The organism is Lentzea atacamensis (assembly GCF_003269295.1).
GTDB classification, from domain to species: domain Bacteria; phylum Actinomycetota; class Actinomycetes; order Mycobacteriales; family Pseudonocardiaceae; genus Lentzea; species Lentzea atacamensis.
The window spans coordinates 389,894-445,506 of the sequence record NZ_QLTT01000007.1; the positions used below are offsets into that span (position 1 = coordinate 389,894).

Annotated in this window: 61 protein-coding genes (1 of these 61 cut by a window edge); 31 read left to right on the forward strand and 30 right to left on the reverse strand. The window is 68.8% G+C overall.

From position 1 onward, the window contains the following. The 5 genes from C8D87_RS30740 to C8D87_RS30760 all read right to left on the reverse strand — a co-directional run. On the reverse strand, positions 1-63 hold the 5' end (the start) of the coding sequence (locus tag C8D87_RS30740) for a radical SAM/SPASM domain-containing protein (protein WP_325049735.1). Its footprint begins 627 nt before the window's first position; only the first 63 of its 690 coding nucleotides appear in the window; its start codon is at positions 61-63; its stop codon lies beyond the left edge, outside the window. 257 nt (positions 64-320) lie between these two features. After that, complete coding sequence (locus C8D87_RS30745; protein WP_146771919.1) at positions 321-902, reverse strand: class I SAM-dependent methyltransferase; 582 nt, start codon at positions 900-902, stop codon at positions 321-323. Positions 903-968: 66 nt separating this feature from the next. Further along, a complete protein-coding gene (locus C8D87_RS30750) occupies positions 969-2,474 on the reverse strand; it encodes an aldehyde dehydrogenase (NADP(+)) (protein WP_112229292.1) in 1,506 nt (501 codons plus the stop codon). Continuing rightward, positions 2,471-3,298, reverse strand: coding sequence for an NAD-dependent epimerase/dehydratase family protein (locus C8D87_RS30755; protein ID WP_109640438.1), 828 nt, complete (start codon positions 3,296-3,298; stop codon positions 2,471-2,473). Before C8D87_RS30755 ends, C8D87_RS30750 begins: the two co-directional genes overlap by 4 nt. 45 nt (positions 3,299-3,343) lie before the next feature. Continuing rightward, positions 3,344-4,132 carry an IclR family transcriptional regulator gene (locus C8D87_RS30760; protein WP_233440097.1) on the reverse strand — a complete coding sequence of 263 codons (789 nt, stop codon included), beginning with the start codon at positions 4,130-4,132 and terminating at the stop codon, positions 3,344-3,346. Positions 4,133-4,270: 138 nt separating this feature from the next. On the opposite strand from C8D87_RS30760, the gene C8D87_RS30765 reads away from it, so the two are divergent. From C8D87_RS30765 to C8D87_RS30805, 9 genes are all read left to right on the forward strand, one after another. Next, the gene (locus C8D87_RS30765; protein ID WP_112229293.1) at positions 4,271-5,587 is read left to right on the forward strand and encodes an ABC transporter substrate-binding protein; all 1,317 of its coding nucleotides are present in this window, start codon (positions 4,271-4,273) and stop codon (positions 5,585-5,587) included. An 89-nt stretch (positions 5,588-5,676) separates the two neighbouring features. After that, positions 5,677-6,567 (forward strand): carbohydrate ABC transporter permease, encoded by an 891-nt coding sequence (locus tag C8D87_RS30770; protein ID WP_211337632.1) that lies wholly within the window; start codon positions 5,677-5,679, stop codon positions 6,565-6,567. Further along, positions 6,564-7,442 carry a carbohydrate ABC transporter permease gene (locus C8D87_RS30775; protein ID WP_109640436.1) on the forward strand — a complete coding sequence of 293 codons (879 nt, stop codon included), beginning with the start codon at positions 6,564-6,566 and terminating at the stop codon, positions 7,440-7,442. Before C8D87_RS30770 ends, C8D87_RS30775 begins: the two co-directional genes overlap by 4 nt. Positions 7,443-7,451: 9 nt before the next feature. After that, the gene (locus C8D87_RS30780) at positions 7,452-8,354 is read left to right on the forward strand and encodes a 5-dehydro-4-deoxyglucarate dehydratase (RefSeq protein WP_112229294.1); all 903 of its coding nucleotides are present in this window, start codon (positions 7,452-7,454) and stop codon (positions 8,352-8,354) included. After that, the gene (locus tag C8D87_RS30785; protein WP_112229295.1) at positions 8,351-9,610 is read left to right on the forward strand and encodes a glucarate dehydratase family protein; all 1,260 of its coding nucleotides are present in this window, start codon (positions 8,351-8,353) and stop codon (positions 9,608-9,610) included. Before C8D87_RS30780 ends, C8D87_RS30785 begins: the two co-directional genes overlap by 4 nt. After that, the gene (locus tag C8D87_RS30790) at positions 9,607-10,734 is read left to right on the forward strand and encodes a hypothetical protein (RefSeq protein ID WP_233442368.1); all 1,128 of its coding nucleotides are present in this window, start codon (positions 9,607-9,609) and stop codon (positions 10,732-10,734) included. Before C8D87_RS30785 ends, C8D87_RS30790 begins: the two co-directional genes overlap by 4 nt. A 98-nt stretch (positions 10,735-10,832) precedes the next feature. After that, complete coding sequence (locus C8D87_RS30795) at positions 10,833-11,258, forward strand: hypothetical protein (RefSeq protein WP_233442369.1); 426 nt, start codon at positions 10,833-10,835, stop codon at positions 11,256-11,258. 97 nt (positions 11,259-11,355) lie between these two features. Then, the gene (locus C8D87_RS30800) at positions 11,356-11,880 is read left to right on the forward strand and encodes a hypothetical protein (protein ID WP_112229298.1); all 525 of its coding nucleotides are present in this window, start codon (positions 11,356-11,358) and stop codon (positions 11,878-11,880) included. A 17-nt stretch (positions 11,881-11,897) separates the two neighbouring features. Then, entirely contained in the window at positions 11,898-12,698 is an 801-nt protein-coding gene (locus tag C8D87_RS30805; RefSeq protein ID WP_112229299.1) for an alpha/beta fold hydrolase, read from the forward strand. Here the strand turns inward: C8D87_RS30805 and C8D87_RS48065 are convergent. From C8D87_RS48065 to C8D87_RS30835, 7 genes are all read right to left on the reverse strand, one after another. Next, positions 12,688-13,188 (reverse strand): GNAT family N-acetyltransferase, encoded by a 501-nt coding sequence (locus C8D87_RS48065; protein ID WP_233442370.1) that lies wholly within the window; start codon positions 13,186-13,188, stop codon positions 12,688-12,690. The genes C8D87_RS30805 and C8D87_RS48065 overlap by 11 nt on opposite strands. After that, a complete protein-coding gene (locus C8D87_RS48070) occupies positions 13,103-13,483 on the reverse strand; it encodes a hypothetical protein (RefSeq protein ID WP_233442371.1) in 381 nt (126 codons plus the stop codon). Before C8D87_RS48070 ends, C8D87_RS48065 begins: the two co-directional genes overlap by 86 nt. 84 nt (positions 13,484-13,567) lie before the next feature. Then, complete coding sequence (locus C8D87_RS30815) at positions 13,568-15,232, reverse strand: fumarate hydratase (RefSeq protein WP_407657003.1); 1,665 nt, start codon at positions 15,230-15,232, stop codon at positions 13,568-13,570. 331 nt (positions 15,233-15,563) lie between these two features. After that, positions 15,564-16,550: a sigma-70 family RNA polymerase sigma factor gene (locus C8D87_RS30820; protein WP_112229300.1), complete on the reverse strand. Its 987-nt coding sequence runs from the start codon at positions 16,548-16,550 to the stop codon at positions 15,564-15,566. Positions 16,551-16,799: 249 nt separating this feature from the next. After that, positions 16,800-17,225 (reverse strand): D-aminoacyl-tRNA deacylase, encoded by a 426-nt coding sequence (dtd, locus tag C8D87_RS30825; protein WP_109640427.1) that lies wholly within the window; start codon positions 17,223-17,225, stop codon positions 16,800-16,802. After that, positions 17,222-18,694 carry a DUF7782 domain-containing protein gene (locus C8D87_RS30830; RefSeq protein WP_112229301.1) on the reverse strand — a complete coding sequence of 491 codons (1,473 nt, stop codon included), beginning with the start codon at positions 18,692-18,694 and terminating at the stop codon, positions 17,222-17,224. The genes dtd and C8D87_RS30830 overlap by 4 nt, the downstream gene beginning before the upstream one ends. Further along, complete coding sequence (locus tag C8D87_RS30835; RefSeq protein ID WP_112229302.1) at positions 18,691-20,178, reverse strand: PucR family transcriptional regulator; 1,488 nt, start codon at positions 20,176-20,178, stop codon at positions 18,691-18,693. The genes C8D87_RS30830 and C8D87_RS30835 overlap by 4 nt, the downstream gene beginning before the upstream one ends. A 91-nt stretch (positions 20,179-20,269) precedes the next feature. Here C8D87_RS30835 and C8D87_RS30840 point away from each other — a divergent pair, with 91 nt between their 5' ends. Continuing rightward, entirely contained in the window at positions 20,270-20,584 is a 315-nt protein-coding gene (locus tag C8D87_RS30840; RefSeq protein WP_112229303.1) for a DUF3099 domain-containing protein, read from the forward strand. Here C8D87_RS30840 and C8D87_RS30845 read toward each other — a convergent pair. From C8D87_RS30845 to C8D87_RS30855, 3 genes are all read right to left on the reverse strand, one after another. Next, on the reverse strand, positions 20,581-21,579 hold the full coding sequence (locus tag C8D87_RS30845) for an IS481 family transposase (protein WP_112229352.1): 999 nt from the start codon (positions 21,577-21,579) through the stop codon (positions 20,581-20,583). The two genes, C8D87_RS30840 and C8D87_RS30845, sit on opposite strands and share 4 nt — an antisense overlap. A gap of 423 nt (positions 21,580-22,002) precedes the next feature. Next, positions 22,003-22,881, reverse strand: coding sequence for a carbohydrate kinase family protein (locus C8D87_RS30850; protein WP_112229304.1), 879 nt, complete (start codon positions 22,879-22,881; stop codon positions 22,003-22,005). Continuing rightward, the gene (locus tag C8D87_RS30855) at positions 22,878-23,765 is read right to left on the reverse strand and encodes a pseudouridine-5'-phosphate glycosidase (protein ID WP_112229305.1); all 888 of its coding nucleotides are present in this window, start codon (positions 23,763-23,765) and stop codon (positions 22,878-22,880) included. Before C8D87_RS30855 ends, C8D87_RS30850 begins: the two co-directional genes overlap by 4 nt. Before the next feature lie 31 nt (positions 23,766-23,796). On the opposite strand from C8D87_RS30855, the gene C8D87_RS30860 reads away from it, so the two are divergent. Next, the gene (locus C8D87_RS30860; RefSeq protein ID WP_109640421.1) at positions 23,797-24,042 is read left to right on the forward strand and encodes a DUF3039 domain-containing protein; all 246 of its coding nucleotides are present in this window, start codon (positions 23,797-23,799) and stop codon (positions 24,040-24,042) included. 69 nt (positions 24,043-24,111) lie between these two features. Here the strand turns inward: C8D87_RS30860 and C8D87_RS30865 are convergent, their stop codons facing one another. Beyond that, positions 24,112-25,215, reverse strand: coding sequence for a YihY/virulence factor BrkB family protein (locus C8D87_RS30865; protein WP_109640420.1), 1,104 nt, complete (start codon positions 25,213-25,215; stop codon positions 24,112-24,114). A 141-nt stretch (positions 25,216-25,356) separates the two neighbouring features. Between C8D87_RS30865 and C8D87_RS30870 the strand changes: the two genes are divergently transcribed. After that, on the forward strand, positions 25,357-27,042 hold the full coding sequence (locus C8D87_RS30870; RefSeq protein WP_233442376.1) for a DEAD/DEAH box helicase: 1,686 nt from the start codon (positions 25,357-25,359) through the stop codon (positions 27,040-27,042). A 76-nt stretch (positions 27,043-27,118) separates the two neighbouring features. Here the strand turns inward: C8D87_RS30870 and C8D87_RS30875 are convergent, their stop codons facing one another. After that, the gene (locus C8D87_RS30875) at positions 27,119-27,922 is read right to left on the reverse strand and encodes a class I SAM-dependent methyltransferase (RefSeq protein ID WP_112229307.1); all 804 of its coding nucleotides are present in this window, start codon (positions 27,920-27,922) and stop codon (positions 27,119-27,121) included. Between the two features lie 47 nt (positions 27,923-27,969). On the opposite strand from C8D87_RS30875, the gene C8D87_RS30880 reads away from it, so the two are divergent. The 5 genes from C8D87_RS30880 to C8D87_RS30900 all read left to right on the forward strand — a co-directional run bounded on the left by C8D87_RS30880 (position 27,970) and on the right by C8D87_RS30900 (position 33,333). Further along, complete coding sequence (locus C8D87_RS30880) at positions 27,970-28,560, forward strand: TetR/AcrR family transcriptional regulator (protein WP_112229308.1); 591 nt, start codon at positions 27,970-27,972, stop codon at positions 28,558-28,560. Positions 28,561-28,752: 192 nt separating this feature from the next. Then, positions 28,753-29,874: a sugar ABC transporter substrate-binding protein gene (locus tag C8D87_RS30885; RefSeq protein ID WP_109640416.1), complete on the forward strand. Its 1,122-nt coding sequence runs from the start codon at positions 28,753-28,755 to the stop codon at positions 29,872-29,874. Positions 29,875-29,949: 75 nt separating this feature from the next. After that, on the forward strand, positions 29,950-30,723 hold the full coding sequence (locus C8D87_RS30890) for an ATP-binding cassette domain-containing protein (protein ID WP_109640415.1): 774 nt from the start codon (positions 29,950-29,952) through the stop codon (positions 30,721-30,723). Positions 30,724-30,743: 20 nt separating this feature from the next. Then, the gene (locus tag C8D87_RS30895; protein ID WP_109640641.1) at positions 30,744-32,171 is read left to right on the forward strand and encodes a sugar ABC transporter permease; all 1,428 of its coding nucleotides are present in this window, start codon (positions 30,744-30,746) and stop codon (positions 32,169-32,171) included. Between the two features lie 4 nt (positions 32,172-32,175). Then, the gene (locus C8D87_RS30900; RefSeq protein ID WP_112229309.1) at positions 32,176-33,333 is read left to right on the forward strand and encodes an ROK family transcriptional regulator; all 1,158 of its coding nucleotides are present in this window, start codon (positions 32,176-32,178) and stop codon (positions 33,331-33,333) included. 61 nt (positions 33,334-33,394) lie between these two features. On the opposite strand, the gene C8D87_RS30905 is transcribed toward C8D87_RS30900, so the two are convergent. The 4 genes from C8D87_RS30905 to ppgK form a co-directional block, all read right to left on the reverse strand. Beyond that, positions 33,395-33,574 (reverse strand): DUF7455 domain-containing protein, encoded by a 180-nt coding sequence (locus tag C8D87_RS30905; protein ID WP_407657002.1) that lies wholly within the window; start codon positions 33,572-33,574, stop codon positions 33,395-33,397. Between the two features lie 457 nt (positions 33,575-34,031). Then, positions 34,032-34,352, reverse strand: a complete 321-nt coding sequence (locus tag C8D87_RS30910; RefSeq protein ID WP_170166638.1) for a helix-turn-helix domain-containing protein — start codon at positions 34,350-34,352, stop codon at positions 34,032-34,034. A 199-nt stretch (positions 34,353-34,551) separates the two neighbouring features. After that, the gene (locus tag C8D87_RS30915; protein ID WP_211337631.1) at positions 34,552-35,910 is read right to left on the reverse strand and encodes an RNA polymerase sigma factor; all 1,359 of its coding nucleotides are present in this window, start codon (positions 35,908-35,910) and stop codon (positions 34,552-34,554) included. Positions 35,911-36,097: 187 nt separating this feature from the next. Further along, on the reverse strand, positions 36,098-36,859 hold the full coding sequence (gene ppgK / locus C8D87_RS30920) for a polyphosphate--glucose phosphotransferase (RefSeq protein WP_109640412.1): 762 nt from the start codon (positions 36,857-36,859) through the stop codon (positions 36,098-36,100). Positions 36,860-36,974: 115 nt separating this feature from the next. Here ppgK and C8D87_RS30925 point away from each other — a divergent pair, with 115 nt between their 5' ends. Then, the gene (locus C8D87_RS30925; RefSeq protein ID WP_109640411.1) at positions 36,975-37,769 is read left to right on the forward strand and encodes an inositol monophosphatase family protein; all 795 of its coding nucleotides are present in this window, start codon (positions 36,975-36,977) and stop codon (positions 37,767-37,769) included. A 1-nt stretch (position 37,770) separates the two neighbouring features. Here the strand turns inward: C8D87_RS30925 and C8D87_RS30930 are convergent, their stop codons facing one another. Both C8D87_RS30930 and cei read right to left on the reverse strand, forming a co-directional pair. Further along, positions 37,771-38,295 carry a hypothetical protein gene (locus tag C8D87_RS30930; RefSeq protein WP_146231781.1) on the reverse strand — a complete coding sequence of 175 codons (525 nt, stop codon included), beginning with the start codon at positions 38,293-38,295 and terminating at the stop codon, positions 37,771-37,773. Between the two features lie 31 nt (positions 38,296-38,326). Then, complete coding sequence (gene cei, locus C8D87_RS30935; protein WP_109640409.1) at positions 38,327-39,031, reverse strand: envelope integrity protein Cei; 705 nt, start codon at positions 39,029-39,031, stop codon at positions 38,327-38,329. Positions 39,032-39,452: 421 nt separating this feature from the next. Here cei and C8D87_RS30940 point away from each other — a divergent pair, with 421 nt between their 5' ends. Continuing rightward, positions 39,453-39,752 carry a DUF4193 domain-containing protein gene (locus C8D87_RS30940; protein ID WP_030464829.1) on the forward strand — a complete coding sequence of 100 codons (300 nt, stop codon included), beginning with the start codon at positions 39,453-39,455 and terminating at the stop codon, positions 39,750-39,752. A 57-nt stretch (positions 39,753-39,809) separates the two neighbouring features. Here the strand turns inward: C8D87_RS30940 and C8D87_RS30945 are convergent, their stop codons facing one another. Next, entirely contained in the window at positions 39,810-40,271 is a 462-nt protein-coding gene (locus tag C8D87_RS30945) for a DUF3093 domain-containing protein (RefSeq protein WP_233440093.1), read from the reverse strand. 24 nt (positions 40,272-40,295) lie between these two features. Here C8D87_RS30945 and dut point away from each other — a divergent pair, with 24 nt between their 5' ends. Both dut and C8D87_RS30955 read left to right on the forward strand, forming a co-directional pair. Next, entirely contained in the window at positions 40,296-40,778 is a 483-nt protein-coding gene (dut, locus tag C8D87_RS30950; protein WP_112229311.1) for a dUTP diphosphatase, read from the forward strand. 3 nt (positions 40,779-40,781) lie between these two features. Beyond that, positions 40,782-41,396, forward strand: a complete 615-nt coding sequence (locus C8D87_RS30955; protein ID WP_112229312.1) for a DUF3710 domain-containing protein — start codon at positions 40,782-40,784, stop codon at positions 41,394-41,396. Here the strand turns inward: C8D87_RS30955 and C8D87_RS30960 are convergent. Next, entirely contained in the window at positions 41,393-42,049 is a 657-nt protein-coding gene (locus C8D87_RS30960) for an alpha/beta fold hydrolase (protein WP_233440092.1), read from the reverse strand. The genes C8D87_RS30955 and C8D87_RS30960 overlap by 4 nt on opposite strands. An 84-nt stretch (positions 42,050-42,133) precedes the next feature. Here C8D87_RS30960 and C8D87_RS30965 point away from each other — a divergent pair, with 84 nt between their 5' ends. Both C8D87_RS30965 and C8D87_RS30970 read left to right on the forward strand, forming a co-directional pair. Continuing rightward, positions 42,134-42,499 (forward strand): OB-fold nucleic acid binding domain-containing protein, encoded by a 366-nt coding sequence (locus tag C8D87_RS30965; protein WP_036013248.1) that lies wholly within the window; start codon positions 42,134-42,136, stop codon positions 42,497-42,499. Further along, positions 42,496-43,245 carry a DUF3159 domain-containing protein gene (locus C8D87_RS30970; protein ID WP_112229313.1) on the forward strand — a complete coding sequence of 250 codons (750 nt, stop codon included), beginning with the start codon at positions 42,496-42,498 and terminating at the stop codon, positions 43,243-43,245. Before C8D87_RS30965 ends, C8D87_RS30970 begins: the two co-directional genes overlap by 4 nt. Positions 43,246-43,314: 69 nt before the next feature. On the opposite strand, the gene C8D87_RS30975 is transcribed toward C8D87_RS30970, so the two are convergent. From C8D87_RS30975 to C8D87_RS46255, 3 genes are all read right to left on the reverse strand, one after another. Beyond that, complete coding sequence (locus C8D87_RS30975) at positions 43,315-43,509, reverse strand: response regulator transcription factor (protein ID WP_170166639.1); 195 nt, start codon at positions 43,507-43,509, stop codon at positions 43,315-43,317. Between the two features lie 234 nt (positions 43,510-43,743). Continuing rightward, on the reverse strand, positions 43,744-44,232 hold the full coding sequence (locus tag C8D87_RS30980) for a hypothetical protein (protein ID WP_112229315.1): 489 nt from the start codon (positions 44,230-44,232) through the stop codon (positions 43,744-43,746). A 273-nt stretch (positions 44,233-44,505) separates the two neighbouring features. Beyond that, on the reverse strand, positions 44,506-44,724 hold the full coding sequence (locus C8D87_RS46255; protein WP_170166640.1) for a hypothetical protein: 219 nt from the start codon (positions 44,722-44,724) through the stop codon (positions 44,506-44,508). Between C8D87_RS46255 and C8D87_RS30985 the strand changes: the two genes are divergently transcribed. Further along, positions 44,725-45,276: an RICIN domain-containing protein gene (locus C8D87_RS30985; RefSeq protein WP_170166641.1), complete on the forward strand. Its 552-nt coding sequence runs from the start codon at positions 44,725-44,727 to the stop codon at positions 45,274-45,276. After that, the gene (locus C8D87_RS30990; protein ID WP_109640402.1) at positions 45,273-45,770 is read left to right on the forward strand and encodes an RICIN domain-containing protein; all 498 of its coding nucleotides are present in this window, start codon (positions 45,273-45,275) and stop codon (positions 45,768-45,770) included. Before C8D87_RS30985 ends, C8D87_RS30990 begins: the two co-directional genes overlap by 4 nt. 104 nt (positions 45,771-45,874) lie before the next feature. Here the strand turns inward: C8D87_RS30990 and C8D87_RS30995 are convergent, their stop codons facing one another. After that, positions 45,875-46,531: a potassium channel family protein gene (locus tag C8D87_RS30995; protein ID WP_109640401.1), complete on the reverse strand. Its 657-nt coding sequence runs from the start codon at positions 46,529-46,531 to the stop codon at positions 45,875-45,877. Continuing rightward, a complete protein-coding gene (locus C8D87_RS31000; RefSeq protein WP_109640400.1) occupies positions 46,531-47,193 on the reverse strand; it encodes a potassium channel family protein in 663 nt (220 codons plus the stop codon). Before C8D87_RS31000 ends, C8D87_RS30995 begins: the two co-directional genes overlap by 1 nt. An 82-nt stretch (positions 47,194-47,275) precedes the next feature. Between C8D87_RS31000 and C8D87_RS31005 the strand changes: the two genes are divergently transcribed. The 6 genes from C8D87_RS31005 (at position 47,276) to C8D87_RS31030 (ending at position 55,191) form a co-directional block, all read left to right on the forward strand. Beyond that, positions 47,276-49,261, forward strand: a complete 1,986-nt coding sequence (locus C8D87_RS31005; RefSeq protein ID WP_112229317.1) for an APC family permease — start codon at positions 47,276-47,278, stop codon at positions 49,259-49,261. Continuing rightward, complete coding sequence (locus tag C8D87_RS31010; RefSeq protein ID WP_112229318.1) at positions 49,258-50,448, forward strand: class I SAM-dependent RNA methyltransferase; 1,191 nt, start codon at positions 49,258-49,260, stop codon at positions 50,446-50,448. Before C8D87_RS31005 ends, C8D87_RS31010 begins: the two co-directional genes overlap by 4 nt. 62 nt (positions 50,449-50,510) lie before the next feature. Then, a complete protein-coding gene (gene dxs / locus C8D87_RS31015) occupies positions 50,511-52,415 on the forward strand; it encodes a 1-deoxy-D-xylulose-5-phosphate synthase (protein ID WP_112229353.1) in 1,905 nt (634 codons plus the stop codon). 242 nt (positions 52,416-52,657) lie between these two features. Next, positions 52,658-53,302 (forward strand): slipin family protein, encoded by a 645-nt coding sequence (locus C8D87_RS31020; protein WP_112229354.1) that lies wholly within the window; start codon positions 52,658-52,660, stop codon positions 53,300-53,302. Positions 53,303-53,365: 63 nt separating this feature from the next. Next, the gene (locus tag C8D87_RS31025; RefSeq protein WP_109640397.1) at positions 53,366-54,049 is read left to right on the forward strand and encodes a response regulator transcription factor; all 684 of its coding nucleotides are present in this window, start codon (positions 53,366-53,368) and stop codon (positions 54,047-54,049) included. Between the two features lie 14 nt (positions 54,050-54,063). Beyond that, positions 54,064-55,191, forward strand: a complete 1,128-nt coding sequence (locus C8D87_RS31030; protein WP_109640396.1) for a sensor histidine kinase — start codon at positions 54,064-54,066, stop codon at positions 55,189-55,191. The last annotated feature ends 422 nt before the right edge of the window (positions 55,192-55,613 follow it).

Below are 55,613 nucleotides of genomic sequence, written 5' to 3' on the forward strand. Positions count from 1 at the left end.
GCCGCCGACGAACTGAACCGAGTGTGCGCCGAGTGGCGCCAATTGGTCGATGGTCCTGACCAATCCCGTGTTCTCATCGCGCCCTCAGTGCCGCGGGCCGGAGTCCGCGTAGCAGTGCGTACAGCTCAGTTGGCATTTGCCGGTGATCTCGAGCCATGCGAAACGCAGATCGGTCATGTCCCGCTCCCCTGGACGTGGCGGTGCGATAGCAATTCTGCCCCGGTGAGTCGCGAAAGGAGCTGTCGAATTCATTCAGGCATCGAGCTGATGTTGGACTGATGACATGTTTCCGACACGAATCCGGTGAGCGCACTCCGAGGTCAAGCGCGCGTCATCACGAAGCAGGCGAACCCGCTCCCGGCAGCGGGCTCCGGCAAACGCTCGATGTCGAACGACGAACCGAACAACCGCTGTTCCTCACCCACGGCGAGACCGGGAAACCGTCCCCCGCGCCGCTTCCACCACGGGATCTCGTCGTAGAAGCACCACAGCACGAACACCGAACCGGGGTGCGACAGACGCAGCACCGTCGCCGCCATCGCGTCCCGGGCGGGGCCGCGCAGGTCGTCCAGCACGCTGTAGTCGACGAGCAGGTCGAACGTCCCGGAGACAGCCGGGATGGAGGCGGCGGTCAGATCCCCGACCAACCACGACACGGACAACGACGGCGGCGTCGCGCGGCGGGCCTTCTCCAGGCCGACGGGGGAGTAGTCCACGCCCGTCACGTCGAACCCGTGCGCGGCGAGGAAGATCGAGTTCGCTCCGCTGCCGCACCCGAGGTCGATCGCGCGACCCGGTGGAATCCGGCCCGACGTCACCAGCCGCACCAGCTCGGACCGCGGCCCGCCCTCCCACGGCGCCCAGGTCCGGTACATGAAGTCGTAGGCGCGACGTCCGACCATTGCAGGCCTCCCAACGAAAAGCGGGGCCACCGACGTTACGCCGGCAGCCCCGCTCACCGAAGAACTTCAGTGCACGCCCAGCACACCGTCCACCCGGCGCGGAATGCCCAGCGGGTTCGCGTCCTGCAGTTCCGCTGGCAGCAACGCGTCCGGCCACGACTGGTACGTCACCGGCGCGATCCACCGGCGGATCGACGTCGCGCCCACCGACGTGTGCAGCGGGTTCGTCGTCGCCGGCCACGGACCACCGTGGTGCTGGCCCCACGCCACCGCGACGCCGGTCGGCCAGGCGTTGAAGATCAACCGGCCCGCGACGTGCCGCAGGATCTCCGCGATCGCACCGGCTTCGGCGTGGTCCGAGTCGGCCGCGTGCACGGTGCCGGTAAGCGTGCCGGGCAGCTTCGCCAGCACCGAGTGCAGCTCGGACGGCGAGGAGTACGTCACGATCAGCGCCGCGGGACCGAAGTGCTCCTCGGTCAGCTTCTCGAGATTCTCCTCGAACGTCTTCACCGGCGTGCTGAACAGCAGCGGCGCCACCGCCCACGCCTCGTCCGGGCGGGCACCCGTGGACACCACGGTCACGAGGTCCGACGCGGCGAGCGCGTCCGTGCCCGCCTTGTAGGAGTCGCACATCCGCTCGTTCAGCATCGCGCCACCGGAGGACGCCGCGACGGCCTCACCGAGCGCGGGCACCAGCTCCGCGGGCGCGAACACCAGGCCGGGGTTCGTGCAGAACTGGCCGACCCCCATCGTCAGCGACTGCGCGAACCCGGCCGCGATGTCCTCACGTTGCGCCGCACCCGGCAGGATCACCGTCGGGTTCACGCTGCCCAGCTCGCCGTAGAACGGGATCGGGTCCGGCCGGCCCTGCGCCAGGTCGAACAGCGCGCGGCCACCACCGGTCGACCCGGTGAAGCCGACGGCACGCACCGCCGGGTGCTTCACCAGCGCGACACCGGCCTCGGTGCCGTACACGATCCCGAACACGCCTTCGGGCGCACCGGCATCGCGCAACGCGTCCACCACAACCCGCGCGGTCTCGCGCGAGGTCGACGGGTGCGCCGAATGTGCCTTCACCACAACGGGACAGCCGGACGCCAGCGCGGAAGCCGTGTCACCGCCTGCCACCGAGAAGGCGAACGGGAAGTTCGACGCGGAGAACACCGCGACCGTCCCGAGTGGACGGAGAACTCGCCGCAGCACGGGGCGCGGCGGGATGATGTCCGGGTTCGCCGAGTCCAAAGTGGCCTCGACGTAGCTGCCCTCGCGCAGCACCTCCGCGAACAGCCGCAGCTGGTTCGTGGTGCGCTTCAACTCCGTCGTCAGGCGCGGCACGCCCAGCGCCGTCTCGCCGTCCGCGGTCTCCACCAGCAGCGAGGACTCCGCGTCCAGCGCGTCCGCGACCTTCTCCAGCACCACGGCACGATCCGCAGCCGGCACGACCGACCAAGCGGAGAACGCCACTGCCGCGGCGGAGGCGATCCTGTCCACCTCGCTGTCGGGCGTCTTCGCAACCGGCTCGCCGAACGGCTCACCGGTGCGCGGGTTGTATCCCTGAACGACGTGGCTCAACGCCCTGCCTCCTTGACTGCCGTGTCGAAATCGGGGCCGCACCAGGCCCCGCCCACGTACTTCGCCGCGTACGACGAGGGATCGAGCTCACCGCCGTGCTTCTCCAGCACCTCGGCGGCGTGCACCTCGGAGTCGTCCTGCGGCTCGTAACCCAGCGCGCGGGCCTCGTCCAGCGAGAACCAGCCGCGCGTGTTGGCCGAGACACCCCACACGATCCGGAATCCCGGCGACGCGACGGAAAGACACGCCTCGAACAGGCGCGCGCAGTCGTCCGGCGACATCCACGTCGACAGCATCCGCACGTCGCGCGGCTTCTCGAAGCACGAGCCGATGCGGATCGCGATCACGTCGAGGCCGTAGCGGTCGGCGTACAGCGACCCCAACGCCTCCAGCGCCACCTTGGACACGCCGTAGTAGGTGTCCGGACGCGGGAAGAGGTAATCACCGGCGTCACCGTTGGCGCGCTCGACGTAGCCCACGGCGTGGTTCGAGCTCGCCAGGACGACGCGGCGAACTCCCTGGCGCCGCGCGGCCTCCAGCACGGTGTGCGTGCCGTCGATGTTGACGCGGAGGATCTTCTCCCACGCCTCCTCGAGGCTGTGGCCGCCGAGATGGATCACGGCGTCGACGTCCTTCATCGCCGCCTCCATCGCGGCCATGTCGGTCACCGACGCCTGGACGAGCTCGACGTTCTCGCCGTCGGCGGCCGCGGGTAGCTCCGCGATGTCCAGCAGCCGCAGGACGCGGCCCTCCGCCGCGAGGCGGGAACGCATGAGCGTCCCCACCCCACCGCCGGCGCCGGTGATCAGGATGCGTGCGGTCACGGGTTGGACCCCTCCGTCATGTGCAGGTACTCGGCAAAACTTGGGTCAGCGCCCGAACTGGCGGAGAAGTTCGGTGATCGTCCGGGCGGCGTCCAGCAGAGCGGCGACGACCTGCCGCTCGTGCTCGGGGTCCAGTCTGCCCAGGGGGACCGAGCAACTCATAGCGTCCAGAACGGGGTTCCGATACGGCAACGCCACCGCGAAGCAGCCCAGCCCCGGCGTGTTCTCCTCGCGTTCGTGGGCATATCCGACATTCCGGAACCCGGCGAGCTGCTCGTGCAGCGCGGCCCGATCGGTCACGGTGTTGGGGGTCAGCGGGGCCAGCACGTCGGGGAGGATCAGGTCGACCTCCTCCGGCGTGCGCGTCGAGAGCACTGCCTTGCCCAGCGACGTGGAGTGCGCGGGCAACCGGCGGCCGACGCGCGACACGACGCGCAGGTGGTGCTCGGACTCGCGGCTCGCCAGGTAGACGACGTCCGCGCCGTCCAAACGGGCAAGGTGCACGGTCTCGTTGATCTCCTGCCGCACCTGCTCCATCACGCGGATCGCCGCGCGCACCACGGGGTCGTGGTCCAGGTAAGACGTACCGACGAGCAGTGCGCGCACACCGATGCCGTAGGTGCCACGGTCCGAGTCGACCTCCACCCAGCCGCGCGCGACCAGCGTCTGCAGCAGCATGTACAGGCTGGATTTGGGGTAGCTGAGTTCGCGGTGCAGCTCGGTCAGCGTCAGCCTGCGGTCCGACGCGGAGAGCACTTCGAGCAGCTCCACCGTCCGATCGGCGGACTTCACTGCGCCCGGACGAGCCGTGCCCTTGTCGATCGGCGACGCCACCTGGCCTCCTCGGCTCTCCTTTGGGAAACCTTCTGAACAACACGCCCTTGACACGTTGCTGTGCTGATTCTTACAGTCCTGCATCAGGTTCACAAGTACGACCCCAGTTCACATACGTGAAAATGAAGGGCTCCGACGATGCGCCGTAGAACTGCCACAACAATCGCCACGCTCGGCGTGGCCGCCCTGCTCGCGGGCTGTGGAAGTTCCACTCCGGCCGCGTCGAACAAGGACCCGAACAAGCCCCTCGAGGTGTGGACCCGCTCGACGGAGGCGACCGCGAAGGTCTACGAGAAGATCTTCAAGTCCTTCACCGAGAAGACCGGTGTGCAGGTCGACTACAAGCCGATCTTCAACGACTTCGACAAGCAGGTGCAGCAGCGCGCCGCGTCGAAGGACCTCCCGGACGTCGTCATCACCGACACCGGCTCGCTGGGCAACTTCGTCAAGCAGGGCTGGACGACCGAGATCAAGCGCGAGGACATCGCGGGCGGCAACGACATCGTCGACAGGGCCTGGAACAACGGCAAGGGCGCGGACGGCAAGTTCTACGCCATTCCGTACTCCACGCAGGCGATGGTCACGCTGGTCCGCAAGGACTGGCGCGAGAAGCTCGGCAAGCCGATCCCGACGACGTGGGAAGAGCTCGACGACCTCGCGAAGGCGTTCACCCGCAACGATCCCGACGGCAACGGGCAGAACGACACCTACGGCATGCTCGTACCGGGCACGGTCGACCGCGGCTACCTCGCCTGGTGGGCGGCCAGCTACATCTGGCAGGGCGGCGGCGACATCCTCGACGAGGAGGGCAACGGCAAGTTCTCCGTCGGGATCGACTCGCCGGAGTCGACCAAGGCGATCGAACGGCTCCGCAAGCTCTTCTGCGAAGAGAAGGTCATGCAGCCGGGCTCGCTGACGCTCAGCACGAACGACGCGCACCCGCTGTTCGAGTCGGGCAAGAGCGGCATCTACCTGACCGGCCCGTACATGATCGGCCGCTTCGACAAGTCGATCGGCAAGGACAAGTACGAGGTCATCGCGTCGCCGCGCGGCCCGGCCGGTGCCACCGTGCTCGGTGAGGGCGAGGACATCTACCTGATGGCCGGCTCCGCGAAGACCGCCGACCAGAAGAAGCTCGCCGAGTACCTGATCACGCCCGAGGCGCAGCAGGCCGGCATGAAGGGCGACCCGCAGCCGGTGGTCCGCCTGCCCGTCAACAAGAACGTCGACGTCAACGCGACGTACAACGACCCGCGCTGGGCGACCGTGGCGGGCGTGTACAAGAGCGAGGCGCGGCCGTTCCCGAGCGTCCCCAACTTCACGCCCTTCCGGCAGAAGACCTCGGAGACCCTGAACTCGATCTTCGCCAAGTGCCCCGCCGACTCCTCGGCCGAGCTGAAGACACTGGCGGAGGCGCTGAAGAAGGAGCTTGAGAACCAGAAGGCGTCGCAGTGACGGCAGTTCATCCCGCCGAAAAGAATCACTGGGACACCCAAGACGTGGGCTCGACGGCTAGTGGCGGCGGTGCCGTCGAAACCCACCCCGTGAGGCGGCGCCGCCGGCGCCGCCTCACGGGAGCCACCTTCATCCCGTGGCTGTTTCTCTTCCCCGCCGCGCTGATCTTCCTCGTCTTCAAGTTCATCCCGATGGCGGAGGGAATCCGGCTCTCGCTGTTCGAGGTCCGGCCCTTCCTCGGCGACATCTTCGTCGGTTTCAAGAACTACGCCACGATCCTGCAGGACGAGAAGTTCCTGACGGCGAGCTGGCACACCCTGGTCCTGGCCGGTGGGCAGACGCTCGGAGCGATGCTCATCGGCTTCTTCCTGGCACTGTTGCTGGAAGGCCACGCCAAGTCGCTGTGGTTCGTGCGGTCCGCGGTGTTCCTGCCCGTGGTCGCCGCGACCGCGGTCATCGGTGAGATCTGGCGGTTGTTCTTCTACCCTGCACCGGAAGGTTTCCTCAACGAGGTCATCTCGTGGGTGGGCCTCGGTCCCTGGGAGTACATCCACAACACGGACACCTCGCTGGTGTCGGTGATGTTCGTCGGCATCTGGAAGCACGCGCCGTACGACATGGTGCTGATCCTCGCCGGGCTCGCCGGCATCGACCGCCAGCAGTACGAGGCCGCCGCGATCGACGGAGCATCGACGCTGCAACGCATCTGGAACGTCACGCTGCCCGCGTTGCGTCCAGTGATCACGATTCTCCTGACGCTGGCGGCGATCCGCGGCCTGCGCGTGTTCACCGAGGTCTACGTCCTGACCGGCGGCGGTCCCGCCGGATCGACCGACGTCTGGATGACGCGCGTCTACACAACGGCGTTCGAGCAGTCCGAAGCCGGCCTCGCATCGGCTGGATCGGTCCTGTTGTTCCTGGTTACCTTGGTTCTCACGGTCAGCGTGCAGTGGTACCGCCGGAGGAAGGAGGCGCGATGAGCGTCAACTCGAGCCGCTTCGACAGCGCCATCGGCTGGTCCACCCGCCCGGACGCGTGGGTCGGCAGGGGTATCCGGGTGCTTCTGAGCGCCCTCGCTGTAATCCTTTTCTGCGGTCCGCTGCTGGTCATCTTCTCCGGCGCGTTCGACCACAACCCGGACCCGACCCAGCTGTCGGTGTTCCCCGACAACCCGTCGCTGATCAACTTCAAGGTGGCGGGCGAGAACAAGATCTGGGACTACCTGGCGAACTCTCTGATCATCGCCGGTGGTGCCCTGCTGTTGCAGCTGGCGGTGAGCGTGTTCGCCGCCTACGCGTTGGCGCGCAAGAAGTTTCGCGGTCAGGCCATCGCGCTGTTGGTCATCCTTGCCACGATGATGTTGCCGGAGGAGGTCATCGCGATCCCGCTGTCGCTGGTGATCGGAGACCTACCGCTGGTGCACGTGAGTCTCAAGGGCACTCTGCTCGGCGTCATCCTCCCCTTGGGAGCGTGGGGTTTCTCCATCTTCGTCATGACCGAGTTCATGAAGGAGATCCCCGCCGAACTGGAGGAAGCGGCCAAAGTGGACGGTGCCGGGGAGCTGCGTCTCTTCGCGCAGATCATCCTCCCCCTGTGCAAGCCCGCGCTCGGCGTCATCGCCGTGTTCGGCTTCAACATGATCTGGGAGCAGTACCTGCTCCCCCTGATCGTCGCCGCTGACCCCTCCGATTACACGCTCACGGTCGCACTTCTCGCCCTCAGGTCCGACGACATGGTCGGGACAGGCATCGTGCTGGCCGGAGCGTTGCTTGCGCTGGTGCCGAGCCTGATCGTGTACCTGTCGCTGCAGAAGTCCTTCCTGCGTGGGATCACCACCGGAGCGATCAAGGGATGAGTGTCTGGTATGCAACTCGATGGTGTGCTGTTCTTTCCGGTGACCCCGTTCGACACCGAGGGGAACATCGCGTTCGACGTGCTGGCTGAGCACGTCAAGCACGGTGTCTCCGCCGGGCCAGGCGCGGTGTTCGTCGCCTGCGGCACCGGCGAGTTCCACGCGTTGGGGCTGGAGGAGTTCGAGCGTGCGGTGGCCGTCGCGGTCGAGGCGACCGCGGGAAAGGTTCCGGTGTTCGCCGGCGCGGGCGGCTCGGTCGTGGCGACCAAGGAGTTCGTGCGTGCGGCCGGACGCGCTGGTGCCAACGGCATCCTGCTGCTGCCGCCGTACCTGGTGACCAACCCGGCGGCCGGCCTCGTGCGGTACGTGGCCGAGGTCGCGGGCGCCACCGAGCTGCCGATCATCGTCTACCAGCGCAACAACGCGCGGTTCACGCCGGAGACCGTCGTCGAGGTCGCGCGGATCCCGAACGTCGTGGGCTTCAAGGACGGCATCGGCGACCTCGACCAGATGCAGCGCATCGTCCTCTCGGTCCGGGCGGGCGTGGACAAGCCGTTCCAGTTCTTCAACGGCCTGCCGACCGCGGAGATGACGCAGCTCGCGTATCGGGGCATCGGCGTCGAGCTGTACTCGTCGGCCGTGTTCTGCTTCGCACCGGAGATCTCGATCGGCTTCTACAACGCCGTGCAGGCGGGCGACACCGAGCTCGTGAACCGCTTCCTGCTCGAGTTCTACAAGCCGCTGGTCGAGCTGCGCGACAAGGTTCCCGGCTACGCCGTCGCCCTGGTGAAGGCCGCGGTGCGCGCGAACGGCCTCGACGTCGGTGGCGTGCGGCCGCCGCTGATCGACCCGGCCGACGAGCACCTCGCCGCCCTGGACAAGATCATCGCCGCGGGTAAGGCTCTGCTGGCATGAAGATCACCGAGATCGTTCTGACGCCGATCGCGTTCCGCGACCCGCCGCTGCTGAACGCGGCCGGCGTGCACGAGCCGTGGGCGCTGCGCACGATCGTCGAGGTGCACACCGACGAGGGCATCTCCGGGCTGGGGGAGACCTACGGCGACCTCGGACACCTGGAGCGCTCACGGTCCGTTGTGGACTCTCTGATCGGCCTTGACGTCTTCGCGTTGAACGAGATGCACGCGCGCGTTTCCGCTGTCCTCGGTGGCAAAACGGGGCTGGACAAGCACGGGCTGACCGGGAACATCACGGCGGAGAGCACTGTCGACCGCGTGTACTCGCCGTTCGAGGTCGCGTGCCTGGACATCCAGGGCAAGGCGCTCGGTCGTCCGGTGCACGACCTGCTGGGTGGCGCGGTTCGTTCCGCGGTGCCGTACTCCGCCTACCTGTTCTACAAGTGGGACGGGCATCCCGGCGCCGAGCCGGACGAGTGGGGCGAGGCGATCGACCCCGCCGGCATCGTGGCGCAGGCCCAGAAGATGATCTCCGAGTACGGCTTCGGGTCGATCAAGCTCAAGGGCGGTGTGTTCCCGCCGGAGCAGGAGATCGAGGCGATCCGGGCGCTGCGCGAGGCGTTTCCGGACCACCCGCTGCGGCTGGACCCGAACGCGGCCTGGTCGCCCGCGATGTCGCTGAAGGTCGCGGCCGAGCTGGACGGCGTGCTGGAGTACCTGGAGGACCCGACGCCGGAGATCGCCGGGATGGCGGAGGTGGCCGCGAAGGCGCCGATGCCGTTGGCCACCAACATGTGCGTGGTCGCGTTCGAGCACCTCAAGCCGTCGGTGGAGCAGGACGCCGTGCAGGTGCTCCTGTCCGACCACCACTACTGGGGCGGTCTGCAGCGGTCTCGTCAGCTGGGCATGATCTGCCAGACGTTCGGCATCGGCCTGTCGATGCACTCGAACTCGCACCTGGGCATCTCGCTCGCCGCGATGACGCATCTGGCCGCGGCCACGCCGAACCTGAGCTACGCCTGCGACACGCACTACCCGTGGAACGCGGCGGACGAGGTCGTGGAGCCGGGTGTGCTGTCTTTTGTGGATGGTGCGGTGCCCGTGCCCACGACGCCGGGCCTCGGTGTGTCGCTGGACCGGGACGCGTTGGCGCGGCTGGCCGAGAACTACGTTCGCTGTGGCATCACCTCGCGTGACGACACGGGCTACATGCAGAAGTTCGACCCCAGTTACGAGAGGAAGCGTCCCCGGTGGTGAAGTCGGTTGTCCACGCCTATCCGTGGGACCTGATCGGAGACCCTGACGCCGTTGCGCGGTATCAGGGTCTCGGGGTGGACGCGATCGCTCTCGCCGCCTCGTACCACACCGTGCGGGCGGCGACCCCGTTGCACCCTCGGCACCGTTTGGTCGACGCACGGCACGCGGCGTTCTACCTGCCGGTCCGGGAAGCGAACTTCGGCCGGCTCGTGCCCGCCGAACCGTCCTGGATGGACGGTTCGGACTCGTTCGGCGAGGCGGCCGCCCTGGTTCGCGCGGCCGGGCTTCCGGTGTACGCGTGGACCGTGCTGACGCACAACTCGCGCCTGGGCGACCTGCACCCGGACGTGACGGTGGTGAACGCGTTCGGCGATCGCTACCCGTACGCGTTGTGCACCGCGCAGCCCGACGTCGTCGAGTACACGTCGGTGCTGGTCTCCGAGGTGCTGGAACTCGGTGCTCCGGACGGGATCATCCTGGAGGCCTGCGGGCCGCTGGGGTTCTTCCACGGCGGTCACCACGAGAAGACCGACGGCACGGACTGGAATCCGGTGCAGCAGAAGCTGTTGTCGCTGTGCTTCTGCTCTGCGTGCACCGCCCTGTACGCCGACCCGGATGCCCTGCGTGAAGCGGTTCGGACCGGGGTTGATCGCGGCGCTCGCAGCGTGGAGGACGCGCTGGGTGCGCTCGCGGAGGACGTTCAGGCCGTGCGCACCGGGGTGGTGCGATCGTTGCGGCAGAAGCTGGTCGGGGAGATCCGTGCTGCCGCGCCTTCGGTCCGGGTCGGCATGCACGTGACGGCGGACCCTTGGGGTACCGGGCCGTTCGCCACCGTCGCCGGTGGTGTGGGTGCGGACGTCGACGTGCTGACGACGATGTGCTGGCCCGGTCCCGAGGCCGCGGTGCCGGGCATCGAGGCTCTGCGCGCCGTTGCTCCGGACACGCGGATCGCCGCGTACGTGCTGGGACTTCCACCGAAGCCCGCGGACGGTGCCGCGTTGTCGAAGGAGTGGCTGGCTTACCTGGATGCAGGGGTGGAGGAGTTCCACCTCTACCACGGCGGCCTGGCCTCGGCGGCTCGCCTGGAAGCGCTGCGTGAGGCGGTTGCCGCCGTATCCCGGTAACTGTGAAGCGAACTCACTGCAACCCGTTGTGAGCGCGGTTCCGTCCTCTGACCATGAGGCACATTGGAACCGTAGTTGGCACTGGCGTCCTGCTGCTGGTGGTTTCCGCTTGCGGCAGTGCGCAGAACGCGGGCACTGGGGCAGGTGGCGGTCCGACGTTGCCGACCGCCACCTCGTCCTCCGAGGTGCCGCCGGGCATCGCGCCCGGAGAGATTCCGCCGGACGGCAAACCGGTGACTAAGCTGGACACCACCGCTTTGCCCTCGGAGTACCCGCGCACTGTGTGGACACAGGGCGATGGGAAGACCGTCGGTGTCATCGGCCAGGAGGGCGGCTGCGGGAAGGCCAGCGCGTCCGTGCTGGAGCAGTCGGCTTCCGTGGTGAAGATCGAGCTCGTCGAGACGCTTCCGCTGACCAAGCAGGCGTGCACCATGGACATCCGCTTCCCTCCGCTGACGGTGCAGCTCGCGGAGCCACTCGGTGAGCGCACGGTCGCGTTGACGTCGCGGCAGGAACAGAAGTAGACCTCCTCCCCACGGTGCCCGGTCGGCTTCTGCCCCGCCGGCCGGGCATCTCTCTTCCTCACCTGGCCCCTTGGCCCGCTTTGCAAGGATGGTGCGCATGAGACACGTCGTCGCTGCCGTTGCTCTCGCCGCCGTGCTGGCCGGCTGCTCGTCCGGCACGCAGTCCGGCGCGCCCGGATCCGGCTCGTCCAGCGGCGCGCCCACGTCGGGCACGTCCACTCCGTCGACGCCTGGTTCCTCCGGCGTGAACCCGACGGCCCCGGCCCAGCCTCCGGTCTCGATCTCGGAGGAGAAGCCGGTCGTCCCGCCCAACGTCACGCCGGTGCCCAAGGAGAAGGTCGACACGACATCGTTGTCAGACACCTACCGGGACGAGGCCTACGTCTTCGGCGACGGCCGTGACATCGAAGTCTTCGGTGTGGGCGGCGGCTGCAAGGAGGCGCGTGCCGAGGTGTCCGGCCAGTCCGCCGACCTCGTGCAGATCACGCTGGTCACGATCACCAAGCAGCCTCCGGGGACGATGTGCACCCAGGAGATCCGCCAGGTGCCGCTGACCGTCCGGCTCGACGCGCCGCTCGGTGACCGGCGTCTGGTGCTGGAAGCACGCGAGGAGACCGGATGAGGATGAGACACTGATATATGGATCTTCAACTGGGGGAGCGGCGGCTCCACGTGTACGACGTCGGCGACGGTGTGCCGGTGTTCTGGCATCACGGCACGCCGAATCTGGGACTGCCTCCGGAGCCGTTGTACCGTCCAGGCGTGCGCTGGGTGTCCTACGACCGTCCTGGCTACGGTCGACGGTCGACGGCGGTGCCAGGCAGAACGGTGGCGTCGGCGGCGGCTGATATATCGCATATCGCTGACGCGCTCGGTATCGAGAAGTTCGCGGTCTTCGGCCACTCAGGCGGCGCACCACACGCCCTCGCGTGCGCCGCCTTGTTGCCGGACCGCGTGACCGCCGTGGTCGCCGGTGCCTCCCTGGCGCCGTTCGGCGCGGAGGGCCTCGACTGGTTCGCCGGGATGATCGCCTCGGGCGAGGCGTCCCTGCGGGCGGCTGCCGCGGGCCGTGCGGCGAAGGAAGCGCACGAGGCTTCGGGCGTTCCCTACGACCCGGAGTTCACACCCGCGGACCTCGCGGCGCTGGACGGCCCGTGGTCGTGGTTCGGCAAGGTCGTCGGGCCCGCGCTGGAGGACGGCCCCGGACCGTTGATCGACGACGACCTCGCCTACGTCACGCCGTGGGGCTTCGACGCGGCGTCGATCCGGGTGCCGGTCCTGCTGCTGCACGGGGAACGCGACGGCATCGTTCCCGCCTCGCACAGCCGCTGGCTCGCTTCCCGGATCCCCGGCGCCGAACTCCGGCTGACCCCGGACGACGGCCACATCTCAGTGCTGAACCACGCCGCCGCTGCCCTCGAGTGGGCCGTCAGACGTTGAGTGCCCAGCGCACGTACCGCATCTTCGGTGTGAAGCCGGCCTTCGCTACGATCGACGGTGTCCGGCCGGCGCTCTCCACGCTCAGGCTGGCGTCGTCGTAGCCCTGCTCGGCGGCGGCCTGCAGCGCGTGCCCGAGCAACGCGCTAGCGACACCTCGCTTCCGGTACTCCGGGACCGTTCCGACGACCATGAAGTGCGCGTTGCGGATGCCCGTGGCCGCGGTGTCGGCTTCCCAGTGCACGGTGACCAGGACGCCCGCGGGAGCGCCGTTCGCCGCGTCGCGGACCAGGAAGCCGACCTCTGGCTGGAACGTCTGGTTGGTGATCTTGTTCTGCCAGTGGTCTGCGGGCATCGGCGCCGCACCCCAGTAGTCCTGGTACGAGGCGTTGCGGGCCAGCCGGAAGTCATCGTCGCCGTCGGGTGACCACGGCTCGATCAGCAGCCCGTCGGGGATCGCAACGGGCTGCAGGTCGCTGAGCGGGTGCTCCATGTGCTCGTAGTAGCGGACCGGTGCGAAGCCTTGTGAGGACGTCGACGACGAGCTTCGATGCCTGGTGATTCCGCTCGTGCACGACCTTCGCCTTCATGAAGCCGACCATCACGTCGCCGTCGAACGCGGCGAGACTCGCGCGCTCCAGATCCGCGTAGGGATCGATCAGTTCGGTGAGGGTGTCTTCCGCCGTGTAGTTCTCGCCGATCTTGTCAACGGTTTCGATGACGTTGAGGAGGTCGGCGGACGACTGGGTGTCCTCGCTGGTCAGCGGCCGCCAGGTGAGCTTTCGCACGCGGCCGACCGTAGCGGCGCGCGTGCGGGACTGTCGTCAGAGTTTCCCGGCCGGCCGCGCGGGCCGGCCGGGAAGTCTCTCCAGCTAGCGGCGGAAGCTGATCTGCAGGGTCGGCGCGGACGTCTCGGCGAAGAAGTCGTTGCCCTTGTCGTCGACGACGACGAAGGCCGGGAAGTCCTCGACCTCGATCTTCCACACCGCTTCCATGCCGAGCTCGGGGTACTCGAGCACCTCGACCTTGCGGATGCAGTCCTGGGCAAGGCGCGCCGCCGGGCCGCCGATCGAGCCCAGGTAGAAGCCGCCGTGCGTGTTGCACGCGCTGGTGACCTGCTTGGACCGGTTGCCCTTCGCGAGCATCACCAGTGAGCCGCCGGCGGCCTGGAACTGCTCGACGTAGGAGTCCATGCGGCCGGCCGTGGTCGGGCCGAACGAACCGGACGCGTAGCCCTCGGGCGTCTTGGCCGGGCCGGCGTAGTAGACCGGGTGGTCCTTGAGGTACTGCGGCATCTCCTCGCCGGCGTCGAGGCGTTCCTTGATCTTGGCGTGCGCGATGTCGCGTGCCACGACCAGCGGGCCGGTCAGTGAGACGCGAGTCTTCACCGGGAGCTTCGTGAGGACCTCGCGGATCTCCGACATCGGCCGGGTCAGGTCGATGCGGACGACCTCGTCGGACAGGTCCTCGCCCTCCACCTCGGGAAGGAACTGGGCCGGGTCGCGCTCCAGCTGCTCGAGGAACACGCCCTCCGGCGTGATGCGGGCCTTGGCCTGACGGTCCGCCGAGCACGAGACCGCGACGCCGACCGGGAGGGACGCGCCGTGGCGGGGCAGGCGGATGACGCGCACGTCGTGGCAGAAGTACTTGCCGCCGAACTGGGCGCCGATGCCGAAGTTGCGGGTCAGCTCCAGGACCTGCTGCTCGAGGTCCCGGTCGCGGAACGCGTGGCCCGACGGCGAGCCCTCGGTCGGCAGGTTGTCGAGGTAGCGGGCCGAGGCGAGCTTCGCGACCTTGAGGTTCTGCTCGGCGGAGAGACCACCGACGACGACCGCGAGGTGGTACGGCGGGCACGCGGCGGTTCCGAGCGAACGCAGCTTCTCGTCGAGGAAGGACGCGAGGCGCTTCGGGTTCAGAACCGCCTTGGTCTCCTGGTAGAGGAACGTCTTGTTCGCGCTGCCGCCGCCCTTGGCCATGAACAGGAATTCGTACACGGGCTCCTGGCCGGGCTTGTGGAAGACCTCGATCTGCGCGGGCAGGTTCGTGCCGGTGTTCTTCTCGTCCCAGAACGTCAGCGGAGCCATCTGCGAGTAGCGCAGGTTGAGTTCCTGGTAGGCCTCGAAGACGCCGCGGGCCAGCGCCTGCTCGTCGTCGCCGCCGGTCAGGACGGTCTCGGAGCGCTTGCCCATGATGATCGCCGTGCCGGTGTCCTGGCACATCGGCAGCACACCGCCCGACGAGATGGCCGCGTTGCGCAGCAGGTCCATCGCGACGAAGCGGTCGTTGCCCGACGCCTCGGGGTCGTCGATGATCTTGCGAAGCTGGGCGAGGTGCGACGGGCGCAGCAGGTGCTGGATGTCGCGGATCGCTTCCTTCGCGAGGAGCGTCAGCGTCTCGGGGGCGATCTCGAGGAACTTGCGGTCACCGGCCTCGACGAGCTTCACCCCGTCGGAGGTGACGAGGCGGTACTCGGTCTCGGTGTCCTTCGCGAGCGGCAGGACGTCGGTGTACTCGAAAGTGGTGGGCACGGGGTACACAGCTCCAACGGTGTGCAGTTCGGATCAGAAAACCGTACCGCCATCAAAGGGACGTGCTGATGTGATCCCCGACCACCGTGGTCAAAAGCACGGAGCCCTCGGGGGTCTGGGGGTCGTCCCCCGGAAGACACACCTTCCGGCGCTCCGGCGAGCGCGTTCTGCGAGCAGGGCTGCCGAAAGACGGAAGGCCGGGGCAGCCCCCGGCTGCCCCGACCTTCCTTCGTGTGCGACTTCCGACTCTCGACGGGCGTCGCGTGGCTTGGTAACGCCCGACCGTGCCGTGAGTTGAGTCACAAGTCAATACTGCCGGACGGGTGAGATCCGACCGTGACTACGAGGCGTACGCGCGCAGCTTCGCGGCGCGTTCACCCTGGCGCAGCTTCGACATGACCTCGCGCTCGATCTGCCGCACCCGCTCCCGCGACAACCCGAACCGCTTGCCGATCTGGTCCAGCGTGCGGGGCTGACCGTCCTCGAGGCCGTAGCGCAGCCGGATCACGGCCTGCTCGCGCGGCTCGAGGGTCGCCAGCACGCGGCGCAGGTCGTCCTGCAGCAGTCCGGAGATGACGGCGCTCTCGGCGTCGGTCGCGTCCGAGTCCTCGATGAAGTCACCGAGGGGAGCGTCCTCCTCCGTGCCGACCGGCATGTCCAGCGATACCGGGTCACGAGCGTGGTCGAGCAGGTCGGCGACCTTGTCGATGGACAGGCCCGACTCCTTCGCGAGCTCCTCGTGCGTCGCCTCGCGGCCGAGCGTCTGGTGCAGGTCGCGCTTGATCCGCGCGAGCTTGTTCACCTGCTCGACGAGGTGGACGGGGAGGCGGATGGTGCGGCCCTGGTCGGCCATGCCGCGGGTGATGGCCTGGCGGATCCACCACGTCGCGTAGGTCGAGAACTTGAAGCCCTTGGTGTAGTCGAACTTCTCGACCGCGCGGATCAGGCCCAGGTTGCCCTCCTGGATCAGGTCCAGCAGCGGCATGCCGCGGCCCGTGTAGCGCTTGGCGAGCGACACGACGAGGCGCAGGTTGGCCTTGAGCAGGTGGTCCTTGGCCCGGCGGCCGTCGCGGACGAGTTCCCCCAGCTCTTCGCGGCGGGTGGGCGTGAGGCGCTTGGCCGTCTCCATGACGTGCTGCGCGAACACACCGGCCTCGATGCGCTTGGCGAGCTCCACCTCCTCCTCTGCCGTGAGGAGCGCGGTCTTGCCGATTCCGTTCAGGTAGACTCGAACCAGGTCGGCTGCTGGACCCTGGGCGTCGAGGTCGTGGTCGACGACGGGCGTGTTCTCTCCGACTTCACGGTCGGAGATCCTCGTGACGGTCATGGATCTCCCTCCCCCTGCTGCGGGCGACGCTGCTGCCGGTCAGGACAGTCGCGCGTGGCGGTCAAGGCGGCGCGGCGCTGCGCCCTGGTTGCCGGTTGCGGCGGGCCCGCTCGGGATCCCATCGCTAGCTGGCTGATACCTGGGTAACGAAGACGATTCCGAATTCGTTCCCGACTTCCTGACCTGAAGACGTCACCGCTGTCACAGCGGTTGCGCGACTAATCTGAGGATTGGCTGAGAACCCTTTACTCAGACGTCGATGAGCACGGTGAACGGGCCGTCGTTCACGCTCCGCACCTTCATCTCGGCCCTGAATCGTCCTGTTTCGACCCGCGCGCCCTTTTGGCGGAGTTCCTGTACGACGGCGTTCACCAAGGGTTCCGCGTGCTCGGGCCGCGCGGCCGCCGTCCAGGACGGACGGCGGCCCTTCCGCGTGTCCCCGTAGAGGGTGAACTGGCTGACGACCAGCAACGGAGCGCCGGTCGACTCGCATGACTGCTCGTCATCGAGGATGCGCAGACCGTGCAGCTTCTGCGCCATTTTGCGAGCGTGCTCGGCCGTGTCCTCGTGATGGACGCCGAGCAGCACCAGCAATCCGGGTTCGTCGATCGCGCCGACGATCTTGCCTTCGACTTCGACGCTCGCTTCTGTGACGCGCGCCACAACCGCTTTCACGCGGGAATCAACATTCCGTGCCGGATGAGATCACGAACGATCGGCAAGGCCGCTTCTGCATCGATTTCTCCGTAAGCGAACTCGAGCAGCGAGAGCAGGTCTTCCAGCGGCAGCGCACCCGTGCAGCCGGCCACGAGCTTGGCGGTCGCCTCGTCGACCTCGTGCTGCCAGCCAGGCCCGTCGGTGCGGTGCAGCCGGGCGACGACCTTGCGCCAGCCGTCCTCGCTCGGCTCGGACACCTCTTCGAGCAGCACGGTGTCGGCGACGCGGAAACGCTGACCGAGCAGGTCGGGGTTCGCACGCAGCCACGCGACGTTGTCGAGCCACCGCGCCGCCTCCGGACCCAGCGGGTCGTCGTAGGCGTGGCGCAGGTCCTCACACACGACCTGGGAGTGCATCTCGTCGGTGCGCCGCAGCGTCACGTACCCGAAGCCGACGCCTTCGACCTGGTTCTCCTCGAACCAGTCGAGCCACGCCGCGGCCTTCTGCCGGCCTTCGGGGCTGCGCGGGTCGACGCCCGCGTCCTTGAGCCACGTGCCGACGTACAGGGCGGGCTCGGCGATGTCGCGCTGCACGAACCACGCGTCGATGCCACCGCGCGGCAGCCAGCCGGAGACGCGCTCGGCCCAGTCCTCGCCCTTGCGGTGCAGCCAAGACGCGAGCAGCTGGCCGACGCCGCCCTCGTTGAGGAAGGCGGGCAGCTGGCGGATGACCAGCGCCGACGCGTCGTCGCCGCCGAGTCCGGAGTCGCGGTAGACGTAGTCGACGCGCGGAGGGCCGACGACGAAGGGCGGATTGCACACGACCTGGTCGAACCGGCGGTTGCGGACCGGGCCGAACCACTCGCCCTGCAGCGTCTCGACGTCGAGGCCGTTGATGCGGAACGTGCCCTGCGCGAGCCTCAGCGCGCGCTCGGACAGGTCGGTGGCGGTGATGCGTTCGGCGTGCGTGCTGGCGTGCAGTGCCTGGACGCCGCAGCCGGTGCCGAGGTCGAGGAGCGTGCCGACCGGGGTGCGCTTGGTGGCGCGGGCGAGGCTGATGGAGGCGTGGCCGACGCCGAGGACGTGGTCCTCGGGGACCGCTCCGCCGCGCAGGTCGGAGTCGAGGTCGGCGATGACCCACCAGTTGTCCTCGTACGGGCGCACGTCGAGCCCGGCCCTGAGGTCTTTCGTGAGGATCTCGTTGGTGACGGCGTCGTCGATGTCGACCCCGCCGAGCGCCCTGCGGACGTCCTGCTCCGGCTCCTGGTCGCCCAGCAGGAACAGGCGGATCAGCGTGCCGAGCGTCCCGGCGTCCCTGCTGGCGCGGCGGGCGGGTTCCGGCTCGCCCCTGCCGAGCGCGGCGTGAGCCTGGGGGCCGAGGGCGTCGACGACGCCGTCCGCGGTGTAGCCGGCGTTCTGGAAGGCCTCGCGCAGGCGGGCGCACAGGTCAACGGAGAGATCGGGGTGCACGAGAGCACATGTTTTCACGTGCGCGTGATGGAGAGCGCGATGGCCATCGCGAGTCGTTGATCGGGATCGTCGAGGGGGAGCGGCGTTACTTCGGCCATCTTCTGCATCCGGTACCGCAACGTGTTCGGGTGCACGTTGAGCTCCCGCGCCGCCGCCCGTACATCACCCTGCGCCGCGAGCCACGCCTTCAACGTCGCCGCATACTGCGTCCCGTATTCAGCGTCGTACCGCAATATATTGGATATCGGCCCGCGCGTCGGGAGCCGTCCGGCGTCGGCGACGGCGGCGAGCCGGTGCAGCAAGACCTGAGCCCAGGCGTCGTCGTACACAACCGGCGCACCGGTGGAAAGCGCGAGGCACTCATCGGCTTCCTGCCGCGACGTGGGCAGCTGCGTGGCATCGGCCGGCCCGCCGATCCCCGCCAGCACCGTGGCCTCGGCAGGCAGTTCGCGGACCAGCGACCGCACCCAGTCGACGGCGTCATCGGCGGCGGGGATGACCGTGTACAGAACATTGCCGAACAACGCGCTGCGCCCAGGCCGTGACCAGCCGAACCCTGCGGTGGCCCGCTGGAACGCGAGCACCGCCGCCCCGTGCTCGCCCTCGCCCGCGTGGGCCTGCACCGCGATCACCCGCAGATCGGCCGAGGGCAACCCGAGCCGCGCGACGTCGGCGGACTCCGGGTGTTCGAGCAGCCGGATCACCAGGTCGGCCTCGGCCTGACGTTCCAGGTCCGTCGACGCCCGCGACCGCAGCAGGTGCAACGCCGCCGTGCGCGCGCCGTCCACCAACGCAGCCGACCGCGCGGCATCAACAGGACCTGTCACCTCGACCCACACCGAGCCGAGCAGCTCACGGCCGGCGCGCACAGCGGCGACGAGCCGGTTGCCCAGCTGCGGGGTCAGCTTGGGCACGAAGATCGGTTCGTCGGACGAAGCGAGGTGCGAGAACACGCCGAACTCGTCGAGCGCGCGCCGGGCCTCCTCCGGAACGCGACGGCCGAGGATCGTCTGGACGCGGACCGGGTCGACGTCTTCCTGACGGTAGGAGTACGCGAGGACGCGGGACTGCTGGTCCTCGATCGTCACCGGCCCTCCGACCACACCCGCGATGACGTCCGCCAGCCCGAACAGGTCACCTGTGCGCGTGCCGCCGTTGACCAGCGTCTGCGTGACGTTCGCGAGTTGGCTCCACGGCACAGACGGATCCACGAGCAGCACGGCCGCGCCGGACTTCTTGGCGGCGGCGACAACACGCTCGTCGAGCGGCGGCTTGCCGTGCAACACGACCGCCGACGCCGCGGTCGAGGACACGAGCCGTGCCGCCGCGGCCACCGACGGCGTGCCCAGCCCGAGCAGAACGTCACCCGCGGCGGCCGGCGTGTTTTCCGCCGGATCATGCAGGGCAACCCCACGGAGTTCGACGTCCCGGCCCCTCGGCGCGCACGCCAGATGCGTGCCCAGACTGCCGAGCACGTCCACGAGGCGATCAAGGGCGACCACTCGCGGATGTTAACTGCCGACCAGGTATCCGGCCGTCACTCGGACGTGGGACGATGGCAGGCGTAGCCAGAAGGATTAAGAGGGTGGTGTCGTGAGCAGTCCCGACCGGAACGACACCCCGGTGTTGATCACCGAGGCGGCCCCGTCCTACGAGGAACAGCACGCTGCCCGGCGTCGCAAGTACGCGATCATGATGAGCCTGCGCTTCCCGTGCCTCATCCTCGCGGCCCTGTTCGCGCAGACCTGGTGGCTCGCCCTGTTCTTCATCGTGCTGTCCGTGCCGCTGCCGTGGATGGCCGTGCTGATCGCCAACGACCGCCCGCCGCGCAAGGCCGAGAAGGCCAGCCGGTACGAGGCTGAGCGCCGCGCCATCGCGCCCAAGAGCACCACGATCATCGACGGCTAGTTGTAGCGCCCTGAGACGTTGGGAACGCGGCTGGCTGGTGGCTGGCCTGCGAGTGCGGTGTGACCGCGGTGGTGATTGTAGATATGCAACCACCGCGGTAGCGCCTCGCGGCGCTCGGTCTCGCTGAGGTAGGGGCGGGCGTAGGCCCACTCGTCGAGCAGGGTGCGGTTGAAGCGTTCGACCTTGCCGTTGGTCTGGGGCCGGCGTGGGCGGGTGCGTTTGTGGGTGATCCCGGCTGTGGTGAGGGTGTCGCGCCAGAGCCTGGACCGGTAACACGATCCGTTGTCGGTGAGCACTCGGCGAACGGTGATCCCGTTGGTGTGGAAGAAGGTCTGTGCTCGTTGCCAGAACGCGGCGGCGGTTTCCTTGGTCTCGTCGGCGAGGATCTCGGTGTAGGCCAGGCGGCTGTGGTCGTCGACGGCGTTGTGCAGGTAGCTGTAGCCGAGGTTGGCGCGGTTGCCGATCGTGCGTGGCCGGGCGGGATCGCGATGTGCGGAACTGTTGCGCGTGCCGATCGTCCGCCCGTGGACTTTGTGGCCGCCGCCGTCGGGGATGTTGCCCAGCTTCTTGATATCGACGTGCACGAGATCGCCGGGGACGGGGTGCTCGTAGCGGCGGACCGGCTCGCCGGTGGCTCGGTCGAGGTGCCGTAGCCGGGCCAGCCGGAAGCGGCGCAGGACACGGTGCACGGTGGAGGGATTGAGTTCGAGCAGGTAGGCGATGCGGGCCGGTCCCCAGCGGCGGGCCAGCCGGACCTTGACGATCCGACGTTCCTGTCGCGGACAGGTGCGGCGGGGACTGCTGTGCGGGCGTGACGAGCGGTCGGCCATGCCCGCGGGCCCTTCGGTGCGGTAGCGGTCGGCCCAGCGTTTCGCGGTGCTCACCGAGACCTGGAACCGCTCGGCCACCCGTCGCAGCGGCCACCCGTCGTCGACGACACACCGGGCCAGGCGCAGCCTGCCCAGCTCGGTCAGCGGTGCGTTAGCGTGAGTAATCGAGGGCCTCCTGGCTAGCCGGTGCAGATGTCGCAATCCACACCGAACCCGGAGACCCTCCCTCATTCCAAGATCATCCGATCACGTGTCGGACCGTTCGCAACGTCTCGGGTCAGTACAGCTAGTACAGCCGGTTCGCCGCCGAACCCGCGATATATCAGTGGTCGTCGGCCGTCCGTCCCTTAGCAATGACTCTTTTGCGGACGACGTCAAAAGAGTCATTGCTAAGGTCAGCACGCGTGCCACCTTTGCAACGAGTCTTTTGACGTCGTCCGCAAACGTTTTTTGTATCCCGGAGGGGTGCTCGAACCCCTTGGCAGCCGTGTGGCGGGGTGGTTTCGGTGGTGGGTGCCGTGCCGTGCCGTGCCGTGCCGTGCGGTGCCGTGCCGGGCGGGGCGTGGATCGGAACGCACGGCCGCGGGTTCAGCGGGGTGGCTGGGCTCCTACGACGCTGACCGCGCGAGAGCCAGCGCGGACGCCACCGAGGAGGGCGTCGCGTTTCGAGGAGCCGGCCAGCCAGGCCGCCAGGAAGCCGGCGTCGAAGGCATCACCGGCGCCGGTCGAATCGACGCACTCAGTGGTTTCAGCGGGGACCGAGATGATCTCGTCGGCGTCGATCCACGACGCGCCGTCCGGGCCCGTGGTCACCACGACAGCGCCGACGTGGGTCAGCAGGTTCTTGGCGGCGGTGGGGTCGGTGGAGCCGGTCAACGCCATCAGTTCGTCGGCGTTCGGCATGAGGATGTCGACTCCGCGGACGTCTTCCAGGAACGCCTCGGCCGAGTGGATCAGCACTGCGGCTTGGGGGTCCACCGAGGTGGTCCAACCGGCGTTGCGCGCGGTTTCCAGCGCTGCCAAGCCTGCTGGGCGTGAACTGGCGTCCAGCAGCACGTAGCCCGACAGGTGCAGGTGGCCGTTGGGGGCGGCGAGCAGGCCCGGGTCGAGGTCGGCGGGGGAGAAGCGGGCGTTGGCGCCGCGGTCGGGGAGCATCGAGCGCTGGCCGTCCTCGTCGACGAGGACGACCACGCAGCAGGTCGCGAGGTCCTGATCGACCGCGAAGGCGCATTGGACGCCCGCGGAGGTGAGTTCGGCGTGGATCTGGCGGCCGGCCGAGTCGCGACCCACGCGGGCCACCAGGATCGGAGAGGCGCCGCACGCGGCGAGCCAGACGGCGGTGTTGGCGCCGGCGCCGCCCGGCTCGATGGTCACCTTGGCGCGGACATCGCCGCCGTGGGCGATGGGGCCGGCGTGGCGGGCGACGACGTCCAAGCCGGCGTCGCCCACCACCACGACTGGCCTCACTGGAAGAGCTCCACCGCGACGGCCGCGGCCACGGACGCGTTGTTGACGACGAGTTCCTCGTTGGCGTCGAGGCTCACGCCGGCGCTCGCGGTGTGGAAGTGCTCCAGGAGGACGGGGCTGACGTCCTTGCCGCGCACGTCCTGGTCGACGAGCTTCTGCAGGCCCTCGGCCAGCAGGCGGTCGTGCAGGGCGGAGTCCATCTCGAAGGCGGCCGGGATCGGGTTCACCAGGAGCATGCCGCGCTCGCCCGCGGCGAACACAGCGGCGGCCTGGGAGGCGTTGTCGACGCTCCACGGCACGGAGAACTCCGACTCGCGGCGGTAGAAGGCGGGGAAGCGGGAGGTCTGGTAGCCGACGACCGGCACCGAGCGGGTCTCCAGGACCTCGAGGGTCGCTCCCATGTCCAGGATCGACTTCACGCCGGAGCAGACGATCAGCACCGGCGTGGTGGCGACCACGTCGAGGTCGGCGGACACGTCCCACGTCTCGCGCGCGCCCCGGTGCACGCCGCCGAGGCCGCCGGTCGCGAAGACGCGGATGCCGGCCTGGTGAGCCAGAGCGGTGGTGGAGGCGACGGTCGTAGCGCCGCTGCGGCCCAGGGCGTAGGCGGCGCCGAGGTCGCGCAACGACAGTTTGAGCATGTCATCGGAACACACGCGGTCCAGCTCGGCGGCGGTGAGGCCGATGCGGGGCACGCCGTCGAGCACGGCGATCGTGGCGGGGACCGCGCCGGCCTCCCGGACGACCTTCTCCAGGCGCGCGGCGACGGCCAGGTTGCGCGGCGCGGGCAGGCCGTGGGACAGGAGGGTGCTCTCAAGAGCGACGACGGGCCGGTTCTCGGCCAGTGCGGCGGCTACTTCTTCGGCGATCTGCAGCGTGGTCACGAGGGGACATCATCCCAGGTACCCTGGGCGCGTGAGCACCCAGACTCTCCCCGAGGTCGACGTACGGCCGGAAGGCACCGACCACACCGGGGACGACACCCCGAAGATGTTCCATTACGTGCGCAAGGCGAAGATCGCCGAAAGCGCCGTGATGGGAACGCATGTGGTCGCCTTGTGCGGCGAGGTCTTCCCGGTGACGCGGTCGCCGAAGCCCGGTTCGCCGGTGTGCCCGGAGTGCAAGAAGATCTACGACAACCTGCCCGCCGGCGGCGAGTAGCCCGCAGAACCTGCTGGCAGCCGTGTTCGGTGCCTCGAGGTCGTCGAGGCACCGAACACGGCTGTTCTGCTATCCCCGCTGTTTTTCTTCCTCTGAGTGCGAGCGCTGCTCCTGGATCTGCAGTGGAGCGGTCAGCTGCGTATCAGCCGGGGAAGGCGCCGAGTAGCTGTCGTTGTTGGACTCCTGCTTGGGCTTCGCGTTCTCCTCGCGGATGCGGGAGGCGGCGCGCTCCATCTCCAGACGGCGCCAGCGGCGGCGCTGGCGCCGGGTCATGCGCGCGGGCCACATGTCCTGGATGGCGCTGTTGAAGTACGCGCCGATGGTGATCGCCAGGCCGATGAAGAACACGAAGAGCAGGAAAGCGATCGGGGTCGCGAGGGCGCCGTAGGTGTAGCCGGTCGTGGTGATCCACTGGATGTACAGGCGCAGGCCGATGGACGACAGGATGAACACGGCCATGGCGAGGACCGCGCCCGGCAGGACGCGGTGCCACGGGAGCTTTCGCGGCAGAGCGAGCTTGTAGAGCATCGACAGCGACAGCACGAGCAGCAGGGCGACGCCGGGGTAGTAGAAGCGGCCCACCCACGTCTCGATGTAGGGCCGCCAGGACTGGGGGAAGAACTGCGGCAGGATGTCCGGGCCCAGCGCCAGTACCGGCAGGCCGACCACCAGCGCCACCAGGGACACCAGGTAGAGCAGCAGGGCGAAGATGCGCTGCCACAGCTCGTTGCGGACGCCGTACTGGCCGTGCGCGACCGTGATCGCGTCGACGAACGACGACATGGCCGACGAGCCCGCCCACAATGAGATCAGGAAGCCGATGGAGACGATCTCGCCCTTGCCGGTGCTGAGGATCTCCGCGACCGTGGGCTGGATCACGTCGTTGACGACGTCCGCGCTGAAGATCGTGCGGGTGAACCCGATGATCTTCTCCTGGACGGCGGAGACCACCTCGTTGCCGAACCAGTCGCCGAGATAACCCATCGCGCCCAGCACGCCGAGCAGCAGTGGCGGGAACGACAGCGTCTGCCAGAACGCCGCCTCGGCGGCTTCTGAGAAGATGTTGCCCTGCCACGCCTTCGACAGCGTGCGCGCGAGTAGACGCAGCGGCCCCTTGCGGCCGGACCTGCGCGCGTCGTTGTCGGTAGGCGAACCCATCGCAGAGACAAGCATGGTGCATGCCGCCACGTTTCGCGGCATCGACGCCGTGAACAGGTAGAGTCACGGTGCCCTCGGCAACGGTCTGCCTGAGGGCACTGCCATGTCTGACCTGCACAAATGAGGAGAAACACGTCTGTGACAGCGACAGCAGCAATGCGACCGCTGCGGGCATGGCAGCGCCGCGCGCTGACCAAGTACCTCGCCGCCAAGCCGCAGGACTTCCTCGCCGTCGCGACACCTGGCGCGGGTAAGACGACCTTCGGGCTGCGCGTCGCCGCCGAGCTGCTGTCCGACCGGACGATCGAGGCCGTCACGATCGTCACGCCCACCGAGCACCTCAAGCACCAGTGGGCCAAGGCCGCCGCCGAGCAGGGCATCCACATCGACTCGAACTTCCGCAACACCAACGCGATGACCTCGCGCGACTACCACGGCGTGGCCGTGACGTACGCGCAGGTGGCCGCCCATCCGACGTTGCACCGGGTGCGCACGGAGAACCGCAAGACCCTCGTGCTGCTCGACGAGGTCCACCACGGTGGTGACGCCAAGTCGTGGGGTGAGGCGATCCGCGAGGCGTTCACGCCCGCAGTCCGCCGGCTGTGCCTCACCGGTACACCGTTCCGCTCTGACGACTCGCCGATCCCGTTCGTCACCTACGAGGAGGGCCCCGGCGGCTTCAAGACGTCCAAGGCCGATCACACGTACGGGTACTCCGACGCGTTGCGCGACGGCGTCGTCCGGCCCGTGCTGTTCCTGGCGTACTCGGGCGAGGCGTCATGGCGGACCAGCGCGGGCGAGGAGTTCACCGCACGGCTCGGCGAGCCGCTGACGCAGGAGCAGACCGCACGGGCGTGGCGCACGGCGCTCGACCCGGCCGGCGACTGGATGGCGTCCGTCCTGCGCGCCGCCGACCAGCGACTCACCCAGAAGCGTGAGAACGGCCTGCCGGACGCCGGTGGCCTGGTGATCGCGACCGACCAGGAGACCGCCAAGGCCTACGCGCAGGTCCTGTACCGCGTGACAGGGCAGACCGCCACCGTCGTCCTCTCGGACGATCCGAAGGCGTCGGGCAAGATCGCCGAGTTCGCCGCGACGAACGAACGCTGGATGATCGCCGTCCGGATGGTGTCCGAGGGCGTCGACGTGCCGCGCCTCGCGGTCGGCGTGTACGCGACGTCGTCGTCGACCCCGCTGTTCTTCGCCCAGGCCATCGGCCGCTTCGTGCGTGCCCGCAAGCCCGGCGAGACCGCCTCGGTGTTCCTGCCGTCGGTGCCGGTGCTGTTGCAGCTCGCGTCCGAGCTGGAGGCCGAGCGCGACCACGTCCTGGGCAAGCCGCACCGCGAGAAGGACGGCTGGGACGACGAGCTGCTGGCCGCCGCGAACCAGACCAAGGACGAGCCGGGTGAGGACGAACGCGCCTTCACCGCGCTCGGCACCACGGCCGAGCTCGACCAGGTGATCTTCGACGGTGCCTCGTTCGGCACGCCGACCCTCGCGGGCTCCGAGGAGGAGCAGGACTACCTGGGTCTGCCGGGACTCCTGGAGCCCGACCAGGTGCGCACGCTGCTGCTGCAGCGTCAGGAGGAGCAGCTCGCTTCCGCCGCCAAGCGTCCCAAGGTCGAGGCGGTGGTGCGTGAGGCGAGGCCCGCCAGCGTGCAGGAACGCCTCGCCTCACTGCGCAAGGAGCTCAACACCCTGGTCGCGATGCACCACCACCGCACCAAGAAGCCGCACGGCAAGATTCACAACCAGCTGCGCGAGTACTGCGGTGGGCCGCCCACGGCGATGGCCAGCATCGAGCAGCTCGAGGAACGGATCGCGACGCTTCGTTCCTGGTAGGCCGCGTGGGTTCCTTTGCAATGAGTCTTTTGACTTCGTCCGCAAACGTTTTTTGCATGCGGTGATATGCGATATATCAGTTGCGGGTAACGGCGACGGCGAGCGTTTCGTAGGTCGACGTGAAGCTGCCGCCGTAGGCGTCGATGGCGGCGCCGACGCCGTCCAGCAGCTTGGTGAGCTGCTCCTCGGTGAGCAGTGCCATCGGGCTCATGGTGAGGATCAGGTCGAGGTACTCGGCGGTCGTGTAGGTGCGGTCCCACTGGACGCTCCACTCGGTCGGGTTGCCGAACTCGCCGGTGGCGATGAATCCCTCGGCGGTGCGCTTGCACCCCGCCGAGTAGGACGCCACTGCCTTCTCGTGGGTGTGCGCGACGCGGAGCGGGGCTTCCGGCGCGACCTTCTCGTAGACGTCGGCGACGGCCTGCGAGATCGGGTCCGGGGTGGCGAACACGTGCCAGAGAGCCACGAAGATCCCGCCGGGCCGCAGCACCCTGGCGACCTGGCGTGCTCCCGCCTCGGCGTCGACCCAGTGCCACGACTGGCCGGCGACGACGGCGTCGAACTCGCGGCCCGCGGGGTCCCAGGTCTCGAACTTCGAGACCTCCACCGTCACGCCCGTCTCGCGAGCGAACCCGGCCATCAGGTCGTCGTGTTCCACGCCGAGCACCTCGCAGCCCGCCGCGCGCAGCTGGCGGGACAGCTTGCCGGTGCCGCAGCCGACGTCGACGACGCGAGGTCCTGGGCTCGTCGAGATGATTCGTTCGACCAGTTCCGCGGGATAGGGCGGGCGGGTGCGGTCGTAGCGGGCGGCTTCCGCGCCGAACGAGCCGGCTAGCTGTTCACCGAGCTTCTTGTAGGCCTCGTCGTCTAAGTTGGGCATGCGCCCACCTTAGTGGGCAAGCGCCCACTAAGCTAGGAGATTGCCGCGTGCCCACCGGTGTGCACCTGCGCGACGTGCGAGAACAGCTGTTCGGTGCGGCGGAGCGGCTGTTGGCCGAAGGCGGGCCGAGTGCGTTGACCAGTCGCGCGGTGACGGCCGAGGCGGGTGTTGCCAAGGGGGTGCTGCACCGGCACTTCGACGACTTCGACGCCTTCCTCGCGGAGTTCGTCCTCGACCGCGTGAACAAGATGGACGCGCGGGCGGAGGCGCTGCTGAACGCCGCGGGCAGTGGATCCGTCGTCGACAACCTCGCCGAGGCGATCACCGCCGTCTTCGGCTCGGTGGCCGTCGCGATCGTCGCCCTCGTGACCTTCCGGGACGACCTGCGCAGGCGCCTGCGTGAGACCTGGCCGGCCGGGGTTCCCGTGCTGACCGACGCCGCGATCATGATCAGGAACTACCTGGAGCGCGAGCGCGAGCTGGGGCGCGTGGGTGGCATCGACCCCGACGGCGCCGCGCCGATGCTCGTCGGCACCGGGCATCTCCTCTTCGCCGACCGTGAGGCGCCGCCGTCGGCGGACGCCGTGCGCCGGATGGTCGCGTCCGTCGTCACCCCCGATTTGGACAAAAACGACTGATATCCAATATATCGCTGCTGGATGCAGTAGCGCCGTGGTTACGCTCTCACAACTCTGGGTGACTAAATTTCGCCGCGGTTACCGCATCGTTGCGACTTAATCGGTTCAGTGTGGTTCCGGTCACGCATATGTCGGGCATACGTTGTGCGCCACAACATTCTCTGTGACACAGCGCAGTGAAAGGGATGGCGGATGCGCAGCAAGAGCCTCGCTTCCATCGCCGTTGCCGCGGGCCTCGCCCTGGCGGTCTCGGCGTGTGGCGCCAACACGTCCTCCGGTGGAGGAAGCACGAACACGAATTCTGGCAGCGGCGGGGGCGCAAAGGTCGGCGTGATCCTTCCTGAGACCGCCTCCTCCGCTCGTTGGGAGGGCTTCGACAAGCCGCTGCTCAAGGCAGCGCTCGAGAAGGAAGGCCTCAGCCCGGACATCCAGAACGCGCAGGGCGACGTCCAGAAGTTCAGCACCCTGGCCGACGGCATGATCAACGCCGGTGTCAAGGTCCTGATCATCGCGACGCCCAACAGCGAGGTCGGCGCTTCCGTCGCCAAGAAGGCGCAGGCGCAGGGCATCCAGGTCATCGACTACGACCGCCTGAACACCGGCGGCTCCTCGTCCTACTACGTGTCGTTCGACAACGTGAAGGTCGGCGAGCTGCAGGGCCAGGGCATGGCCGACGCGATGAAGAACGCCCCGCAGGGCGCGAACATCATCGAGATCGAGGGCGCGCCGACGGACAACAACGCGACCCTGTTCCACCAGGGCCAGCAGAACATCCTCAAGCCGCTGTACGACTCGGGCAAGCTCAAGCTGGTCCAGTCCCAGCCGATCGACAACTGGGACAACCAGAAGGGCGGCCAGGTCTTCGAGCAGATCCTGACCAGCAACGGCGGCAAGGTCGACGGCGTTGTCGCCGCGAACGACGGCCTCGCCGGCGCTGTCATCACGATCCTCAAGAAGGTCGGCCTGAACGGCAAGGTTCCGGTCACGGGCCAGGACGCCACGCCGGACGGCCTGCAGGCCGTGCTCCGCGGTGACCAGTACATGACCGTCTTCAAGCCGATCAAGGACGAGGCCGAGGCCGCCGCCAAGCTGGCCGCCGCGCTCGCCAAGGGCGACACCGCCGCCGCTGACGCTCTCGCGACCGGCAAGGTGAAGGACGACAAGGGCAACCGCGACGTCAAGTCCGTCCTGCTGACGGCTCAGCTGATCACCAAGGACAAGGTCAAGTCCGTCGTGGACGCGGGCTTCGTCAAGGCCTCGGACATCTGCGTGGCCGACACCCAGGCCGCCTGCACCGAGCTCGGCATCAAGTAGGACCGCTTGCGTCAAGGCGGGGTGCGGCACCTGCGCACCCCGCCTCGGCGCGTGGTAACCACGGAGGAATCCCCAGTGAGCGAGCCGATTCTCGAGCTGCGCGGCATCAACAAGAGCTTCGGTCCCGTGCACGTCCTGCACGACATCGACCTCACCGTCAACCCCGGCGAGGTCACCGCACTCGTCGGCGACAACGGCGCGGGCAAGTCGACGCTGGTCAAGTGCATCGCGGGCATCCACCCGACCGACTCGGGTGAGGTCCTGTTCGAGGGACAGCCGGTGCACATCAAGGGCCCGCGCGACGCCGCGGCGCTCGGGATCGAGGTCGTCTACCAGGACCTCGCGCTGGCCGACAACCTCGACATCGTCCAGAACATGTTCCTCGGCCGCGAACGCACCAAGGCCGGCCTGCTCGACGAGACGGACATGGAACAGGCGGCGCGCAAGACGCTGGCCTCGCTGTCGGTCCGCACGGTCAAGTCGGTGCGCACGCAGGTCTCGTCGCTGTCCGGCGGTCAGCGCCAGACCGTCGCGATCGCCAAGGCCGTGCTGTGGAACAGCAAGGTCGTGCTGCTCGACGAGCCCACCGCGGCACTCGGCGTCGCACAGACGCGCCAGGTGCTCGACCTGGTCCGCCGGCTTGCGGAGCAGGGCCTCGGGGTCGTCCTGATCAGCCACAACATGAACGACGTGTTCGAGGTCGCCGACCGCATCGCGTGCCTGTACCTGGGCCGGATGGCGGCAGTGGTCGGGTCGAAGGACGTCACGCACGGCCAGGTGGTCGAGCTGATCACCGCGGGCCGTTCCGGTGACCTGGGCATCGCCCGCCCCGAGGCGGCGACGATCTGATGAGTTCCGAAGAGGCGAGCATGACCAACACCACCGAGACGCCCGCGCAGGACACCCCGCAGGGCGCCATCTCCGACTTCGGCATCGACACGACGTCGCAGTCCACCGGCGAAGCGGTGCGCGACTACTGGGCCAGGGTCCGCGGCGGCGAGCTCGGGTCGCTGCCCGCGCTGCTCGGGCTCGTCGTGCTGCTCATCGTGTTCAGTTCGTTGTCCGACACGTTCTTCACGCTCGGCAACCTCGCCAACCTGCTCCAGCAGGGCGCCAGCATCACGATCATCGCGATGGGCCTGGTGTTCGTGCTGCTGCTCGGCGAGATCGACCTGTCGGCCGGTACCGCGTCCGGTGTGACCGCGTCGGTCATGGCACTGCACCTGATCCACAACGGCAACCTGCTCGGCGGCATGGGCGACACGGTGTTCTACGTGTTCTGCGGCCTGCTGGTGCTCGCGATCGTGCTCGCGGTGCTGATGAAGATCTGGGCGGGCGCCGCGCTGTCGGCCGTCGCGCTGGTCATCGCCGCGATCGGCATTCCCGCGAACGCCTGGCTGGAGATGCTGCTCGCGGTCTGCGTCGGCGCGGCCATCGGCTGCGTCACCGGCTTCCTGGTCGCGAAGGTCGGCATCCCGTCGTTCGTCGTGACCCTGGCGCTGTTCCTGGTCTGGGGCGGTGTCGTGCTGCAGCTCATCGGCCAGGGCGGCACGCTCGGCCTGCGTGACGACACGATCTTCAACGTCGCCAACGGCAACCTGGACTTCCTGGGTTCCTGGGCGTTGTTCGTCATCGCCATCGGTGGCTACGCGGCGGTCGTGCTCACCCGGCACTTCTCCCGGCTGCGCAAGGGACTCGTGGCCCAGCCCACCACGCTGGTGCTGGCCAAGATCGGTGCCCTTGCGGTGCTGGCGGCGGTCATCACCTACGCGCTCTCGCTGAACCGGGCGCAGAGCAACCTCGTGGTGATCCAGGGCGTCCCGTACGTGGTGCCGCTGGTGCTGGTGCTGCTCGTGATCGGCACGTTCGTGCTCGACCGCACGAGCTACGGCCGGCACATCTACGCCGTCGGTGGCAACAAGGAAGCCGCGCGGCGCGCCGGTATCAACGTCGAGCGGATCCGGATGAGCGTCTTCGTGATCGCCTCCTCGGCGGCAGCGATCGGCGCGATCGTGTACTCGTCCAAGGTCGGCTCGGTCGACCCGAACGCCGGTGGCGGCAACACGCTGCTGCTGTCGGTCGGTGCGGCCGTCATCGGTGGCACGTCGCTGTTCGGCGGCAAGGGCCGGCTGCGTGACGCGGTCATCGGTGGCGCGGTCCTCGCGATCATCCAGAACGGCATGGGCCTGCTCAGGCAGCCAGCCGCGGTCGTGTTCATCGTGACCGGTCTGGTCCTCCTGCTCGCCGCGAGCGTCGACGCGTTGTCCCGCCGCCGGGCGGCCAACGCGGCTCGATGACGCGGTGACAGGACCTACGTCCGGCACCCGTCCAGACGAGATCCGCAGGCACAACAGGACGGCGCTGCTGCGTCGCCTGCACGTCGACGGACCGTCCACCAGGGCGTCGCTCGCGGCTGAGCTCGGGCTCAACCGCAGCACGATCAAGGCCCTGGTGGACGGCCTCGCCGAAGCCGGTGTGGTGGCCGAGCGCGTGCCCGCTCAGCGCAGCGGTGCCGGCCGCCCCTCGTTGCTCGTCCTGCCCCAGCCGCACGCCGCGGTCGTGATCGCGATCGACGTGCGGGTGGAGCAGGTGGCGATGGGGTTCGTCGGCCTCGGCGGGGAGATCCTCGGACGCGACAGCTGGAACCTGCATCACCGGACGCGTGATCCGGGAGAGGTCATCACGCACATCGTCGAGTCGGCGCGCCTCATGGCCGACGACCTCGACGTCACCGCGGTCGGGGTCGGCGTGTCGGTGCCTGGTGTCGTCCGGCGCTCGGACGGCCAGGTGCACGAGGCGCCGAACCTGCACTGGTCCGGGGTCGCGCTCGGCAAACGCCTCGAGGCGGTGCTGAAGCTGCCGGTCCAGGTCGGCAACGACGCGGAGCTCGGAGCGCTGGCGGAGCACGTGCGCGGCGCGGCTCAGTCGTCCTCGGACATGGTCTACATCTCCGCGGACGTCGGCGTCGGCGGCGGAGTGATCCTGTCGGGGCAGCCGTTGCGCGGCGCCGGCGGTTACGTCGGCGAGCTGGGGCACATGGTCGTGCGTCCCGGCGGTCGTCGTTGCTACTGCGGCTGTGAGGGCTGCTGGGAGACCGAGGTCGGCGAACCGGCGCTGTGCCGGGCCCTGGGGCTGCCGGACGACGCGCCGCGCGGTGCCGTCGTCGCGGCGTTGCGGGCGTTGGACGACCCGTCGGTGCTCAACGAGTTCGCGGACTGGCTGGCGCTGGGACTCGCGAACATCGTCAACGTGCTGGGGCCGGAGCTCGTCGTGCTCGGCGATCTCTACACCGCACTGCCGGCGTCGCTCGTGGACTCGGTGGGCACCGTTGTGCAGCAACGGAGTCTGGTGTCGCGAGCGGTCGGCGGCACGCAGATCGTGACGTCGCCGCTGGGCCGCGACGCCAAGCTGATCGGTGCGGCCGAACTGGCCTTCGAACCCGTGCTGGACGCGCTGTAAAAGCGAAGGGGGCGGAGATCCGGTGAGGATCTCCGCCCCGAGCGGCTAGGTGGGGTGGAAGTCAGCCCTGCTGAATCTCAGCAGCGAGTTCGCGCAACTTTTCGCTGTGTGCGCGGGAGTGGTGCCCGCAGAACAGCAGCTCGCCCCCGGACGGGAGAATTGCGCGAACCTGGGCAGCAGCCCCGCAGCGGTCGCAGCGGTCGGCAGCGGTCAACTCGGGGCGGGTGAGTGCTGCAGTCATGATGGATCTCCCTCCGTCCCAGCACCGATACGAAGTGTTTCGGTGCCCTCTTACCAAGCTGCGACCACGGCGCCCCTGGCTGGTGCGCGGTGCTCGCTGGCTCCACTCTGACAGACGTTCTGGCGATAGTCAGTGTTCCCGTGTGCGTGGCGACTCGCGTCACTATGCGATTTACCCGTCTGCAGCAGGTTCACACTCGCATTTGCCACCGGTTCACCGTCTTGACACGCACGGAGAGCAACCGAAAACCCGCTGGTGGAGCAGTGGATTCGGGCTGTTCGGTCGGTTGCGTGCGACCGTGAGTGTGATATCGGTTGCCCTTGTCCGCCCGCAGCGAACAGGTCACGAACGTCCCACGATTCGGACGCGGGACCGTGATCAAACTCCCGGATCGCACCGTCCGATCAGCTCGCGAGGGCCGCGCTGATCGCCCGTGCGGCGTGCCCCACCGCCCCCTTCAGAGCGGTGGCGCTGCGGCCGCTGTCGAGCACCGCGGAGACGGTGCCGACGACGCTGCTGGTCGCAGCGGCTGGCGTGCCACCCGCATGATCCCCGGAACCGGTTCCCACGACTGCCCGAGCCGGAACATCTGCGCACCGATGCGGTAGCGGCCGCGCACGTTCTCGACCGCGCCGAGGACCTCCATCTGGTCCAGAAGACGGTGCACCGTCCTCTTCGGCATCTCGCAGCGGTCGGCGAGTTGCGTGAGCCCCAGCTCACCCTCGTCCATCAGCTTGTCCAGCAGCCAGAAAGTCCCTTCGAGCACTGACCTGCCCATGTGCACTCCTCCGGCACAGCCACTCACTGATGCTGTCGCGGATGCATAGGCGGCACATGAGTACATGGGTGCTCATCTTTTTGCATGCGTCCGATCACGCCTGGTCACAGCGCGCGATCCGGTCCTGGGGGAACTCCCGGAAAAAGAAGATCCCCGCACCGAACCGGTGCGGGGATCTCTGCGTATGCCTCAGTGAGACCTAGTCGAGGTAGTCGCGCAGGACCTGCGAGCGCGACGGGTGACGCAGCTTCGACATCGTCTTGGACTCGATCTGGCGGATGCGCTCACGCGTGACGCCGTAGACCTGGCCGATCTCGTCCAGCGTGCGCGGCTGGCCGTCGGTGAGGCCGAAGCGCAGGCGGACGACGCCCGCCTCGCGCTCGGACAGCGTCGCGAGCACGGACTGCAGCTGGTCCTGCAGCAGCGTGAACGAGACGGCGTCGACCGCGACGACGGCCTCGGAGTCCTCGATGAAGTCGCCGAGCTGGCTGTCGCCCTCGTCGCCGATCGTCTGGTCCAGCGAGATGGGCTCACGCGCGTACTGCTGGATCTCCAGCACCTTCTCGGGCGTGATGTCCATTTCCTTGGCGAGCTCTTCCGGCGTGGGCTCGCGGCCCAGGTCCTGCAGCAGCTCGCGCTGGATGCGACCCAGCTTGTTGATGACCTCGACCATGTGCACCGGGATGCGGATGGTGCGGGCCTGGTCGGCCATCGCGCGGGTGATCGCCTGCCGGATCCACCAGGTGGCGTACGTGGAGAACTTGTAGCCCTTGGTGTAGTCGAACTTCTCGACGGCGCGGATCAGGCCCAGGTTGCCCTCCTGGATCAGGTCCAGGAACGCCATGCCGCGGCCGGTGTAGCGCTTGGCCAGCGACACGACGAGACGCAGGTTCGCCTCGAGCAGGTGGTTCTTGGCGCGTTCGCCGTCGCGGACGATCCAGCGCAGGTCGCGGCGCAGCTGCGGGGTGAGCTTCTCCGCCTCCTCCTCAGCGCGGCGCACGCGCTCGGCGGCGTAGAGACCCGCCTCGATGCGCTTGGCGAGCTCGACCTCCTCCTCGGCGTTGAGGAGGGCGACCTTGCCGATCTGCTTGAGGTAGGCGCGGACGGAGTCGGCCGAGGCGGTGAGCTCCGCGTCCTTGCGCGCCTGGCGCAGGGCCTCGGACTCCTCCTCGTCCCAGACGAAGTCACCCTCGTTCTTGGGGTCCTCCGCCTCCTCCGGCTCGTCCACCAGGGGCTCGTCGACCAGTTCGACGTCCTCGGCCAGGTCTTCGGCGCCGGGAGCGCCTTCCATGTCCTCCGGCTCGTCGCCGTCGGCCTTCTTGGTCGCGCCCTTCGCGGCAGGATCGGCCTTGCCGGCCGTCTTGCGCGGGGTCTTCGCGCCGGCGGCCTTGGCGGCGGGCTTCTTCGCTGCCGCAGCGGTCGTCTTGCGCTTCGGCTTCTCCTCGGCCTCGCCGGCCGCGGTCGCCTTGGTCGTCTTGGCGGCGCTCGCGGCGGAGCTGGAGCGTCGGGTTGCGGTTTCTGCGGCTGCCACGTACGCCCTTTCGCGACGGTCGTTCAAGGCAAACCAGAGGGCGCGAAACCTCGGTCGCCAGAGTTCAGGGGATCTCCCCGCCGATCTTGCTTGGCGGGTGTGCGTTCCATTGTAACGACGTCGGTGACGCGGTGTTGCGCCCCGAGGTCGTTCGGGGCGCGCTCACCTGCGTTCTCGCAGCTAGATCGGGTCGGACACGTTTCGGTGTCGGCGGCTACGGCCTGACGCCGTGTGCGGCGGCCCACGCGGCACCGACGATGCCGGCGTCGTTCTTCAGCGCGGCCGCGACAACCTCGGTGCGCACCTCGAGCAGCGGCAACCACTTGTGCGCCTTCTTGCTGACGCCACCGCCGGCGATGATCAGATCGGGCCAGATGAGGTCCTCGAGGACGTTGATGTACCGCGTGACCCGCGGCGTCCACTCCTCCCAGGACAGACCCTTGTCCTCCTTCACCGACGCGGCCGCGCGCTTCTCCGCGTCGTGCCCGTCGACCTGGAGGTGGCCGAACTCGGTGTTCGGGACGAGCTTGCCGTCGAGGAACACCGCGCTGCCGATGCCCGTGCCGAACGTCAGCAGCACCACGGTGCCGTTCTTGCCGACGCCCGCGCCGAACGACATCTCGGCGATGCCGGCCGCGTCCGCGTCGTTCATCACGACGATGTCCTCGGGCTTGCGCTTGAGGCGCTCGGCGAAGAGCTGCTGGGCGTCACAGTTGATCCAGCCCTTGTCGACGTTCGCCGCGCTCAGAGCCACACCGTGCTTGACCACGCAGGGGAGCGTGACGCCGACGGGGCCGTCCCACTGGAACTTCTCGACGATCTCGGCGACGACGTCGGCCACCGCGTCCGGCGTCGAGGGCTGAGGTGTGGGGATCCGCATGCGTTCGCCGTCCAGTGTTCCTGCTTCGAGGTCGACCAGGCCGCCCTTGACTCCGGAGCCGCCGATGTCCACACCGAACCCGCGGGTGATGCCCATCCCCGTGGTCCTTCCTACTCGATCCTGCTGGCTTCGATTCAGTAACCGTGGTGCGCAGACATTAGCCTGACGTTGTCCGATAGTCCCGTGCTAGTGACGTAGGAGGGAACCGGTCGTGTTCGACCCCCGGCCACTCGTAGACATCGCGACGGACATCGGACGGGAAGCGGGTGCTCTTGTTCAGCGGATGCGCGCTTCCGCAGTGGTGTCGTTCGACACGAAAAGCACCTCGACGGACGTCGTGACCGCCGCGGACCGCGCCTCAGAACAACTCGTCCGGACGCGTCTGTCCGAGTTGCGTCCCGGCGAGCCGGTGCTCGGCGAAGAAGAGGGCGGCACGGTCGTGGAGGGGCTCACGTGGGTCGTCGACCCCATCGACGGCACCGTCAACTACCTCTACGGCATCCCCTGGTACTCAGTGTCGATCGCCGCGCAGCTCGACGGTGAGTCGGTCGCGGGCGCCGTCGTGGAGCCGGCGACCGGCCGGGTGTGGACGGCGGCCCGCGGGTACGGCGCTTTCCTGGACGGCTCTCCGTTGCGCGTGTCCACGGCTACCGATCTGTCGCTGTCGTTGCTCGGTTACGGGTTCGCGTACCGGCCGGAGCGGCGTCAGCGGCAAGCCGACACGTGGGCGGCCATGGCGACGCGGGTGCGCGACCTGCGGCGGGCCGGTGCCGCGTCACTGGATCTCTGCTCGGTGGCCGCCGGTCGGCTCGACGCCTACGCGGAGCACGCGCTGGGGCGGTGGGACTGGGCCGCCGGTGGGCTGATCGCTGCCGAGGCCGGTGCCGTCGTGCGGCTGCCGGGGTCGTCGCCGGAGCTGGGGGAGGACGCGACGTTCGCGGCCGCGCCGGGTATCGCCGACGCCATGTACAACGCGCTCGTCGAGTCGGGCTTCGGCAAGGTCTGAGTCAATGCGCGACCGGGGTCCTCCCGGTCAGCCCGGAGAGCAGGTCGACGACCTCGTGCACGTCGGGGACGTGGATCAGCTCCGCCACCGTTCCGTTCCCGTAGCCGTCGGGCATGATCCGCCGGTCGAGGCGGATGTAACCGGAGCCGTCCTTCTCTTCGACGTACGACAGGTTGTCGATCTCCGCGAGCCGTGCTGACCGCGCTCGCCTGCGGGGCACGGACACGACGCGTTGGTTGGTGACGTAGTAGGTCGTGCGGTGCAGCGTGCGGTAGCGCCAGATGAACGGTTCGGTGAAGTGGAAGACCTCCGGCACGACGACCGTCGCCAGCGCGATCATCCAGACTTCGTGCAGGTCCAGCGACGTGCTCACCAGACCGGCGATGACGGCGGTGATCGCGAACACGACCGCGTGGAACTTGAGGCTGAACCGCATCCACCGCAGGTCCAGGCGCAGGAAGACCGAACGGCGCACCGGCGAGCCCTGCCAGAGGACGCGTTCGTCCGGAAGAAGATCTACCCCCACGTGCGCAACGTAGCGGCGGGCGAGCGGAAAGTCAGCAGGTCACGTCGCGGGCACCGGCGAGGTTGTCCGCGTTCAGCGTCGGCGGGGTGGCCGCCGCCACCTGGCCGCCCTGCTGCTCCGGCTGCTGCTCTGCCCACTCCTTGAGCTGGTCGAGCACCTTGCGGGCGTCGGCGTTCGGCTTGACCTCGTCGAACTTCTTGCCGATCGCCACGTCGACGGTGGCGTCCTGGCGGTCGTCGCGCACGAGCTCGAGGCACGGTTCCAGCAGTGACAACGTCCTGGCCGCCTGGGCGCCGGGGGCTCCGAAGCGGATCTGGCCGCGGCAGTTCATGTCGCCCGCCGGGTAGATCGGGTCGTTGCCCGGGTCGGCCGCCTGCTTCAGGCCGAGCTCGGTGAACATCGTCGCGACGGCCTTGGCGTGGTTGCGCTGCGTCGAGGCGTTGATGACCTTGAAGTTGACGTCGCCGACCGGCACCGGGTCGGTGCGGTCCAGCGCGTCGTGCTCCAGCACCGTGCCGAGCGCGGGGGGAGGCGGGGTCGACGGGTTGGCCGGGTCGGCTGAGGTGGTCGCGTGGCCGGGTGGGTTGCACTTGATGGCCGCGTCGACGTCGCTGGCGTTGCCGAGCACCTTCACCCACACGAACACGGAGCTGACCAACAGCACCGCGAACAGGACGAGCGCGGGCAGGGGCCGACGCCGTTTGTATGGCGTCAAGCTTCCCGATGCGGGTCCCACGTCCGAAGCCCTCCCCGTGTTCCGTCCCCTGTGATCAGCCTAGGCCCTGCCCGGCTGTCGCGCGCCCTGGCGGGCGTGACCGACCGCACCTCCCTGATTGCTCACAGTCAGGACGGTACCGGCCCGGCGTCAGGTTGCACGCCGGGGTTCACGTGCTCCCGCACAGGGTATCGGTCCAGCGTAGAAAGGTTGTGTCACCCATCCGGTCGGTAAGGGGTAACCCGATGTCGAGTCACTCGGACAATGAGCTACCCTCTGCGCGCTCCGCCCACATGTGGATCAAGCCGACGGTCACGTCTAGGGGGTTGGCTTGCCACCGGGAGGGAGAGACCCACGTCACCTTGACGTGGGGCACAAAAGAGGGCGCTGGAGCGTTAACCAGCGACACGAACAGTCTCCGTAGACCGCAGGGGTGAAGAAGATGGCGACCGACTACGACGCGCCGCGTCGCAGCGAGGCGGACGAACTCGCTGAGGACTCCCTCGAGGAGTTGAAGGCCCGGCGGAACGAGACGCAGTCCGGCGTCGTCGACGTCGACGAGGACGCGAGCGCGGAGAACTTCGAGCTGCCCGGCGCGGATCTGTCCGGTGAGGAGCTCACGTTCAAGGTCCTGCCCAAGCAGGCCGACGAGTTCACGTGCTCGAAGTGCTTCCTGGTGCACCACCGCAGCAGGCTCGCCGAGGACAACAACGGCGTGTACATCTGCCGCGACTGTGCTTGATCTCCAAAGCCGAGAAAACTGGGCGCTCACCCGCACGGGTGGCGCCCAGTTGTGTTCTCAGGACTTGATCGCGGCGGCGAGCTCCTCCGGGCGCCGCGTGCTGATCACCCAGTACGGCGTCGAGTCTTCCGGGTCGTTCACGCGCACCCGCACGAGCGGCTTCACCCAGCCGCGGTGCACGACGTACGCCGCCGGGTCGAGGTGCGGGCCCATGGCCTTGCGCCGGTCCTCGGGGGCGATGATCTCGACGTCGCCGAGCAGGTCCAGCGGGATGTGCGCGTCACCGGCCCGCAGCTCGCCGTCGGACACCTCGACCTTCGTCGACCCCATGCGCACGATCAGCACGACCGTGAGCGGCAGCAGGATCACGTACGGCAGCCAGGAGCGGACACCGGGGAAGCCCATGTGCACCTCGGCGGCCAGCAGCGCGGCCGCCAGCAGCGGCAGCGGCCAGATCCACCACGTCACGTACAGGCGCTCGCGGAAGGTCGTAGTGGCGGTCACGGCAGTCTCACTCACGTCGTCAGGGTAATCTCGCCCGCCGTGTCCAGCGTCGAGGTGTTGCTGACCCGGCTCGATCCGGGGGTTCCCGTGCCCGCCTACGCCCGTCCCGGCGACGCGGGCGCCGATCTGGTCACCACGTCGGACGTGGTCATTCCACCAGGCGAGCGCGCGGTCGTCGGCACCGGTGTCGCCATCGCGCTCCCGGTGGGGTACGCAGGGTTCGTGCACCCCCGTTCCGGTCTGGCCGCGAGGGCCGGGTTGAGCGTGGTCAACACGCCCGGCACGATCGATTCCGGCTACCGCGGTGAGATCCGCGTTTGCCTCGTGAACCATGATCTCCGTGAGCCGATCGAGCTGTCGCGCGGCGACCGGATCGCCCAGCTCGTCGTGCAACGCGTCGAGCACGCGGTGTTCCGCGAGGTCGACGCGTTGCCGGAGACGGAACGCGGTGCGGGAGGCTACGGCTCGACCGGCGGGCACGTGGTGCTCGCCCGTACAGCGCTAACAGAGACCGAGGGGTAAGGGATGTTCGGAAGGCGCCGCAAGCGCGGTCGTCACTCCGCGGGGGCGGTCGACACCGGTCAGGAACACGACGAGGTCTTCGACGACGTCGAGGGCCCGTGGGACTCGACGATGGCTCCCCGTGACGATGTGCAGCGGCTCGACCTGGGATCGGTGCTCCTGCCGATGCCGGACGAGGCCCAGCTGCAGGTCGAGATGGACCAGCAGACCGGTGCCGTGCGCGCGGTGCACGTCCTCACACCCGTTGGGCAGCTGACGGTCAGCGCGTTCGCCGCGCCGAAGTCGGGTGGCCTCTGGAAGGAGGTCGGCGCCGAACTGATCGCCGGCCTGAAGGAGGACGGCGCCCGCATCAACCGCGAGAACGGCGAGTGGGGCGAGGAGATCACCGCGCGCAACCAGGGCGTGCAGATCCTCTTCGTCGGCGTCGACGGCCCGCGCTGGATGCTGCGCGGTGTCGCGGCCGGTCCGGAGGAGCACTTCGAGCAGAACTCCGCGGCGCTGCGGGAGATGCTGCGCGGCACCGTGGTCGTGCGCGGTGAGCAGCCGATGCCGCCCCGCACCCCGCTGCCGGTCGAGCTGCCGGAAGCGATCGCCCGGCACATCCAGCAGCAGGGCTAGCCCGCCTGTCGCCACGCCTGCACCGCGCGCCCCAGTGCGTGCGGGTAGGCGTCGAGCGTCGTCGTGGTGAGCACGGCGCGCGGGATGGCGTTCGCCCACTCCTCGGCGATCTCGATCGGGTGCACCGGGTCGTCGGTGCACCCGGCGATTCCCGTCGGCACGTCGAGGGTCTTCAGCTCGTCGAGCGTGGGCGCCGGAGACTCGGCGGCTTCTTCGAGGTGCGGGACCAGCAGGTCGCCGTAACCGCGCCAGGCCCTGCTCAGCTCGTCGTGCAGCCAGCCGGTGGTGCCGGCGAGCGCCGTTTCGAGGCCCCGGCTCGCGACGATCGCCGCGCTGGCCTTGGCCGCGAGCGCGGCGGGTGCCCGACCGGGAGCTCCGGTCCAGGCCGGCAGCGCGAGGATCAGGCCCGCGCACCTGTCCGGGTTGGCCACGGCCCACTTCGCGGCCACGTGCGCGCCAAGTGAGACGCCGCCCACCACGATCGGGCGGCTTGCCGCGGCATTTTCGAGGGCCGTCAACCGTTCACTGAGTGTGCGGACGCGCGGAGCGTTGAGAACGGCACCGACCTGGGACAACGGCTCGGTGAAGACAGAACGGACAAACACCTCGTCCGAGGCGGTTCCGGGCAGAAGCACGACGGTGTGGACAGGCACGCCCGAGATTGTCGGTCCTCGTGCGTACCCTCACTCACAGACGGTCCACACCACGGGGCCACATGAGCAATGCAGGAGTCGGGGATGAGCGGCTATTGGCGCCGCTTGGTGCGTCGCTTGACCAGCGACGTCACCGAGCTCGACGCGGACGACCTCTCGCGAAAAGCGGAGGCCGTCGGCGCGGTGAAGGCCTGCGACTGCAAGTCCGGTGAGGAGGTCACCGTCCTCGGCAGGCTCCGCAGCGTGGAGCTCTGCCCCAGGGACGCGGCCGCCACGCTGGAAGCCGAGCTCTACGACGGCACCGAGGGCGTGACCCTCGTCTGGCTCGGCCGCCGTCGCATCGCGGGAATCGAGCCTGGTCGGACGATCAAGGCGCGTGGCCGCATCGCCGTGCGCGACGGGCGCAAGGTGCTCTACAACCCCTATTACGAGTTGCAGAACGCTTCATGACTTCAGCCAAGACCGAAGAACAGCAGCCCACCGTCCTCGAGCAGATGGGCGGCGTGAGCGGAATGCTCTACTCGTCGCTGCCCGTCGTCGTCTTCGTGATCGTCAACTTCGCCGCCAAGAACCTCATGGCCGCGATCATCAGCGCCCTCGCCGCCGCCGTCGTGATCGGCGTGATCCTGGCCGTCCGCAAGGGCACGGTCCAGCCGGCGATCTCCGCCGTCTTCGGCGTCGGCATCGCCGCGTTCATCGCCTACAAGACGGGCGAGGCCAAGGGATTCTTCCTCTTCGGCATCTGGCAGAGCGTCGTCTACGGCAGCGCCTTCCTGCTGTCCATCATCGTGCGCTGGCCCCTGGCCGGTGTGATCTGGACGTTCCTCAACGGCCGCGACCGCTCCTGGCGCGCCGACAAGGCCTCGGTGCGCGACTACGACGTCGCGACCTTCGTCTGGGCCCTCGTTTTCTTCGCCCGCTTCGTGGTGCAGCGCTGGCTCTACGACGAGGACCAGGTCGGCTGGCTGGCGGTCGCGCGCCTCGCCATGGGCTACCCGCTGATGGCCATCGCCCTGCTGGCGACGGTGTGGGCGGTCCGCCGGGCCGACAAGCGCCTGAAGGCGGCCGAGGAAGCTGCCGCGGCGACGGCCGCCGAGAAGGAGGTCCTCGACCGCACGGCCGACGACCTGCTCACTCCGGACATGGACGAGCTCAAGCGCGTCGACTCCGAGGCCCGCGACAAGTCCAGAGACTGACCCGTGCGTTCTCCGCGGCCGGCGCTTCCTCGTGGAGGCGTCGGCCGCGCCTTTTCCGGCTGACGCGGGTCACGCCGGGCCGAGCACGGTGCGCAGTTCGTCGCGCCCCGTCACGCCGAGCACGCCGTAGATCGCGTGCAGGTGGTTGTCGACCGTGCGCTTCGAGGTGTGGAGCCTCTCGGCGATCTGCTGGTTGGTCAGGCCGGACGTGGCCAGGCGGGCGACCTCCACCTGGCGGCGAGTCAGATGGGTGAGGTCCTCCACGCGCAGCGCCGGAGTTGCGGACGCCGTCGAAGTCGCGCATCAGCAACGCCCGGCGGGCCGAGGCCTGGGAGGCGGCCCTGACGTTGCCCCGGGTCCGGTGCAGCCGTGTGGCGGAGGCGAGGGCTTCCGCGGCGTAGAGGGTGGCGCCCAGCCGCAGGAAATCCGTCGCCACCGCCTCCAGAACGGTCGGTGAGGCGTGCGCGAGTGCGGTCGCATGTGCCGAGTAGGCCGCGGTCATCGCGTCGTCCATGGTGGTCGTGAGGGCCGCCAGACGCAGCGACGTGTCGACGCCGAAACGGGCGGCGTCGTGCAGAGCCATGGCTTCGCCGCAGTGCACGCCCAGCTCGGCGCACTCGTCGGTGGCCGCCATCGCCGCGTCGGCCGCGCCGCGGACGTCGCCTGCGGCGGCGAACACCCACGGACAGGCTCCGGCACCGTCGTCCCGATCACCCGCCAGGCCGGGCGGTGTGCCTTCTCGGCACGGGCAAGGGCTTTCCGGGCGAGGTCGTCATCGCCGCAGAGCGCCGCGGCGCACGCGAGGCTCGCGAGCGCGATCGTGTCGAAGACCAACGGGTTCTCCGACGTCTTCGAACTGCCTTCGCGGGCAAGGCGCAGGGCTTGGGCGCCGTGACCACGCATGCGCGCGCAGAACGACAGCACGCTGTAGAGCGACGTCCGGCCGATGAAGGCCAAATCGTCGAACTGCGCGTCGTGCACCTTCAACGCCGCTCCGCCTCGACGAGGCGGCCAGCGCGAAGCAGCGAACACGCAGCGCGCCGTAATCCGGTGGCGGCGACTCGTCGCTCAACGCCAGAACCTCGGCCTCGTAGTGGGTGATCTCCTCGTCGGCTTCGCGGTACCTGCCCGCGTGCAGGAGGCACAACGCCCTGATGAGTCGCATGTGGAACGACAGGTGCGGTGCGACGGGCTCACGGGTGCTCGCCAGAACCGTGGTCATGTCGCGGTGGTGCGCCTCCTCCAAGGTCCGGACGACCTTCAGCCAGTCCCGCAGGTTCTGCGGGAGATCAGGCGCGCTGACGCGGTCGAGCACTGCGGCGGCGCCTTCGCGTCGCCCAGCGCGAAGTAGAGGTTCAACGACCTCGTGGCGCCGAGGCGGCTCAGGTCCGCGGCCGACAGCGGGCCGGACATCACGTCCGCCAGCGTGGCCTCGGCCTGGTCCGGTGCGCGGCCGTGCATCATCACCCGCGCGAACACGTGTCCGATCCGGCCCAGACCGCCCGCCTCGACAGCGGCACGGCACAGGCGCTCCGCGAGCGTCACGTCCCGTCGGCGGGCGCCGCCGAGTCCGGTTTCCAGATCTCGTCGCCTCACAACAACAGGTGCCTCACGGTCTCGGACTACAACGCGGCCAACGGCGCGGGGGTGCTGATGGTCGACGGTCAGGGCGCGACCAGCCAGCTGTGGAACTGGGACCCGCAGCAGCCGCTGCACCTGCGCAACGTGCACAGCAACAAGCGCCTGACCGCCGCGTGGTGCAACGGCGAGAACGGTGCCGCTCTGCACATGTGGCACTGCAACAGGGACTGGGGCAGCCAGATGTTCTACCGCCCGGCGTCCACTCCGGAGGAGGTCGGCAGGCTGCGGACGATGATGAGCCTAACCGGTGCGTGGAGATCTCCGGCGCGAACTGGTGGCAGGGCGCGAGCATGCAGCTGTGGGACTGCGCGGGCGGTAACCACCAGCGTTGGAACGCACCCTGACGCGAGCTGTATCAGGGCGCGCGCGGCGAGCGTCAGGTCCGCATGAAACCTCTGATTCGCAGGATTGCGCTCCTGGCCTCGCTCGCGCTCGTCTCGGGCGGCCTGCTCGTCGGCACGTCCGCCTCGGCGGGCGCGCAGACGGGGGCCTACGTCCAGTCGAAGTTCAACGGCCGGTGCATGACCGCCTCCACCGGGCAGAACGGCGCCGGCGTCATCATGGTCGACTGCGTGAACGCCCCGACCCAGCGCTGGTACTGGGACGGGCTGCGGCTGCGCAACGCCGACGGCGGCAGATGCCTCACCGCCGCCTGGGGCAACGGTGACAACGGGGCCCACCTGCAGATGTACGACTGCGACCCGAACAGGCCCGGCCACCAGACCTTCTACCGCCCGGCCTCGAACTCCTCCGAGATCGGCAGGATCCGGGTGTGGATGCAGGGCTACCGGTGCGTCGAGATCGCGGGCGCGAACTGGTGGCAGGGCGCCTCAGTCCAGCTCTGGGACTGCCACGGAGGCGGCAACCAGTACTGGTGGGTGTAGTGCCGTGACCGCCGGTCGGTGCCGCGTCTTCCGGCGCTCAGCAGAGCACCGCGATGCACCCGTCTGACCGTCGAAATACGGGGCACCGACCGGAGGTCAAGGCACTAATACCCGAGTGCGGTTTTGATGTCCTGCTCGACGGCGGCGGTGGTGACGAACAACAGCTCATCGCCGCCCTCGAGCGTGTCGTCCGGCTGCGGCACGATGACCCGTCCGCCGCGCAGGATCGTCACCAGCGCGGCGTCGCGGGGCAGCGTCAGCTCCGAGACGGCGCGGCCGGCGAAAGGCGTCGACTCGTCGAGGGTGATCTCCACGAGGTTCGCCTGCCCCTGCCGCAGCGTGAGCAGCCGCACGACGTCACCGATCGTCACGGACTCCTCGACCATCGCGGCCAGCAACCGTGGCGTCGACACGGCGACGTCGACACCCCACGACTCGGTGAAGAGCCACTCGTTCGTCGGGTCGTTCACGCGCGCGACCACACGACGGACCGCGAACTCGGTCTTCGCCAGCAGCGACACCACGAGGTTGACCTTGTCGTCACCGGTCGCGGCGATCACCACGTCGCACAGGTGCATGCCCGCATCCTCCAAAGAGGACAGCTCGCACGCGTCGGCCTGCACCCACTCGGCCTGCTCGACGGAGTTCGGGTCGAAGTGCGCCCGGTCCCGCTCGATCAGCATCACCTGGTGCCCGTCCGAGACGAGCTCCTGCGCGATGGACCGGCCCACCGCGCCCGCACCCGCGATCGCGACCCGCATCAGCTCTCCTCCGGTGCCTGCAGCGCCGCCGCCGCGACGTCGGTGATCGTGCCGGACAGCGCCGCCACGTAGATGGTGTCGTCGGCCTGCACGACGGTCTTGGCGTCGGGCAGCACACCCGTGCCGAACCGCATCAGGAACGCCACCCGCGCGCCGATCGCGCCTTCCAGCTCGAACACGGGCCGCCCGACCCACATCTCGTCGACCTCGATCGGCAGCACCGCGACGGTGCCGGACGGGTCGCGCCACGCGGTCGCCGCACCCTCGGGCAGCAGCATGCGCAGGAACCGGTCTGTGCTCCACGGCACGGTCGCCACGGTCGGAATGCCCAGCCGCTCGTACACGGCGGCGCGCTTGTGGTCGTAGATGCGGGCGACGACGTGCTCGACGCCGAAAGTCTCCCGCGCGACCCGCGCCGAGATGATGTTCGAGTTGTCGCCGCTCGAGACCGCCGCGAACGCGCCCGCGCGCTCCACGCCGGCCTCGATCAGGACGTTCCGGTCGAAACCGTTGCCGACGACCTGCTGGCCGTGGAAGTCGCTGCCGAGCCTGCGGAACGACTGCGGGTCCTTGTCGATCACGGCGACCTGGTGGTCGAGTCGCTCGAGGGCCCTGGCCAGGGAGGCTCCCACCCGGCCACACCCCATGATCACCACGTGCACGACATGCCTCCTCAGGCGAACTCTGGGCAGAACCTACCGAGCATTAGCCCGTCCCGGTGAGCGGACCCCTTACGCTCTGGCCGTGTCCAAGCTCGCCACCGCTGCCAAACGCCTCCTGGTAGGCAGGCCGTTCCGCAGCGACCGTCTCTCGCACACCCTCCTCCCCAAACGGATAGCCCTCCCCGTCTTCGCCTCGGACGCCATGTCCTCGGTCGCCTACGCGCCCGAGGAGATCTTCCTGATGCTGTCGGTGGCTGGCCTGAGCGCCTACGCGCTGGCGCCGTGGGTGGGCGTGGCGGTCGTCGTGGTCATGCTCACCGTCGTCGCCAGCTACCGCCAGAACGTGCACGCCTACCCGTCGGGCGGCGGCGACTACGAGGTCGCGACGGTCAACCTGGGACGCAGAGCAGGGCTCACCGTGGCGAGCGCCCTGCTCGTGGACTACATCCTCACGGTCGCGGTGTCGATCTCGGCGGCGGCGGCGAACATCGGATCGGCGATCCCGTTCGTCGCGACCCACAAGGCGGAGTTCGCGGTCGCGGCGATCGTCGTGCTCACGGCGATCAACCTGCGCGGCATCCGCGAATCCGGCGCCGCGTTCGCCATCCCGACCTACGCGTTCATGATCGGCATCATGGGCCTGATCGCGTGGGGCCTGTTCCGCGGGCTCGTGCTCGGTGACGAGATGCGGGCGGAGAGCTCCGGTCTCGAGATCCACGCCGATCAGGACCACCTGATGGGTCTCGCGTTCGTGTTCCTGGTGATGCGTGCGTTCTCGTCGGGCTGTGCGGCGCTCACCGGTGTCGAGGCGATCAGTAACGGCGTGCCCGCGTTCCGCAAGCCCAAGTCCCGCAACGCCGCCACGACGCTGCTGCTGATGGGCGGTATCGCGGTCGTGATGCTGATGGGCCTGATCGTGCTCGCCCAGCTGACTGACGTGCGGATGGCCGAGTCGCCGCAGCACCAGATCACCAACGCGCCGGCGGGCTACGAGCAGAAGACGATGGTGGCGCAGATCGCCCATGCCGTGTTCGACTCGTTCCCACCCGGCTTCTACTTCATCACCGGCGTGACCGCGCTGATCCTCGTCCTGGCGGCGAACACGGCGTTCAACGGCTTCCCGGTGCTCGGCTCGATCCTCGCGCAGGACCGCTACCTGCCCCGGCAGCTGCACACCCGCGGCGACCGGCTGGCGTTCTCCAACGGCATCGTCTTCCTGGCCGGGTTCGCGGTCGTGCTGGTGATCGCGTTCGACGCCGAGGTCACCAGGCTGATCCAGCTCTACATCGTCGGCGTCTTCGTGTCGTTCACGATGAGCCAGCTCGGCATGATCAAGCACTGGCAGCGGCTGCTGAAGACCGAGAAGGACGTGGAGTCCCGCAAGCGGATGCGCCGCTCGCAGGCGATCAACACGTTCGGCCTCGCCATGACCGCGACCGTGCTGATCATCGTGCTCATCACGAAGTTCACCAAGGGCGCGTGGATCGCCATCGCCGCGATGGCCGCCATCTACGCGTTGATGACGGCGATCCGCAAGCACTACGACACCGTCGCAGAGGAGCTCCGCCAGCAGGAGCGGGTGCGCACGATGCCCGCCCGCAACCACGCGATGGTGCTGGTGTCCAAACTGCACATGCCGACGCTGCGTGCGTTGTCCTACGCCAAGGCCACGCGGCCGGACGTGCTGGAGGCCGTCACGGTCAACGTCGACGACGGCGACACCCGCCGGCTCGTCGCGGATTGGGAGAAGGAGAACTTCAAGATCCCGCTGAAGGTGATCGAGTCGCCGTACCGCGAGATCACCAAGCCCGTGCTCGACTACGTGAAGCGCGTGAAGACCGACAACCCGCGCGACGTCGTCACGGTGTTCATCCCCGAGTACGTCGTCGGTCACTGGTGGGAGCAGCTGCTGCACAACCAGAGCGCGTTGCGGCTCAAGGGAAGGCTGCTGTTCCAGCCGGGTGTCATGGTGACGAGCGTGCCGTGGCAGCTCGCGTCGTCCGTGAAGGTCAAGGACAAGGACGTCATCGCGCCCGGCGCTGTCCGAAGGGGACTGGACGACCGATGAGCTGGGTGGGCTCGAAGTTCGAGGTAGAGGTAGGACCCGTCGCACACGGCGGGCATTTCGTCGCACGGCACGAGGGACGCGTTCTGTTCGTGCGGCACGCACTGCCCGGTGAACGTGTCGTGGTGTCGGTGTACGAGGACAACGGCGGGTCGTTCTGCCGTGCTGACGCCGTGAAGATCCTGGAGCCGTCACCGGACCGCGTCGAGCCGCCGTGCCCGTTCAGCGGGCCGGGGATGTGCGGTGGCTGCGACTTCCAGCACGTGTCGTGGGACGCCCAGCGGGAGCTGAAGGCGCAGGTCGTCCGCGAGCAGCTGGCGCGCCTCGGCAAGATCGAACGGGACGTCGTCGTGGAGGCGTTGCCCGGCGGTCCGCTGGAGTGGCGGACCCGGATCCGGATGGCCGTCGACCGCGACGGCAGGCCGGGTTTCCGAGGCACCCGTTCCCACGATGTGATCCCGGTGGACCACTGTGTGATCTCGCGGCCGGGCATGGTCGAGTCGGTCGCTGACCGGAAGTGGCGCGCGCAGGAGATCACGATCACCCAGGACGGTGACGGCAACCGGCATGTGGGTGAGGTGCGCGGCCGACACACCGTGCGCCGCGCCGGAACCGGTACGGCCGTTGAGACCGCCGCCCAACGAAAGTGGCGAGTTTCGGCGGACGGGTTCTGGCAGGTCCACCCGGCGGCCGCGGACACGTTCGCGTCCGTCGTGGGGGAGTGGATCGCGGCCGAGCCCGGCCAGCGCGCGTGGGACCTCTACGGCGGCGCGGGCCTCTTCGCGTCGGTGCTGGCGCGGCAGGTCGGCGAGACGGGGTCCGTGCTGGTCGTCGAGTCTTTCGCGGGTGCCGTGGAGGACGGCCGGCGCAACCTCCGCCGCATGCCGCAGATCGAGTGGGTGGTGGGCAAGGTGGAGCGTCTCGTGACGCGCGCACTGCCCGTTGAGGACCCTCACGTCGTGGTGCTCGACCCGCCTCGCAAGGGCGCCGGCAAGATCGTTGTGGCTGAAGTCGCACGACGCCGCCCGGAGCGGGTCGTCTACGTGGCCTGCGACCCCGCCGCTCTCGCCCGCGACCTGGCTGAATTCACAGTTCAGGGGTACCGGCTCGAAGACCTGCGGGCCTTCGACGCGTTCCCCATGACGCACCACGTGGAGTGCATCGCCCTGCTCGTACCTGAGACGAGGTGACAAAGCGTCTCAGCTGAGTCTCCGTAGACTGAGCCGAAGTCTTCAGGAGTGAGGTGGGCGTGGTGACCCTGCTGGAGTCCGTGCATGGACCGGCTGATCTGAAACGGATGGACGAGGCGCAGCTGAGGCAGCTGTGCGAGGAGATCCGGCGTTTCCTGGTCGACAAGGTGTCCAAGACGGGCGGGCACCTGGGGCCCAACCTGGGCGTCGTCGAGCTGACCGTGGCGCTGCACCGCGTGTTCGACTCGCCCCAGGACCCGATCGTCTTCGACACCGGGCATCAGTCGTACGTGCACAAGATCGTCACGGGTCGCCGCGACGGCTTCGACCAGCTGCGTCAGCAGGGTGGCCTGTCCGGTTACCCGTCGCGTTCGGAGTCCGAGCACGACGTGCAGGAGAACTCGCACGCGTCGACGGCACTGTCGTACGCGGACGGCCTGGCGAAGGCGAAGCAGCTCACCGGCGACAACGGCCACGTCATCGCGGTCGTCGGCGACGGCGCGCTGACCGGCGGCATGTGCTGGGAGGCGTTGAACAACATCGCGGCGGACAAGACGCGTCCGGTCGTGATCGTGGTCAACGACAACGGCCGCTCGTACTCGCCGACGATCGGCGGTCTGGCCGACCACCTGTCCACGCTGCGGCTGCGTCCCGGCTACGAGCGCGTGCTGGAGAAGGGCAAGAGCGCGCTGCAGCAGACGCCGTTCTTCGGCAAGCCCCTGTACGCCGCGCTGCACGCCGCCAAGCGCGGCATCAAGGACGCGCTGGCCCCGCAGGCGATGTTCGAGGACCTCGGCCTGAAGTACATCGGCCCGGTCGACGGTCACGACATGGCGACGCTCGAGTCCGCTCTGCAGCGCGCCAAGTCGTTCGGCGGACCGGTGATCGTGCACGCGGTCACCCGCAAGGGCAACGGGTTCGCGCCGGCCGAGAACCACGAGGCCGACCAGATGCACGCCACGGGCGTCATCGACCCGATCACCGGCGAGAACGTGAAGCCGTCCAAGCGCACCTGGACGCACGTGTTCTCCGACTCGCTGGTGGAGATCGGCCGCGAGCGCTCCGACGTCGTGGCGATCACCGCCGCCATGCAGGGCCCGACCGGCCTGGACGCCTTCGCCAAGGCGTTCCCCGAGCGCTGTTTCGACGTCGGCATCGCCGAGCAGCACGCGCTGACCTCCGCCGCCGGTCTGGCGATCGGTGGCCTGCACCCGGTCGTGGCCGTCTACGCGACGTTCCTCAACCGGGCGTTCGACCAGCTGCTGATGGACGTCGCCATGCACAAGCAGGGCGTCACGGTGGTGCTGGACCGCGCGGGCGTCACCGGCCCGGACGGCGCATCGCACCACGGCATGTGGGACATGTCCATCCTCGGTGTCATCCCCGGCATCCACGTCGCCGCGCCGCGTGACGCCGCCACGCTGGCCGAGGAGCTGCGCGAGGCCGTGGCGATCTCGGACGCGCCGTCGGTGATCCGCTACCCGAAGGCTTCCGTGGGCGCGGACTTGCCCGCGTTGGAGCGTGTCGGTTCCGTCGACGTGCTGCGGCGGTCGGGCAACGACGTGCTGCTGGTGACCGTCGGCGCGTTGGGCGAGCTCGGTCTCGAGGCCGCGCAACGGCTCGAGGACCAGGGCATCGGCGTGACGGTCGTCGACCCGCGCTGGATCTACCCGCTGTCGGTGGACCTCGTGGAGATGGCCGCGTCGCACAAGGTCGTCGTGACCGTCGAGGACGGTGGCCGCCACGGTGGCTTCGGCTCGGCTCTCGCGGCTGCCCTGCGCGATGCCGACGTCGAGGTGCCGTTGCGCGACATCGCTCTGCCGCAACGGTTCCACGACCACGGTGAGCGTGCCGAGGTGCTGGCGCTGTGCGGCATCACCGCGCAGGACGTCGCTCGTCGCGTCACCGAGTGGGCCGCCCGGCTGGAGTGCCTGCCCGTCGAAATTGACGAGCCCGCGGACAAGTAGGCCGCTACTCTCCACCCCCACGCCCGCTTTTTTGTGGCCCGGCAGGTCTCCCTCGCCGGGTTCCACGATCGAGGCGGGTGTTGGTTGCATATGGAGCATCAGGTTCGACCCCTGAAAACCACGACCCCGGTCGCACACGGGGCTGTCCGGCTTTGCGAGTCTCTTGTGGACTCCCGCCGCGACGGTTCGCCGGCCGGGGTCGTGGTCTGCCTGGACGGTCTGCCTGGACGGAGGTGGAGACGATGAAGCACACGTTGTTCCCGTGGGAGCGGGGCGTCCGATTCGATCGTGGCGTGCTGGTGGGTGAGCTCGGGCCGGGACAGCACCGGCTGTCCTGGCGGCGTTCGCGGCTGCATCGCGTCGACATCCGTCCTCGCACGATGACCCCGGCGGCGCAGGACGTGCCGACCTCCGACGGTGTGCTGGTCCGCGTGACCGTCGTGGTGCGGTGGGCGGTGTCGTCGGCGACGAAGTTCGTGGTGGAGTCCGCGGCACCGGAGGACGAGCTCTACACGGCCGTGCAGCTGGCACTGCGCGGTGCGGTGCTCACGCGCGCGCACTCCGCCGTTGACGCTGAGCGTGGCGCCATTGCGTCCGAGGTGCTGGCCGCGGTCGCTGCTCGCGCCGGGGAGCTCGGTGTCACGGTGTCCGACGTGGCCGTACGCGATGTCGTCATGCCCGGTGAGCTGCGGCGGGCCGCGCTGGCCGAGCTGGTGGCGGCGTCCGAGGGACGCGCGGCGCTGGAGCGGGCGCGCGGCGAGACGGCTGCTTTGCGGTCGTTGCTGAACGCGGCCCGGCTGGCGGAGGAGCACCCGGCGTTGCTCGAGCTCCGCGCGCTGCAGGCCGCCTCGACGGTCGTGGTGGACCGGCCGGGCCGCAGGTCGTAGCCGGAACCGGCCTGTGAAGGTGTCGTTAAGCGCCTTCTCAGGTCGATATGGCACCGTTGACGCGTGCGGATTCTGGTAGTCGAGGACGAGGCGCCTCTGGCCGACGCGATCGCTCGCGGCCTGAGGCGTGAAGGTATGGCCGTGGACGTCGCCTACGACGGCGAGACCGGGCACGAGAAGTCGACCGTCACGCGGTACGACGTCGTGGTGCTCGACCGGGACCTGCCTGGGATGTCCGGCGACGAGCTGTGCAAGGAGATCCTCAGCTCCGGCGCGCTCACCAGGGTCATGATGCTGACGGCCAGCGGCACGATCGAAGACCGTGTCGCGGGACTGTCGCTGGGGGCGGACGACTACCTCGCGAAGCCGTTCGCGTTCCCCGAACTGGTCGCGCGCGTACGGGCGTTGGCTCGGCGCGCGACGCCGGCGACGCCGCCCGTGCTGTCGGCGCAGGACGTCGAGCTCGACCCGGCGCGGCGCACCGTGTCGCGCGGCGGGCAGCCGATCGAGCTGACCCGCAAGGAGTTCGGTGTGCTCGAGGTGCTGCTCGCGGCCAAGGGATCGGTGGTGAGCAGCGAGGAGCTGCTGGAGCGGGTGTGGGACGAGAACGCCGACCCGTTCACCACGACCGTGCGCGTCACCGTCATGACGTTGCGCAAGAAGCTCGGGGAGCCGGGCATCATCGACACCGTCGTGGGCTCCGGTTACCGGGTGCCGAGCGCCTCGATCGGACCCGCTGAAGCCTGATCTCGGGGACTGCCATGCGACGGCGCGGGCCCGGACTGCGTCTCCGGATCACCCTCCTCACCACCGCGCTCGTCGCGGTGGTGAGCGCTGTGCTGCTCTTCCTCGGGTGGACGCTGGTCGGGCGCGTCTTCGACTCCTCGCCGTCGTTCCCCGCCGGCAGCCAGGTCACGGTCGACGGCGTCAACGTCGACGTGACGGTGCTGACGGACGCGCTGACCGACGCCGCGCGCCACGACCTGCTGCAGGCCGGGCTGATCGCGTTCGCGTGCATGGTGGTCGCCGCCGCGGTGCTGGCGTGGACGTTCACCGGTCGTGTCCTGAAGCCTCTGCACGACGTCACCGGTGCTGCGCGCCGGTTGTCGGCGGAGTCGCTCGGGTCGCGGTTGCGCCTGGAGGGCCCGCGGGACGAGGTCGCCGAGCTCGCGGACACGTTCGACGCGATGCTCGACCGGCTCGAAGCGGCCTTCGACTCGCAGCGTCGGTTCGTGGCGAACGCGTCGCACGAACTGCGCACGCCTCTCTCGGTGGTGCGCACTGAGCTCGACGTGACTCTCTCCGACCCGGACGCCGATGTGGAAGAACTGCGGCGCATGGCCGGGGTCGTTCGCGCGGCGGGAGAGCGTGCGGAGCAGTTGGTGTCCGCTCTGCTGCTGCTCGCACGCACGGACGGCATCGGGCTCGCGGTGCGTGAGCCGGTCGATCTCTCCGCTGTCGTCGAGTCCGCGTGGAAGGCCGTGCACGCGGAGGCGGAGGCACGCGACCTGCGCACGGTGTTCCGGTGCGCGCCGGCGCTCGCGGTCGGGGACCCGGCGTTGCTGGAGCGCATCGCCGGCAACCTGCTGGAGAACGCCGTCCGCCACAACCACGTCGGCGGCTGGATCGAAACGGTGGTGGAGACCGGGCCGCAGTGGTCGGTGCTGCGGGTGTCGTCGTCGGGTCAGCTGATCGCGCCGGACCGCGTGGAGGAGCTGTTCGAGCCGTTCCGCCGCGGGGTCAAGGACCGCACCAGTCAGTCCGGCACGGGTCTCGGGCTTTCGATCGTGCGCGCCGCGGTGGCAGCGCACGGCGGGTTTGCGCAGGCAGTGGCCGTGCCGACGGGTGGCCTGTCGGTCACCGTGCACCTGCCGGCCGCACCTCGTTGATCAAGAGATACAACTTGTCGAAGTGGCGCCGGTCACACTGTGCGTCGATCTTGCCGGGTTTGGGCCGTCCGCGTGGCGCTTGACCTGCGGTTACGCCGTAAGTGACCCCCGATTTGGATCTCGGTGGGCGCCCGTGTAAATTTCTCTCTGCCAGCGCGGAACGGGCCGGGAAACACCGGAACGGAGCGCGGCGAAAGACTTCTAAGCCTGACACAGCCCCGGAAGTGACTCTCCTCGGAGATGAGCTGCGGTGTGCGCGTGTTCTTTGAGAACTCAACAGCGTGCCGATAACACAGTCAGTAATATGAATACTCCTCGTCAGGAGTATTCCTTTGAGTAGTTTTACCAGATTGCCAGACATATTCCGTCTGGAGCGATCAACACAATCCTTATTGGAGAGTTTGATCCTGGCTCAGGACGAA

Bases quoted from the DNA above. Each gene is read 5' to 3' on its own strand.
- C8D87_RS30800 (WP_112229298.1), top strand. From the start codon at position 11,356: ATGAGACACGTCGTCGCTGCCGTTGCTCTCGCCGCCGTGCTGGCCGGC.
- C8D87_RS30775 (WP_109640436.1), top strand. From the start codon at position 6,564: ATGAGCGTCAACTCGAGCCGCTTCGACAGCGCCATCGGCTGGTCCACC.
- C8D87_RS31030 (WP_109640396.1), top strand. From the start codon at position 54,064: ATGCGACGGCGCGGGCCCGGACTGCGTCTCCGGATCACCCTCCTCACC.
- C8D87_RS30805 (WP_112229299.1), top strand. From the start codon at position 11,898: ATGGATCTTCAACTGGGGGAGCGGCGGCTCCACGTGTACGACGTCGGC.
- C8D87_RS30875 (WP_112229307.1), bottom strand. From the start codon at position 27,922: ATGCCCAACTTAGACGACGAGGCCTACAAGAAGCTCGGTGAACAGCTA.
- C8D87_RS30910 (WP_170166638.1), bottom strand. From the start codon at position 34,352: ATGGGCAGGTCAGTGCTCGAAGGGACTTTCTGGCTGCTGGACAAGCTG.
- C8D87_RS48065 (WP_233442370.1), bottom strand. From the start codon at position 13,188: ATGGAGCACCCGCTCAGCGACCTGCAGCCCGTTGCGATCCCCGACGGG.
- ppgK (WP_109640412.1), bottom strand. From the start codon at position 36,859: ATGGGCATCACCCGCGGGTTCGGTGTGGACATCGGCGGCTCCGGAGTC.
- C8D87_RS30885 (WP_109640416.1), top strand. From the start codon at position 28,753: ATGCGCAGCAAGAGCCTCGCTTCCATCGCCGTTGCCGCGGGCCTCGCC.
- C8D87_RS30820 (WP_112229300.1), bottom strand. From the start codon at position 16,550: ATGACCGTCACGAGGATCTCCGACCGTGAAGTCGGAGAGAACACGCCC.
- C8D87_RS31020 (WP_112229354.1), top strand. From the start codon at position 52,658: ATGAAGCACACGTTGTTCCCGTGGGAGCGGGGCGTCCGATTCGATCGT.
- C8D87_RS30865 (WP_109640420.1), bottom strand. From the start codon at position 25,215: ATGCTTGTCTCTGCGATGGGTTCGCCTACCGACAACGACGCGCGCAGG.
- C8D87_RS30745 (WP_146771919.1), bottom strand. From the start codon at position 902: ATGGTCGGACGTCGCGCCTACGACTTCATGTACCGGACCTGGGCGCCG.
- C8D87_RS30785 (WP_112229295.1), top strand. From the start codon at position 8,351: ATGAAGATCACCGAGATCGTTCTGACGCCGATCGCGTTCCGCGACCCG.
- C8D87_RS30970 (WP_112229313.1), top strand. From the start codon at position 42,496: ATGACTTCAGCCAAGACCGAAGAACAGCAGCCCACCGTCCTCGAGCAG.
- C8D87_RS30955 (WP_112229312.1), top strand. From the start codon at position 40,782: ATGTTCGGAAGGCGCCGCAAGCGCGGTCGTCACTCCGCGGGGGCGGTC.
- C8D87_RS30765 (WP_112229293.1), top strand. From the start codon at position 4,271: ATGCGCCGTAGAACTGCCACAACAATCGCCACGCTCGGCGTGGCCGCC.
- C8D87_RS30990 (WP_109640402.1), top strand. From the start codon at position 45,273: ATGAAACCTCTGATTCGCAGGATTGCGCTCCTGGCCTCGCTCGCGCTC.
- C8D87_RS30895 (WP_109640641.1), top strand. From the start codon at position 30,744: ATGACCAACACCACCGAGACGCCCGCGCAGGACACCCCGCAGGGCGCC.
- C8D87_RS31010 (WP_112229318.1), top strand. From the start codon at position 49,258: ATGAGCTGGGTGGGCTCGAAGTTCGAGGTAGAGGTAGGACCCGTCGCA.
- C8D87_RS30995 (WP_109640401.1), bottom strand. From the start codon at position 46,531: ATGCGGGTCGCGATCGCGGGTGCGGGCGCGGTGGGCCGGTCCATCGCG.
- C8D87_RS30940 (WP_030464829.1), top strand. From the start codon at position 39,453: ATGGCGACCGACTACGACGCGCCGCGTCGCAGCGAGGCGGACGAACTC.
- C8D87_RS30780 (WP_112229294.1), top strand. From the start codon at position 7,452: ATGCAACTCGATGGTGTGCTGTTCTTTCCGGTGACCCCGTTCGACACC.
- C8D87_RS30965 (WP_036013248.1), top strand. From the start codon at position 42,134: ATGAGCGGCTATTGGCGCCGCTTGGTGCGTCGCTTGACCAGCGACGTC.
- C8D87_RS30905 (WP_407657002.1), bottom strand. From the start codon at position 33,574: ATGACTGCAGCACTCACCCGCCCCGAGTTGACCGCTGCCGACCGCTGC.
- C8D87_RS30870 (WP_233442376.1), top strand. From the start codon at position 25,357: ATGCGACCGCTGCGGGCATGGCAGCGCCGCGCGCTGACCAAGTACCTC.